The following is a 55,289-nucleotide window of genomic DNA, read 5'->3' on the forward strand; positions in this document are numbered from 1 at the left end:
TGTTACTCACCCGTTCGCCGCTCGTGTACCCCCGAAAGGGCCTTACCGCTCGACTTGCATGTGTTAAGCACGCCGCCAGCGTTCGTCCTGAGCCAGGATCAAACTCTCCAACAAAAACCCTGACAAACAAACACAGTCACAGACCCGACGGGGTCAGACCCATGACCAAACAATCTGGCACAAAAACGCCAAACCAAAAATAGCTCGACACACTGTTGAGTTCTCAAAAGACACCCGCACCACATCACCGGCCGCCAGACCGGATCCGAAGGCGGATCACCTCGACCCCACAAGACAATCACACCGAGAAACTCGGCCAACCACCGGGGGGCTCCTACTGCGTCCGCGGGGCCTGCTGACCGGACCTCCAAGGCCCGTTCTGTCCGGCTCTCTCGCTGACAGGAAGAAAGTTACGGCACGCCGTTCGGGCACGTCAAACCGGGGTCCCATTTAGCCGCTGACCTGCGCAGATCCGGTTTCAAGCCACACAGCGCCGCGGTCGAACCCGACCCTGGCGCACGACGAGCGGTCGTGCTGACGAGCTCATCTGGCATCGTGGTTGACCAGGCCCGATCGCGCAAGGGGAAGCCCCGATCAGGCCCCTACCGGGGCTGCACACCGTCGTTCGTCGTGGGTCGGCACCGGCGCCGGAAGCTTCCAAGATTTTTTTCGACCGCCCGTCGTGGCCCCGGGCCACGATGAGCGGTCGTGCGCGACCGTGCGGTCTCGCCCGGATGACGCGGGGCACCACTGGTGTCGATCATCGGTGTTCGGGGGCCGTTCGTCGTGCGGGCCACCGTTGGGCCCTGTGGTCGCGGCCGTGGGCGTCGTGGACGTACGACACCCGGCCGCTGCGCGCCGTGACCGTCGAGGAGAACGGTGGGCGGAGTGCGCCAGACTCCGGAGCCGTGAGCACCGACCAGTCGCCCGAACCCGACGTCCTCCCCACCGAGCTGCACCGGCTGCGCGCAGGGGCCGGGCCGACCGCGGCCGAGTGGTGCCTCATCCCGGGCTCGAGCGCACGGGTGCGGGTGGCGATCACCGGGCAGGTGCTTCTGGTCGAGGGCGCCTCGGAGGTCCCGGTGCCCGCGTCCCCCGCCGCGCTCCCCCTCCGCACCAGGTCGGTGGACCGGATCGCGCTGCCCCTGGTGCTCCCGCTGCAGCCGGAGCCCGAGGTCGTGCTCGCCGAGGCGCGGCGGGTGCTCGCCCCGCACGGACTGCTGTCGGTCCTGGTGCCGGCGCCCCCGTCGTTCGGGTGGCGCGGGGGCGCGCTGCGGCGCGCGGTGCGGGATGGGTGGCGTCACCCGTCGTGTGTGGACCACCCGGACTGGCTGGCGGCCTCGGCGGAGTTCGCGGTGCTGGCCGACGATCGGCTGACCTTCAGTCCCGACGCAGGTCCCGTCGACGTCGAGGCGCTGTGCCGGGCCGGGATCTACCCGCCCGGGCTCCCGGCGGATGTCCGGTCCGCGATCGCCGGCCATCGCTCGGCCACCAGGGGCGTGAGACTGCGTCGGGTCGTCGCCCGGCGCTGAGCGTCCGCCGGCTCGGTCCGGGCGGGGTACGGGTCAGTTCGAGGGGGCGATCTCCGCCGCCGCACCGGCGACCCGGAGATGCTGGGCGCGCGGCTCGTCGTCGGGCAGCTCGACGACGTCGGCGACGATCGCGGTGATGTTGTCCGGTCCCCCGGCCTCGTTCGCCAGCTCGATCAGCCGATCGACGACGGCGTCCGGTTCGGCACCGGAGACCAGCTCTCGCTGCAGCGTCGCGTCGTCGAGGACCGCGGTGACCCCGTCGGAGCAGAGCAGGAAGCGGTCGCCCTCGACGATGTCGATCCGGTCCAGGTCGGGCTCCGGCGCGTGGTCGGTGCTCAACGCGCGCATGAGCACCGAGCGGCGCGGGTGGTGCGCCGCCTCCTCCACCGTGATCTGCCCCTGATCGACGAGTTGCTGGACCATCGTGTGGTCGTGGGTCAGCTGCACCAGGTCGTCGTCGCGGAGCCGGTAGATCCGGGAGTCCCCGATGTGCGCGAGCGCCAGCTGCTCGCCGGTCAGCAGCAGCGACACGACCGTCGTCCCCATCCCGCGGGTCTCCGGGTCCTCGGCGGCGCGCCGGCCGAGCCGGTCGGTCGCGTCGACCAGGGCCTCGGTCATCTCCGCGGCCAGGTCGAGGTCGATCAGGTCCGGGGGAAGGCGGGCCTCCAGCTCGGTGAACGCCGACACCGTCACCGCGCTCGCGACCTCGCCGTGCGCATGGCCGCCCATGCCGTCGGCGACGATCAGCAGCCGGCCGGTCGTCGCGCCGGAGTCCTGGTTCGACGTCCGGCGACGACCCACATCCGACCCGATCGCGGATCGCAGTCCCAGCACCATGCGGACAGTATGGACGTCACCCTGCGAGGGCCGCGCAGGCTGGGCCCGTTCAGCGGTGTCTTCAACCGGACGGATGGTGCTCACCTCGCACATTGCTCCCGCCGGGCTGCTCCGGTCGGGCGACCGACGGGGTGTCGGTGATCGCTTGCCACCGGCGCTACCGTGGTCGCGCGCGGGACGCGTCCCGGCGCGACCCGCCCTCGTAGCTCAGCCGGATAGAGCAAGAGCCTTCTAATCTCTAGGTCGCAGGTTCGAGTCCTGCCGGGGGCACCCAGGTCGGAGCCTTGCGCGGCGCTCGCGATCGGTAATCATGGAGCAGGAGTCGGAGCGACCGTCGCCGGCCTCGCCCCCCATGGCCCCGCGCCCCGCCGATCAGGCCGTTGAGCTCGAACACATCGCCCCGGTAGCCGTGCGACCGGGCAACGGCCTCCGGCGCGGTCCGGGTCCCCGTGGTGAGGACCGGGCTTCGACCCGGTGGCAGGAACTCGGACTCGGCGGCGAGCACGGCCCGCGTCTCCGGGGTCGCCGCACCCGCGACCGCGCAGGCCACGGGGTCCAGCACGGACAGCGATGCCTGGCGGACGACCTGCTCCGGCACGTCGGACAGCTCGGTCGCGGTGGTGACCCTGCGGGCGGGACCGCGCACGGTGAGCGCATCGCCCGGGACCGTCGCCGGGCCCGGGGGTGCGGTGTGAACGTCGGTCGTGTGACCTCCTGACGCTGCGCTGCATCGAACCGGAGCGCTTGATGGTCGAGGGGCGGCCGACTCCTCCGACAGCGCCGCTCTCGATCAACGAGAAGGGGGACGTCACAGGCCGACTCGACGGCTCCGTTGATCGGACGTCGCGTCAGTGGTGGTGAAGCTCTTCCCCACGACCGACCCCGGACACGACGACGCCCCGCCCGACCGTGCTGGTCGGGCGGGGCGTCGCCGGTCGGGCAGGGCATCGTCGCCCATCCGCGCCGGGTGCCGGCGCGCGGGCCGTCGCGCCGGGCCGGGGCGGTGTCAGCGCCGGCGCAGTCTCGCGGCCAGTGCCCGCACCGCCGAGCCACGGCGGTGGTGCCGCGGCAGGCGCCCGGCGACGGCGTCGTCCAGCAGGGACCCGACGGTCTCGGCGGCGCAGGTGCGGTTGGTCCCGATACCGCCGGAGGGGCCCCGCTTGATCCAGCCGACGACGTAGTGCCCGGGCCGGTCCGCGACCCGGCCGGCGTCGTTCGGGACGACGCCGCGGTCGTCGTCGAAGGGCAGGCCCGGGACCGGGCGCCCGCGACGCCCGGCCGCGCGCACGGCCAGACCGGCCGGGATCTCCGCACCGTCGGCGGTGCGCACCCCCTGCACGTGGACCCGGCCCTCGATCCGCTCCGGCACCGTGTGGAAGCGGAACACCACCCGCGGTCCCGCGGCGGGCACCGACCAGTCGACCTTCTCCCGGTCCGCCCGCTGCAGCAGCCCGTGCGCCTCGGACCTCACCGGCCCGTCGAGGGACTCGGCGATCCGCGGGTCGTGCTCGTCGACGATGACGTCCACACCGGACCGGCCGAGCAGCTCGCGCAGCTCGGGAGCGGTCGCGGCGACCGTCTCCGGGCCGCGCCGGCCCAGCAGGACGACCTCGCGGAGCGCCCCGGATCGCAGCGCTGCCAGCGCCTGCGGGTCGATCGGGGTGTGCTCCAGGTCCGCGGGGTCGGCGGTCAGCACCCGGGCCACGTCCAGCGCGACGTTGCCGGTGCCGATCACCGCCACCCGCTGCGCCGCGGTGTCCACGGCGTCGCGGGGCACGTCGGGGTGGCCGTTGTACCAGCCCACGACGGTGTCCGCGGCGATGCTGCCCGGCAGCTGCTCCCTCGCCAGGCCGAGGTCCTTGGGCTCGGGCGCGCCGACCGCCCAGACCACCGCGTCGTGCCGGGCCGCGAGCTCGTCGGCGGTGACCTGCCGGCCGACCTCGGTGCCGAGCCGCATCCGCACCCGCGGGTGGTCGTGGAACCGGGCGAAGGACTCCCCGATCCGCTTGGTCGACGGGTGGTCCGGCGCGACGCCGTACCGGACCAGCCCGCCCGGGGTGGCCAGCCGGTCCACCAGCGTCACCCGAGACGACGTGTGCAGCAGCAGGTCCTGCGCGGCGTACATGCCCGCCGGCCCGGTCCCGACCACGGCGACGTCGAGCGGGGCCATGTCCGCCGGCAGGCTCCGGGTGAACGAGGGCGGCTGCCAGTCGTGGAACAGCGGCGAGTCGTGCTCGAGCTTCCCGGCGACCGGCTTGCCCTCGTAGTACCCCGCGTTGACCTCCGCGTAGCCCGCGAGCGCGTCGCCGAGCCGCTCCACAGGGAACACCGCGTCGACCGGGCACGCATCGGCACACGCCCCGCAGTCGATGCAGGCCCGCGGATCGATGTAGAGCATGTCGGTCGTCCCGAAGTCCGGCTCGTCGGGCGTCGGGTGGATGCAGTTGACCGGGCACGCGGCCACGCAGGAGGCGTCGGTGCAGCAGGTCTGGGTGATCGCGAAGGCCACGGGGATCCTCGCTCAGATCAGGTTCGCGCGCCGGTAGAACCAGAGCGCGGGCTTCGTCAGCAGCCCGCACGAGGACAGGAACTCCATCAGCCCCGCGCAGGACGAGCGCAGCAGCGCCTTGTGGTGCTCGTTGGCCTTCGCCTCGCGCAGCGCTCGCTGCGTGTCGAGGCCCGCGTTCGCGTAGACCTGCTCGTTCCACATGCTGGTGACGATGACGTACGCGGCGGCCGCGACGAGCAGCGCGTGGTAGCGGCGGCGCAGCGGGCCGACGCTGCGGAGCCGGTCCCGGGTCTCCTCGCGGGCGAAGCGCATGTGCCGCGACTCCTCGACCACGTGGATGTTGTTGATCGTCCGCACGAACGGGGCGACGCGCTCGTCGCGCATCCAGTCCCGCTGCATGACGTCGAGGACCTCCTCGGCGACCAGGATCGAGGCGTAGGCGGCCTCACCGGAGTAGGTCAGTGCGCAGAACCGGCCCAACGCCACGACGTGACGCTTCGGGACGTAGGCCGGGGCGCCTAGCTTCGCCGAGCCGCGCGCGAACATGATCGAGTGCCGGCACTCGTCGGCGATCTCGGTCAGCGCCCACTGGAACGACGGGTCGGTCGGGTCCTTGGCGTAGAAGTCCCGCAACATCAGCTGCTGCAGGATCATCTCGAACCAGATGCCGGTCGAGGCCACCGACGCCGACTCCTGCCGGGTCAGCTCCGCGCGCTGCTCCTCGGTCAGCTCGTCCCAGTAGGTGGTGCCGTAGAGGCTGCTCCACTCCGGGCTCATGCCGTGGTGGCCGCGGTCGAGGGGGGTCTCCCAGTCGACCTGAGTGGTGGGGTCGAACGACAGCTCCTCGGACGACCGCAGCAGACGCTCCGCGGTGTCCTTCCGGTCCTCGGCAACCTCGGTGGCCTGGGGGTCCGGGATGGTGGCGGTCATGTCCACTCCTCGCAGACGACGTCGTCATGTGGTGTAACCACCGGTAACGTTACCACGGGTAACAGCAGGCCGCATCCAGCGACCAGCGGAGCCCGGCCGCGCGGTCCGACGTGCCGCGCCCACCGCGACCGGTCACGGTTATTGTTGCGATACGCAATAAAAATGGAGGTGGGTACGTGACATCCGGGACACCGGGGATCTCCGGCACCGTGCGGTGGCGGGACGGTGCCGGCACGGCCGGCGCGGCGGTCACCGTGACCGACCTGGACGGGCGCCAGCACGGCCGTACCGGGACCGACCCGGACGGCGGGTACGTCGTCGGGCTGCCGACCGGAGGCACCTACCTGGTCGTCGTCGCGGTGGACGGAACGCCGCCGCAGGCCGCGCTGGTGGGCGTCTCCGCGACGCCGGTCCGGCACGACGTCACGCTGGCCGGGGGTGCGACCCTGAACGGCACCCTGGTCGACGCCGCCGGACGACCGGTGCCCAGGGCCGCGCTCGCGCTGATCGACCCGCGCGGCGACGTCGTCGCGACCGGCGGACCGGACCCGCAGGGCCGGTTCCGGCTCGTCGCACCCGGCGCCGGGCCGTACACCCTGACCGTCACCGCACCCGGGCACCGGCCGGTCGCCCGCACCGTGACGCCCGCTCCGGACGGGACGCCGATCGGCGTCACACTGCCGGCTCGCTCCGGGCTCGCCGGGACGGCCCGCTCGGCGGACGGCACCGCCGTCGCCGGTGCGCGGATCACCGTGGCGGACGACGCCGGCCACACCGTCGCCTCGACCGTCTCCGGACCGGACGGGCGCTACGCGCTCGACGACCTGCCGGACGGCGAGCACGCCCTGACCGCCGCCGGGCACCCGCCGGTGGTCAGCGTGGTGCAGGTGGCACGCGGCACGACGACGCCGGTCGAGGTGCGCTTCCCGGACCCGCGCGGCGGCGTACCGGCCCGGAACGGGGGCCCGCGGTGAGCGCGCTGCACGGACGGCTCAGCAGCCCGGACGGCTGGCCGGTGCCCGGCGGCACGGTGACCGTGATGGACACGACCGGACAGCAGCGCGGCCGGGCCGCGACCCGGGCCGACGGCGGGTTCGGCGTCGAGGCGCTCAGCGCCGGGGTGCACACCGTGGTCGCCGTCGCGCCCGGCTACGAACCCACCGCCCGCGCGGTGACGCTGGACGGCGTCGACCTCGACCTCGGCGTGCTGGAGCTGGCCCGGACCGGTGGCGCCGTGCTGCCCACCCCCGGTACCTGGCGGATCGACCCGATGCACTCCAGCATCCAGGCGACCGCGCTGCACCTGGGGATGAGCCGGATCCACGGGCGGCTGCGCCGGTTCGCCGGGACGGTCACCGTCGCCGACCCGCTGGAGCACAGCGGCGTGGCGGTGACGATCGACCCGGCGTCGGTGGACTCCGACGAGCCGGACCGCGACGCGCACCTGCGCAACGCGGACTTCCTCGACGTCGCGGCGCATCCGGAGATCCGCTACGTCGGCGACGGCCTGGTCCGCCGGGACCCGACGCACTGGACGGTGCACGGCACGCTCACCCTCAAGGGCGTCAGCGCACCGGTGGACCTCGACGTCGTCTACGGCGGCTCCGGGCCCGACCCGTGGGGCGGCACCCGGGCCGCGTTCACCGCCGGCACCGAGATCTCCCGCGACGAGTTCGCGATCAGCTGGAACCAGTCGGTGCTGGCCGGCGTGCTGGCCGTCGGCCGCACGCTCCGGATCGACCTCGACGTACAGGCCGTCCTGGAACCGTGAGCACGGCGACGACCCGCCGTGCTCATCGGCCGCGACGAACGGCTACTCCGTCCGGGGCACGGCCGGCTACCCCGGAGGGCGATTCCCACCGTCGGTGACCAGGCATTCCGGCCCGCGTTTAGCAGGCGGCGCGGCCGGGCCGTCACCCAGGTCGGTACCCGATTGCGCGGCGACACCGCTCACCGCATTGTGTGCAACCAAGCCTCAGTGAGGGTTGATTTCAAGATCTTCCATCAATCGGTAGGACTGCGCCGGCACCGCAACCGGTGCAACCGGTACGCACCGATCGAGGAGGAGACGAGATGAAGCGTTCGCAGAGGATGGTCGCCGTGGCCCTGGCGTCGGGGATCGCGCTCGCCGGGGCCGCCGGGGTGGCCTCCGCCGGCGAGACCGACGGTGGTGCCGACTCCGGTCGGACCGGGAGCGAGGAGCAGGCCGGCCCGGTCCGCGGCGTCGTGGACGGCGTCGACGGGCTGCTCGGCTCGGTCGCGGACACCGTGGACGGCGTGGACGGCGTGGTCGGCGGCGTGCTCTGACCCGGTTCCGCGAGTAGGCCGCCGCCGGTCCCCGGTGCGCGGCGCCGGGGACCGGACGGGGACGGCGGACCCGCGGGGACGGCGGACCCGCGGGGACGGCGGCGGCCGCCGGGGAGCAGGACGCCGCCGCGGGCGGGCCGGCCCGGGGAGGGGCCGGTTCGCCCTGCCGCCAGATGCGACAGGGTGGCTAGAGCGGACGGGTGAAGCGAAGCGGCCTGCCGTGGGCCACAATGTGGCATGTGAGCGACAACAGCGAGGGCGATACCCCCGGCCGAGCTAACCCGGCTCGTCCGAACCGTCGCGCCGAGGGCAAGGCACGGACCCGGGAGGCCGTGCTGTCCGCGGCCGGAACGGTGTTCGCGGAACGCGGGTACGGCAGCGCCTCGGTCGAGGAGATCGCCCGGCAGGCCGGCGTCGCGATCGGCTCGGTGTACGCCCACTTCGGTGGCAAGCAGGCGCTGTTCGCCGCACTGATCGCGCGCACGACCGCCGACAACCTGGACGGCGCCACCGGCACGCTGGCCGAGGGCCCGGACGACCAGGGGATGCTGGACCGGCTCGGCGCGCAGCTCGCCGAGACCGCCGACGACCGGGTGCGCGCCCTGCTCGACGCGGAGACCTGGCTCTACGCGATCCGCAACGACGACGAGCTGGCCACCGCACTCGCCGACGACGACCGCCGGACCCGGGCGTCGATCGCCCGGATCCTGGCCGAGCAGCCGGCCCCGGAGCCCGGCCCGCTGCTGAGCACCGAGGAGCTGGCCACCGTGCTGACCGGGTTGTTCCACGGCCTGGTCCGACAGCGACGGATGGATCCCGGCTCGGTCCCGGACAGCCTGTTCGGCCGGGCGATGGGCCTGGTGAACGCGCTCACGGCGCACCACACCGACGCGGCGCCGGACCCGGCCGACGGGCGGAAGCCGGGCAGCACCGCGGACTGACCCCGCCGCCGGGCACCCGCACCGCGGCGCCGCGTCCGGCACGGACCGGGCGGGCTCAGCAGATCGAGTCGGCCGGCTTGGGGTTGGCCAGGCCGAACAGCGGTCGCATCCGCAGCCCCGCCCAGGTCCCGGCGAGCGCGACGACGGCCCAGATCCAGCCGTGCAGGCTGAACGAGGCGATGCCGGAGAAGTAGGCGCCGATGTTGCAGCCGCCGGCCAGCCGGGCGCCGTAGCCCATCGCGATCCCGCCCACGACGGCGCCCAGCCCGAGCTTCCACGGGATCCGGCGGTGCAGCACGAACGCCCCGCCGGCCGCGGACGCGACCAGCGCACCGACCATGATCCCGAAGTCCAGGTTGGACACCCGGTCGGCGAGCACCGGCCCGGCCAGCGAGGACGCGTTCGCCGGCACCTGCCAGTAGGTCCAGCTCGCGACGTCGACGCCGAGGAACTGCAGGATCTTCGATCCCCACAGCGCGAACGCCGACGTCACGCCCCAGGGCGCGGCGGAGACGAACAGCACGGCGGCGTTCAGCACGCCGAGCGCGATCGCACCGACCCACATCGGCCAGGACCCGCGCAGGGCCCGGGCGATCCCGCGGGCCGACGGCGGGCGCTGCACCGGCGGCGGTGTCCGGCGCCGGGCCAGCCCCCAGGTCAGCGCCGTGATCACGGCCAGCGCGAGCAGGGTGACCAGCAGCGCGCCGGGGTAGCCGAGCAGCTGCGCGAGGTTCACCGAGGGCCCCTGCGGCACGGTCTGCGTCCAGAACGCGTAGCTCATCGCGGCCAGGACCGAGCCGACCACGAAGCCGAACAGGGTCAGCACGATCGCGCTCTGCCCGCTGCCGACGGCGAACAGCGTGCCGGACGCGCAGGACCCGCCGACCTGCATGCCGAGACCGAACAGGAACGCCCCCACCACCAGCGGGATGCCGATCGGCGAGATCAGCCCGCGCGGTTCGCCGGCCAGCGCGACGCCGGAGGCGAGGACCACGGCGAACAGCACCGCGGCCGTGCCGAGCATCAGCATGTGCGCGCGGAGCCCGGCCCCCTGGCCGACCGAGACCAGCTGGCGCCACCCGGAGGTGAAGCCGAACCGGGAGTGGAACAGCACGAAGCCGAGCGCGAGGCCGAGCGCGGCGGTCCCGACCATGGTGGCCGGCGCCACCCGGGCCACCCCGAGCAGCAGCAGCGCGGCCAGCAGCACGCCGACGGCGACCGTCCGCCACTGCGGCGGCGGCGCCGCCCGGTCCTGCGGACCGAACGCGGCCCGTTCGGTGGCGGGGATGTCGCGCACCGCGCGCACCAGCGGGTGCGCCGAGCGGCTCGGTTCACTGACGACGGACAACGACTCTCCTCGGTCGGGGCGGCTGGGGACGCCGATCGCCCGGTACAGCGCGAGCGGCCCGGTGATCTGTTCCCCCGTCGTCGTCGCTCAGGGGGTGAGCAGCGCCTCGCCCGCCCCACTGCCGTCGCCGGGATGCACGTTCCCCTCGCAGCGACGGCGAGAACGTGCCTCTCGACGGCCGGTCAGGCGTCGGTCGTGACCTCGGTCCGGGAGGGCCGGCTCGCGAGGACCGCGATGGCCACCACGGCCAGCGAGATCAGCGCCGCGGTGACGAACGCGGCGTGCACCCCGGCCATGTCGATACCCGCCCCACCCGAGGCCAGCGTCATCACGGTGATGAACAGCGCGGTCCCGGCGGCGCCGGCGACCTGCTGCAGCGTCGTCAGGATGGCGCTACCGTGCGAGTACAGCTCACCGGACAGCGATCCGAGGGCGTCGGTCATCAGCGGGGTGAACATCAGCGCCAGCGCCGCCGACAGCCCGACGTAGAGCAGCGCCACGAGCGGGATCGGTGAGCGCTCGCCCAGCGTGGTGAACCCCCACAGCGACGCGGCCAGCAGCAGCGACCCCGGGATCACCAGGGTCCGGGCGCCGAGCCGGTCGTAGGCGCGGCCGACGAACGGGCCGAGCAGCCCCATCACCAGCCCGCCCGGCAGCACCACCAGCCCGGCCACGAACGCGCTGCGGCCCAGCACCTCCTGGATGTAGAGCGGCAGCAGGATGATCGCGCCGAACAGCGCCATGAACCCGGTCGCGACCAGCACCAGCGCGAGCGTGTAGCGGCGGGAGGCGAACGGGCGCAGGTCGAGCAGTGGCACCGCGCCGCCGGAGGACCGGCTGGTGCGCTGCAGCCGGAGCTGGCGGTGCACGAACACCGCCAGCGCGAGGACGCCGATCCCCAGCGGCACCCAGGGCGGCAGCCCGCCCCCGGCGCCGGTGGCCGACTCACCGATCGCGGACAGCCCGTAGACCAGGCCGGAGAAGGCGACCGCGGAGATCAGCACGGACGCGACGTCCAGTGGGGCGCGCGAGGTCGGCGCGGTCACCCGCAGCCGGGCCGCGCCCGCGGCCAGCGCGAGCAGCGCGATCGGGAGCACGATCCAGAACATCCAGCGCCAGCCCAGCGCCGAGAGGATCACCCCGGACAGCGTCGGGCCGACCGCCGGGGCGACCGCGATCACGATCGAGATCGTGCCCATCGTCTGGCCGCGCCGGCTCTCCGGGACCAGCCGCAGGATCGTCGTCATCAGCAGCGGGACCATCACCGCGGTGCCGGTGGCCTGCACGACCCGGCCGGCGATCAGCACGCCGAACACCGGCGCCAGGGCGCAGAGCAGGGTGCCCGCGCTGAACAGGCTCATCGACGCCAGGTACACCGCGCGCGGCGGGAACCGCTGCAGCAGGTAGCCGGTGACCGGGATGACCACCGCCATCGTGAGCAGGAACCCGCTGGTCAGCCACTGTCCGGTGGCCGCGCTGATGTGCAGGTCGGCGATCAGGGCCGGCAGTGCCACGCTCATGATCGTCTCGTTCAGGATCATCACGAACGCGGAGCCGACCAGCAGTGAGATGATCAGGGTTGCCCCTGCCGGGAGCCGCTCCGCCCCCGGCGTGGGTCCGGTCGACGGCTGGGTGCTCACGGGGGTCCTCCTCGGTGTCCGGCCCGGGTCCGGGCGTGCGGGACCGCGGCGGGTCCCGTCGCGGTAGGCACGAGTGAACACCAGAGCGCCCGCCGCGGCGAGGCGGTTTCACCGCCGTCCGCCACCGGCGAACGCTCCGGCGCACGATGATCCGGCGCACAATGATCCGGCGTACAAGGAGCTGTCGGCGAGCAGCTGCCGCGGAGAGGGGTCGGCGAGCACGAGGGGGGCGTGTGGCCACGCAGGTGCACGACGTGGTGGTGGTCGGGGCCGGGCCTGCCGGGTCCGCGGCGGCATTGAACGCGTTGCGGCTGCGCCCGGACGCGTCGGTGCTGCTGCTCGACGCCGCGGCGTTCCCGCGGGACAAGACCTGCGGCGACGGCGTCGCCGCGGAGGTGTTCGACCTGCTCGACGGCCTGGGGGTCGCCGGCATCCGCGAGCTCGGGCCGGAGACGCCCCGGCTGCGGTTGCGCACGCCGTCCGGGCGCGCGGTGCACCGGACCGCACCGCGACCGAACCGGGTGATCACCCGCACCGTGCTGGACGCGGCGCTGGCCGACGCGGCGGTGGCGGCCGGCGCGGACCTGCGGCGGCACCGGGTCCGGTCGCTGGAGGTGCGTCCGGACAGCGTCGTGCTCGACGGCACGATCGCCGCGCGGGCCGTCGTCGGTGCGGACGGGGCGCACTCGGTGGTGCGCCGCGCGCTCGGTCCCCCGGCGGCCCCGCCGGAGGGCACCGCGGTCGCGATCCGCGGGTACGCCCCGCTCGCGGCCGAGCCGGGCACCCTCGACATCGCCTACGCCGGTGCCGAGTTCCCGGCCTACGCGTGGTCGTTCCCGGTGGCCGGGGGCGGCGCGAACGTCGGCTACGGCGTCTTCGACCGGCGCGGTGCCGGGTCCCGGGCCGCCTTGCTGGAGCGGCTGGCGGCACTGCTGCCCGGCCAGCAGCCGGACCCCGCCACACTGCGCGCGCACCACCTGCCGCTGTCGGTCACCCCGCGGTTCCACCCGGACGGCCGGGTGCTGCTCGCCGGGGACGCCGCGGCCAAGGTCAACCCGCTGACCGGTGAGGGGATCTTCGACGCCGTCGCGTCCGGGATCCTGGCCGGGCGGGACGCGCTGCGCGGCGCGGCGGGCGGGGCTGCGCACCGGGCCGCGATGGCGCGGGCCTTCGGCCGGCACCACCGGCACACCGGGCGGCTGTCCCGGCTGGCCGCACGGCCGGGGTTCCTGGACGCCGCGATCGGTGCCGCCGACGCGCACCGCACGGTGTTCGACTGCGCGGTCCGGCTCGGCCTGGCCCGCGGCACCGTCTCCCCCACCGCACTGGCGCTGGTGCTCGGGCACCTGGCCCGCGGCGCGGTCCGGGGCGGAGTGATCCGTGGCGGTCACCGGGCCCGCCGCGCCGCGCTCGGGTAGACAGGGGCGCATGGAACAGGTCGTGCTGCTCGACGACGACGGGAACCCGATCGGCGTCGCCGACAAGGCCACCGTGCACGGCCCGACGACGCCGCGCCACCTGGCGTTCTCCTGCTACGGCGTGGACGAGGCCGGCCGGCTGCTGGTCACCCGGCGGGCACGCAGCAAGACCGCGTTCCCGCTGGTGTGGACGAACACCTGCTGCGGGCATCCGGCCCCGGGCGAGCACCTGGCCGACGCGGTGCGCCGCCGGCTCGCCGACGAGCTCGGGCTGCGGGCCGTCGAGCTGCGGATGGTGCTGCCGGCCTTCTCCTACCGCGCCTCCCAGGACGGAGTGGAGGAGAACGAGCTGTGCCCGGTGTTCGTGGCCCGGCTGGCCGGCGAACCGGACCCGCGCCCGGACGAGGTCGAGGACGTCGCCTGGTGGTCCTGGGCGCAGTTCCGCGCCGCCGCGGACGACCCTGCCTCCGGGCTCTCGCCGTGGGCGCGGCTGCAGGTCCCGCTGCTCGCCGCCCTGGACGACCCGCTGCTGGCCGGCGCGCGGCGCTGACCGACAGGCGGCGCTGACCGACAGGCGGCGCTGACCGGCGGGCGGCGGCGGGGTGGTGGGATGACCGGCGTGACCGACCTGACCGCCGACCTCGCCGCGGCCCTGGACCGCACCCTCGATCCGGTCCCTGCGGGCCGACTGGCCCCCGTCGTGGAACGGCTGATCCGCGACTACCGCAGCGGCACGGTCCCGTCGTCGCCGATCCTGCGCTCCGCCGACGACGCCGCGGCGTACGCCGCGTACCGGATGCCGGCCACGTACGCCGCGGTGCTCGACGTGCTGGACCGCGCCGCCGCCCGGGTGCCGGACCCGGCGACGCTGCTCGACGCGGGCGGTGGCACCGGGGCGGCGGTGTGGGCGGCCGCGCAGGTGTGGCCCGCACTGCGCCGGGCCACCGTGCTGGAGGCCACCGAACCGGCCCGCGCGCTGGGCCGGCGGCTCGCGGCGGACGCCGGGTCGGCCACCGTGCGCGACGCCCGCTGGGAGGCCGCGGTGCTGGACACGGCGCCCCGGTTGCCGGAGGCGGACCTGGTGACCGCCTGCTACCTGCTGGGCGAGCTGACCGGACCGGTGCGCGAGGCGCTGGTCGACGCGGCCGCGCGGGCGGCGCGGGTGGTCGCCGTCGTCGAGCCGGGGACCCCGGCCGGGTACGCGCGGGTGCTGGCCGCCCGGGACCGGCTGCTCGCCGCCGGGATGACGGTCGTCGCACCCTGCCCGCACGACGGCGCCTGCCCGATCACCGGCGACGACTGGTGCCACTTCGCCGTGCGGGTGCCCCGGACGTCGCGGCACCGGGTGCTCAAGGCCGGGTCGCTGGGCCACGAGGACGAGAAGTTCTCCTACGTCGTCGCGGTGCGGCAGGCCGACGGCGACGCCGCCGCACCGGCTCCCGGGCGGATCGTGCGGCACCCGGCGACCCGGAAGGGACTCGTCACGCTGCGTGTCTGCGAGGCCGGTGGCGCGCTGCGCGACACGCCCGTTCCGCGCAGCCGCAATGAGCTGTACCGGAGCGCTCGGGACGCAGCGTGGGGCGACCCCTGGCCGCCCGAGGGCCACGCACCGTGATCCCGACGCGCACCGTGACCAGGATCACCACGATTACCCAGGGCGACCACGTGGCGAACCTGTAACGACGACCGGCATCGTGGGCGATGTCCGGGCGCGACGGCCATCCGGTGGGCCGCGACCAGCAGCATTCTCAGCGGATCGAGCACGATCATGACCGACTTCTCCACCGGTGCACCCACCGACCGGCTGCCCACCCTCGTCCGGACCCGTCTCGGGTACCGGATCCACGATCCCGCACTGATCAACGACACCGCGTACGTGATCGACGACGAGGGCGACCTCGTCTACACCCGGCTGCCCGCCGGGACGATGACCGCGAGCGCCGTGCTCGGCTCGGCGGTGGTCGCGCTCGTCGGCGGGGAGAACAGCTGGGCCTGGTCTGGCACGATGTTCCTGGTCTGCCTGCCGGTCGCGTTCGCACTGGCGATCCTGGTGCTCGCGCTGATCCACGCGGCCACCGACCCGGTCCGGGCCTACCGGGCCCGCTTCGGGCACTCCCGCTACACCTTCGACGTCCACGACCGGGACTCGCCGTCCTGGCAGCTCTGCGTCCGCGCCGAGCGGCTCGCCGCGAGCCCGTCCTGGCAGGGCGGCCGGATCGACCCGACCCGCACCCTCGGCGGCCTGCTCTGGACCGCGGTCGCCGGTGGCGAGCAGTGGGCGGCCGACGCCCTGCAGAACCTGACCGAACCCGCCACCGGCCCGGACCTCACCGCCGTCTAGACCCGCCCACCGCGTCAGGGCTCCACAACGCGCACCAGGGCGTCCCCGCGGGGCGCCCCGTCGAGCGGCGTTGTGGAGCCATGATGCGAAAAGGGGTGGGTCATCCGGCGTAGCGGTGGACCGGGAGCAGCGCGTCGGGGTCGCGGCGGTCGTCGGCGGCGGCGACGCAGCCGCGCAGCGAGCGTTCCAGCGCGGCCTCGTCCAGCCCGGTCCCGATGAGCACGAGCGTGGTCCGGCGGGGTTCACCGTCGTCCCACCGGGTGCGCCGGAACCGGACGTAGCGGCCCACGGTGTGCAGGTCCCAGCGCTCCCGCGCCGGGGCGGCGGCGAACCGGACCGAGCCCTTGATCCGGTAGAGCCCGGACGGCCGGGCGTCCAGCAGGTCCTGCAGCCGGCCGGCGTCCAGCGGCTCGTCACAGACGAACGAGACGCTCTGGTACCCGACGTGCAGGTGGGTGTCCTCGTCGCCCTCGTCGACCTGCTCGCCGAGCATCAACTGCCGGCCGGGCACGACCTCGATGTCGAACAGCAGGGCGGGGTCCACCGCGCCGTCGCGGACCGGGACGATCGGGGCCCGCGGGTTGGCCTCCCGGCACAGCCGGCGCACCCGCCACAGCGGGCCCGGCCCGACCCGGTCGATCTTGTTGAGGACCACCAGGTCGGCCAGCGAGACGTGCTTGTCGAGCTGCGGGTGCACCCGCCGGGAGGCCTCGAACTCGGCCGCGTCGACCACCTCGACCAGCCCGCCGAACGACAGGTGCCGGCCGAGCCCGTCGAGCACCAGCTGCACCAGGGTGCCCGGCTCGGCGATCCCGCTGGCCTCGATCACGACGACGTCGAGCTCGTCCCGGCGGCGGGCCAGCCGGTCCAGCACCTCGGCGACGCCGCCCTCGCCGACCTCGCAGCACAGGCAGCCGTTGCCCAGACCGACCACCCCACCGGCCTGCCCGGCCAGCCGCATCGCGTCGATCCCGACGGCGCCGAAGTCGTTCACCACGACGCCGATGCGGGCGTCGCCACCCGCGACGAGCAGGTGGTTCAGCAGGGTCGTCTTGCCGGAACCGAGAAACCCGGCCAGCACCACGACCGGGATCCTGGGGGGCACCCTGAATGAGTACCACGCGGCCGGTCGGGGCCTGTCCGGGCGGGGTGGGCCGGCCAGCGCAGGCCACGGGTGGGGCGGGTCGTGGCAGAGTGCTCCCCATGTCCGATGTGCTCCCCGACACCGCCGCCGTCTCACCCGGACGGGGGGTGGTCGCCGTCGCCGGAGAGGCCCTGGTCGACGTCGTCCCCGCGCCCGCCGAGGGATACTGGGAGTTCGCGCCCGGCGGCAGCCCGGCGAACGTCGCGGTCGGGCTGTCCCGGCTCGACGTGCCGGCCCGGATGCTCGCCCGGCTGGCCGACGACCTGCTCGGCCGCCGGTTGCGGGAGCACCTGGCTGGCAACCGGGTGGACCTGTCACACGCGGTCGAGGCGACCGAACCGTCGTCACTGGCGATCGTCGAGCTGACCGACGACGGCGTCGCCTCCTACGACTTCCGGGTCGGCGGCACCGCGGACTGGCAGTGGACCCACGACGAGCTGGCCGGGGCCCTGGATTCGGCCGACGGCGAGCCGGTCGTCGCGGTGCACTCCGGATCGCTGGCGCTGACCACCCCGCCCGGCGCCGAGGCGCTGCGCGAGCTGCTGGCCTCGGCTGTGGACACCGCCACGATCAGCTACGACCCGAACTTCCGGCCGATGCTGATGGGCACCCCGGACGACGTGCTGCCCGGCGTGCACGAGCTGCTCGGACTGGCCGACGTCGTCAAGGTCAGCGACGAGGACCTGGCCTGGCTGCTGCCCGGCCGGGACCCCGGTGACGTCGTCGGGGAGTGGCTGGAGCTGGGCCCGGCGGTCGTCGTCGTGACGCTCGGGGCGAACGGGGTGCTTGCCGGTACCGCGTCCGGGCTGCACACCGTGCTGCCCGGCCGGAAGATCGACCTGGTGGACACGGTCGGCGCCGGGGACAGCTTCTCCTCAGGCATGCTGGCCGGGCTGCACCGGCGCGGTCTGCTCGGCGCCGCCCGCCGCCAGGACCTCTACCGGATCGACCGGGACACCCTCGACGGTGTGCTGACCGAGGCCGTCGTCGCCGCCGGGATCACCTGCTCCCGGCACGGCGCCAACCCGCCGACCCGCGCCGAGCTGGACGCCACGGCCGGGACGGCCTAACCGAGCCTGCGCGGCGTGCGGTCCGGGAAGTCCTCCGGCTGGCCGGTCGCGGGCGCCCCTGGCGGGAGGCTCAGCTCGGCGGGTTCGCTCTCCGGCAGCGCCCACTGCTTCGCCCAGTCCATGTGCATGGCGGTCGGGCCACCGGCGTCGCCGAAGTAGTCCAGCTGCATGGTCATGTTCATCGGACCGGGCGGGAACTGGTCGGTCTCGGTGTTGGTGTACCACTCCTCGCCGTCGACGTAGGCGGTGATCTTCTCCGGCGTCCACTCCAGCGCGTAGGCCGACCACTGCGTGGAGTCGTGCTGCACCGAGCCGTGGTCCTGGTCGTTGTTCTCGCCGTAGTGCAGGAAGAAGTTGGTCTCCTGCCGATCGTCGGACGTGATCTCCATCCAGTCGATCTCACCGCCGACCGGGAAGTCCTCGGCCACCGGCCAGAGCAGCAGCAGCGAGTTCAGCCCGCCCGCCCCCTTCTCGGACCGGACGCACGCCTCCCAGCGCCCGTAGCGCTGCCCGGGGTGCCAGCTCACCGCGCCGGTGGTGCCCTGCTCGTCGCCGTTGATCGTCATCTGGCCGTCGGCGACGGTGACGGCCTCCGGCGTCCGGATGCCCTGCTTGTCGTGACCGGGTTCCGGGCCGTACGGGTGCCAGTCCGGCGGGACGGCGGCGCCGTCGAAGTCGGAACGCCGGGTCGGGTCGCCCCAGTTCAGCTTCTGCGCCGCCGTCTGCGGGCAGTTGCCGGCCGCGGGAGCGGATGGGGCGGGCTCGTCCGGGGCGGGGGCGCTCATCGCGGCGCGTGACGGTGGAACGGCCGTGGCGGGCGTGTGCACGGCGGTCGCCGCGCTCACCGCCAGCGTCGCCGCCAGCACGGTCAGCGCGGTCCGTCCGGTCCTGGCTCGTGTCCTCGATGGCACCGTGAGTCACTCCCGTCCCTTGCGTTACCGACGGCCCCATCAGACGAGCGGTACGTGCACACCGCCAGCGGAGACACCCGGTCGAGTCGCCCCTGATCGGGGGTTACACCCGGCCGGATCGACGGACCGTGACGGTTGTCCCGGCGACGCTCACCGGCCGTCACGGCGGTCTGCGACCCTGGTCCGGTGTCCCGCCCCGACCTCGCCGCCGCCCTCGCCCTCGAACCGCACCCCGAGGGCGGGTGGTACCGGCGGACCTGGGCGTCGCCGGTGACGGTGTCGACGCCGCACGGCGACCGGCCGTCCGCGACGGCGATCCTCTACCTGTTCGACGGACCGGGCCGCTGGCACCGGGTCCGCTCGGCCGAGCTGTGGTGCTGGCACACCGGCCCGGACGCCGAGCTCCTCCTCGGCGGGGCGGGGGACGATCCCGACCCCGGGACCCCGCTCCGGCTCGGCCCGCCGCGCGCCGTCGACGGTGTGCAGGTGCTGCCCCAGCGGGAGGTCCCGGCCGGGGTCTGGCAGCGCGCCGCCCCGCTCGGTGACGGCCCGGTGCTGGTCAGCTGCCTGGTCTCGCCCGGCTTCGACTTCGCCGACTTCGAGCTGCGCTGACCGATTGATCGCCGGGATCGTGACGTCGGCGCCGCGCCGCAGCGCGTTCGTCACGATCCCGGCGATCACCGGCGGGCGGGCAGCCCGGCCGCGTCCCGGGTATTGCGGATCCGGTCCGGGTCGACCCCGCAGGCCACCGCGCGGGCGCAGCCGTGGTCGAGCCAGTCCAGCTGGCCGGGCGCGTGCGCGTCGGTGTCGATGGTGAACTCGCAGCCCGCCTCGACCGCCAGGCGCAGCAGCCGCTTCGGCGGGTCCAGCCGCTCCGGCCGTGAGTTGATCTCCACGGCGACACCGGCGTCCGTGCAGGCGGCGAAGACCCGCTCGGCGTCGAACTCGGACCCGGGCCGCTTCCGGCGACCGGTGACCATCCGGCCGGTGCAGTGCCCGAGCACGTCGACGTGCGGGTTCGCGACGGCCGTCAGCATCCGCTCGGTCATCTCGTCGCGGGGCATCCGCAGCTTCGAGTGCACGCTCGCGACGACCAGATCCAGCTCGCCCAACAGGTCCGGATCCTGGTCGAGGGCGCCGTCGTCGAGGATGTCGACCTCGATCCCGGTGAGCACACGGAACCCCGACCCGGTCCTTGCGATCCGTTCGTTCAGCGCGGCCACCTGCTCGAGCTGGCGCCGCAGCCGCTCCGCGGACAGGCCGTTCGCCACGGTCAGCCGCGGGGAGTGGTCCGTGACGACGAGGTAGGAGTGCCCGAGCGCGATCGCCGTCTCGGCCATCTCGGCCAGCGGGGAGCCGCCGTCGGAGGCGTCGGTGTGGCTGTGGCAGTCGCCGCGCAGCGACTCCCGCAGCCGCCGGGCCGCCTCGGCGAGCGGGACCCCCTTGGCGTCCGCGCGGGCCACCGCGTCCTCCAGCCGGCGCAGGTACACCGGCTCCTCGCCGCGCACCGACTCGGCGACGCAGCGGGCGGTCACCTCCCCGACCCCGCGCAGGTCGGTCAGCCCGCCCGACGACGCCAGCCGGGCCAGCTCGCCCGGGTCCCGGCCGCGCAGCGCACCGGCCGCGGTGCGGAACGCCCGGACCCGGTAGGTCGACTCGCCGGCCCGTTCCAGCAGGAACGCGATCCGCCGCAGGTCCGCCACCGCATCCCGGGGATCGTCCACGCCGGTCAGGTTAGCGGCGCATCCAGCGCCGGGCCCCCGACGTCCACACGTCCTCCCAGACGCCTGGCAGCCGCTCCTCCAGCTCGCGCATCCGGGCCGTGTCCTGGCCGTGCAGCACGCCGAAGGCGAACCCGTTGCCGTGCTCGGCACCGGCCTGGCCGCCGAGCAGCCGCAACGTCTCCCGGGAGACGACCGCGTCCTGATGGTCGCCGAGCACCTGCTGCACCGCCTTGAGCCGTTTGGCGAACGCTCGGGCGTCCTTCCCGACGGCCGGCCGGACGACCTCGGTGGCGTACCGGAGCTGCTTGCCGGTCTTGCGCGCCCGGTGCAGCAACTCCGTCGCGTCCCCGGCGGGCCGCTCGCCGCCGTCGGACAGCTCGGCGAGCGCGGCCTCCATCCGCCGGTTCAGCTTCTTCGCGGTTCGTCCGGCCATCGTCGGCAGCACCTTCCGCGCGGGTTCCGCGGCTCGCGATGACAGCGGCGGGTCGGCCAGCAACCGGCGCAGCGCACCCTGCAGCGCGGCGTACCGCTCGCCGTCGACGACGTCCATGACGGCCGCGCGCGCCTCCGCCCGGGTCCGGGCGAAGTGCCGGGTGACCTGGGCCTGCACCGGGCCGAACAGCAGCTCGGGCTCCAGGTCGGCCAGCCGGCCGGTGAGCCGCTCCTCCTGCACCTCGGCGTCGCGCTCGCCGGCCAGCGCCCGGCCCAGCCAGCGCAGCTCGGCCACCAGGTGCGGCGCCCGCGGCCCCTCCAGCAGGCCGCCGTAGGTGCGCAGCGCGCTGCGAATCCGCCGGGAGGCGACCCGCATCTGGTGCACCGCGTCCGGGCGGTCCGCCCGCAGGTCACGCTCGCGCTCGGCGAGAGTGTCCACCTTGTCGCCCAGGTAGGCCAGCAGCAGCGCCCCGGCGCTGCCCTTCCGCCCGGTGCGCCGCGGTGGCTCGGCCGGGGCGGCTTCGGCGAAGAGCTCGGCCAGCCGGGTGCGGGCGGCCGGGGCGCCGCGGAGCATCCCGGTGGCCCGCAACGCCTCGTCGACCCGTTGCAGCACCGCGGTCCCGGCGGTGCCGGGCCGCACCGCCGCCTCGGACCAGCTGTCGACCGCGGTCGCGCCGCCCAGCGTCGCGACGTGCACCTGGTCGCGGTGCAGCAGGGCGAGTTCGCGTCCGTGCTCGTCCTGCAGCCGGACGGTCGTGCGAATCACCCGGATCCGCCCGGCCGGGTGCAGCTCGCCGTCGCCGCGGATCCGGCGGACCAGCTCGTCGATCTCGCCGGGCACCTCCGCCGGGTCCACGCCCTCGACGCCGGCGGCCGCCAGCGGGATCCGCAACCGCTCGTCCGGCCCGCCGTCGGGCAGCGTCAGCACCCAGGCCGCGGTCTCCGGCGTCGCACCGCCGCGGTCCGGGCCGATCCGCTCGACGGTCAGCTCGATCCCCGCGGCGAATAGCCGCAGATCGGCGGTGTCGAACCGCTCCAGCTCGCGCACCTCGGCGTCGGTCACCGGCTGCACCCCGCCCACGCCGGGCAGGTCACGCAGCCGGGGCGCGCCGGTGTGCGCGGGCCCGCGATAGGTCAGCGCCGACCCGGTGACCTCGGGGACGGCGACGTCGGCGTGGTCGGTCGTGCGGACGAGTTCGGCGTCACTCATGCCGAGTGAGTTCCCGGTCGGGCCCGCGGGCAGGCAGCGCCATCCGGGCGAAGCGCCCACCGTCGGACGGCGGGTGCCCCGCGGGTCGGTCAGACGGCCTTGCCCGGGTTGAAAATCATGTCCGGGTCGAGCGCGGCCTTCACCGCGCGCTGCATCGCCAGCGCTCCGGGACCGAGCTCGCGCTCCATCCCGTCCCGCTTGAGCAGCCCGACGCCGTGCTCACCGGTCACGGTGCCGCCGAGCTCGACAGCGGCGGAGATGATCTCGTCGAACGCGGCCTTCGTCCGGTCCCGCGCGGCCGGGTCGTCGTGCGGGGTCAGCATCAGCGGGTGCAGGTTCCCGTCGCCGGCGTGCGCGACGGTGGCGATCCGCACGTCCCGGGTGCGGCCGATCTCCTCGATCCGGGCGAGCATCTGCGCCATCCGCGACCGGGGTACGCAGACGTCCTCGGTGAGCATCCCCATCCCGAGCTGCTCGAGGGCCGGGTAGGCCATCCGCCGCGCGGCGAACAGCGCCTCGGCCTCGGCCTCGTCGGTGGAGGCCATCGCCTCGGTGGCGCCGTGCGCGGTGAAGGCGGCCAGGATCGCGTCCGCCTCGGCCTCCGCGGCCGGCTCGGGCAGGTCGGTCTGCGCGAGCAGCAGCGCGGCGGCGCCCTCCGGCAGGCCGGCGTTGCGCCAGGAGTTCACCGCCTGCAGGCACTCCCGGTCGACCAGCTCGAACACCGCGGGCTGCATGCCCTGCTCGGTGACGGCGGCGACCGCGGCCCCGCAGTCGGCCAGCGAACCGAAGAACCCGACGACGGTGCGCGGCGCGCTCGGGCGGGCCGGGCGCAGCTTCACGGTGATCTCGGTGATCACCCCGAGGGTTCCCTCGGACCCGACCAGCAGCCCGGCCAGGTCGTAGCCGACGACGCCCTTCGCGGTGCGCCGCCCGACCCGCACCACCTCACCGCTCGCGGTGACGACCTCGCACGCGAGCACGTAGTCCCTGGTCACGCCGTACTTGACGCAGCACAGCCCGCCCGCGTTGGTCGCGACGTTGCCACCGATCGTCGACCAGGGCGCGGACGCCGGGTCCGGCGGGTACCAGAGGCCCTGCTCCGCGCAGGCGGCGCGCAGGTCGTCGTTCACCACCCCGGGTTCGACGACCGCGAGCCGCTCCCCGGCCGAGATCTCCCGGATGGCGGTCATCTTCTCCAGCGACAGCAGCACGCAGCCCTCGACGGCGTTCGCACCGCCGGACAGGCCGGTCCCGGCGCCGCGCGGGACGACCGGGACCCGGTGCCGCGCGCACGCGCCGACGACGGCGGCGACGTCGGCGGTGCTCCTGGCCCGCACCACGCACAGCGGGGTGCCGTACTCGGCCCACTCGGCCTCGTCGTGCACGTAGGGGCGGACGGTGTCCGGGTCGGTGAGCACCCGGTCGGTGTCCATCGCGTCCGCGAGCTCGGCGAGCAGCGCACGGCCGGTGGCGTCCGGTCCGCGGGTGTCCAGCCGGGCCGGGTCGGTGGATCCCCCGAACGGCCGCCCCTCCGGCTCGACGACGACCGGGGGCCCGTCGATGACGTCGCCGGTGGCTGCTGCGCTGTGGGGCTCGGGCATGTCCGCGACGGTATGCCGCCGCCCACCACCGGGGCCACCACCCGTACACCCATCCACCCCGCTCCACCCCGCCGAGATGCACCCCACTGCTGCGTAAAGATCCACAATTCGCGCTGAGCCGCATCTCGGCGGGGCGGGGTCGGCGGGGCGCGGTCAGCGAGTGAGGCGGGCGGTCACGGCGCGGGCCAGGTGCAGGCCCGACAGCCACGCCGTCTGCACCCGGGAGCGGCCCCAGCCGTCGCCGACCAGCGCGATGCCGTCGCCGTCGAGGTGGAACGGCTCGTCCCGCCGCCCGGCGGGGGCGGCGCACCGCCAGCGGTGCACGTGCGTCCACTCCGGTTCCTCGGCGATCCCGAGCAGCCGGCGCACCGCACGGGTCAGGTCCGGGACCGCGCCGGCCGGGTCGGCGTCGTGCGCGCGGGCGAGGGCGCCGGTGGAGTGCGCGACCAGCACCGGGGCGCGGTCTCCGCGGCGGTCGCCGTCGTCGGCGACCAGCGACAGCACCGGGTGGTCGTTGACGAACGCGGCCGCGATCTCCGGCCAGGACCGGTGCGCGAAGCGCAGCGTCAGCGCGACCACCGGGTTCCAGGTCCGTCCGGACACCGCCGTCCCGGCGGCGGTGACCGGGTCGAGCAGCCGGGCGGCCTGCGGGTCCGGCATCGCGAGGACGACGGCGTCGCAGGGCTCCCCGTCGACGGTGGGCCGCCCCTCCGGGCCGGGCCGGACCCGCTCGACGGTCCGTCCGGTGTGCACGGTCAGGTCGCGGGCGGTCTCGGTGACCAGCGAGCGCAACCCGCCGGGTGCTGCCCAGCGGACCGGGCCGGGGTTGTCGGCCGCGCGCCGCTCGCCGTCGAACACGGCGAGGGTGTCGGTCCACTCGCGGACCAGGCCGGCGCGCTGCCAGCGCCGGACGCGGGCGGCGAACTCGTCGTCGGAGACGGTGAAGTAGGCGGCGCCGATGTCGGCCGGGCGCCCGTCACGGACGTGCACCGCGAGCCGGCCGCCGACCGTCCGCGCCCGCTCGTACACGGTCACGTCCACCCCGCGCGCGGCCAGCTCGGCCGCACACGTCGTTCCGGCGATACCGGCCCCGACCACGATCACGCCCATGCGAGGCGAACCTAGGCCGTCGCTTCCGGCCCCGCCCGTCCGGAGTTAGCGTGACCTCACACGAACCGAGGGGGGACCGTGGAGGACATCGCCGACGAGGCACGCCTGCGCGAGATCATCACCGAGCCCGACGCGGCGATCCGGGACAAGGCCCGCGACCGGGTCGACCCGGTGACGGCCGAGTTCGTGGCCGCGTCGCCGTTCTTCCTGCTCTCGACGACCGGCCCGGACGGCGTGGACGTCTCGCCACGCGGCGATCCGCCCGGCAACGTCCTGGTGCTCGACGACGGCCACGCGATCGCGTTCGCCGACCGCAAGGGCAACCGGAAGCTCGACTCGCTGCGCAACATCCTGCACGACCCGCACGTCGGGATGCTCTTCCTGGTACCGGGCTCGAACGACACCGTGCGGGTCAACGGCCGGGCCCGGATCGTGCACCGGCCGGAGTTCGCCGACCGGCTCACCGTCGAGGGGGCGACCCCGGAGCTGGCGATCGTCGTCGAGATCGACGAGCTGTACCTGCACTGCGCGAAGGCGTTCCTGCGGAGCTCGCTGTGGAAGCACGAGACCTGGCCCGCCCGGGGCGAGGTGCCGAGCGCCGGGAAGCTGGTGAAGGGCCAGTACGGCCTCCCCGGCCCGGCGAAGCTGATCGACGCCGCCCTGAACCGCGACGCGAAGGTCAACCGGTACTGACGGTCCCGCAGCGGCCCGGCACCGGTCGTGGCACACCGTCACCGGGCACGGCACCCCGTACAGCGTGTGCCGCGCAGGACGACGCCGCCCCGCGCCGGGTAGCGGTGTGCCGCACGCTGCCCCGATCGCGCCGGTCACGGGTGCGGCGTGCGCAGGGCGGCGACCCGGTCGTACCGGGCCCGCCACCAGGCGTCCCGCTCCGGCGGGGCGGCGGCCTCGCCGGCCCGGACCGGCTCCGGCGCCCGGCGCGGCACGGGCAGCGACCCGCCGACCGGGAGCAGCCGGTCGGTGTCGGCGACGACGTCGGTGGCCAGCAGGGACCCGGTGCCCAGCCCGCAGGCGTAGGGCAGCTCCGGCAGCGCCCCGGCGAGCGCCAGCCCCGCGGCCAGCCCGACGCTGGACTCGACGGCCGAGGAGACCACGACCGGCAGCCCGCAGTCCTCGGCGATCCGCAGCGCCCGGCGCACCCCGCCCAGCGGGGACACCTTCAGCACGACGACGTCGGCCGCCTCCGCCCGCACCACCCGGAGCGGGTCCTCGGCCCGGCGGATCGACTCGTCCGCCGCCACCGGGACGTCCACGGCACGGCGCACCGCGGCGAGCTCCGCCACCGACGCGCACGGTTGCTCGACGTACTCCAGCCCGCCTGCGGCCGCGTCCAGCCGGGCGATCGCCGCGACGGCGGCGCCGGAGGACCAGGCGCCGTTGGCGTCGACCCGGATCCTCCCGGACGGCCCGAGCGCGTCCCGGACGGCGGCGACCCGGGCCTCGTCCTCGGACACCGCGCCGCCCCGCTCGGCGACCTTGACCTTGGCGGTGCTGCAGCCGGACGCGGAGACGATCCGCTGCGCGTGCTCCGGGGAGACCGCGGGCACGGTGCAGTTGACCGGCACCCGCTCGCGCACCGGTTCGGGCCAGCCGGTCCCCGCCGCTTCCCGGGCCGCGGCCAGCCAGGCGGCGGCCTCGGCGTCGTCGTACTCGGCGAACGGGCAGAACTCCCCCCACCCGGCCGGGCCGTGCAGCACCATGCCCTCCCGGGCGGTGATCCCGCGGAAGCGCGTGGTCATCGGCAGGGAGTAGGTGTGCACGCCGGAAACGCTAGGCGACCAGCTCGTGCGCGGCCGGGTCGGCCCGCCGGGTGCGGCGGCGGAAGGTGAAGGTGTAGCCGGGCCAGAGGGTGCGGTTGCGGCCGTGCTCGTCGAGGTACCAGGAGGCGCAGCCGCCCGACCCCCACACCGCCGCGCCGAGGCTGCGCTGCAACTCGGCGTTGTGGTCGTCCTGGACGGCGGCGAGGGTGTCGATCGCGACCGCCCGGTTGTCCTCGACCATCCGCATCGCGTCCAGGACGTAGTTCAGCTGGGACTCGATCATCAGCACCATCGAGCTGTGCCCGAGCCCGGTGTTCGGCCCGACCAGGGTGAACAAGTTCGGGAACCCGGCGACCGTGGTGCCGTGCAGCGCCTGCGGGCCGTCCCGCCAGGCATCCGCCAGCTTGACGCCGTCCCGGCCGGTGATCGCCATCCGGCTCATCCCGTCCCCGACCCGGAAACCGGTGCCGAAGACGATCGTGTCGACCTCGTGCTCGACCCCGTCGGTCGTGACGACGCCGCGCTCGGTGATCCGCTCGATCCCGGCCGTCTCGACCTCGACGTCGTCCCGGCGCAGGGCCGGGTAGTAGTCGTTGCTCATCAGGATGCGCTTGCAGCCCATCCGGAAGTCCGGGGTGACCTTCTCCCGCAGCTGCGGGTCCCCGGCGAACCGGCGGCGCAGGTAGAGCCGGGCGACCCGCTCGGCCGCCTTCATGATCCGCGGGTGCAGGAAGCCGACGACCATCGCCTCGTGCCGCCAGTACAGCGACGCCCGGTAGGCCGCCCGCAGCCCCGGCACTCGTCGGAATGCCGTGCGGGTGCGCTCGCGGATCGGCTTGTCGGGCTTGGGCAGCACCCACGGAGCGGTGCGCTGGAACAGCGTGAGGTGCTCGACCTCGCCGGCGATCGCGGGCACGAACTGGATCGCGCTGGCACCGGTCCCGATCACCGCGACCCGCGTCCCGCGCAGGTCGTGGCCGTGCTCCCACTGCGCCGAGTGGAACGCGGTGCCGGCGAAGGTGTCCAGCCCCTCGATCTCCGGGACGGACGGCTCGTGCAGCGCGCCGGTGCCGAAGACGACGTAGCGGGCGTGCAGCGCGGACCCGTCGGCGAGCCGGACGTCCCAGCCCGTCCCGTCCCACTCGGCGCCGGTGACGTGGCTGGAGAACCGGATCCGGTCCCGCAGCCGGTAGTGGTCGGCGACGTCCTCCAGGTACGAGCGGATCTCGGCCTGCGGGGCGAAGGTGCGGGTCCACTCGTCGTTCGGGAAGAACGAGAACGAGTACAGGTGCGACTCGACGTCGCAGGCGCAGCCCGGGTAGCGGTTGTCCCGCCACGTGCCGCCGAGCGTCTCCGCCTTCTCCAGCAGCACCCAGTCCCGGCGACCGGCCTCGTCGAGCTTGATCGCGGCGCCGAGACCGGCGAACCCGCTCCCGACGATCACGGTGTCGACCGTCGTCCCGGCTGCGCCGCTCTCGGTCATGGAGTGCCCTCCCGGCATGATCACTACTACTGTTACCGCCGGTAACCTACCACGGGTAACTTACGCCCGGTAGCGTCCCGGACGTGACCTCGCAGGCCGTCCCCACGCCCAGCGGCTCCCCGGGCGGTGCACGCCCGCACGGCGGGCCCCGGCGCCGGGTGCCGCGCGCCGAGCGGGAGCGCCAGATCCTGGACGCCGCGGTGGCCGTGTTCGGCGAGCGCGGCTACGTCGACGTGTCGATGGACGAGGTGGCCGAGCGGGTCGGCGTCACCAAGCCGGTGCTCTACACGCACTTCGGCTCCAAGGAGGGACTGCTGCTGGCCTGCATCGCCCGGGCCCGCGGCGAGCTGCTGGAGGTCACCGTGGCCGCCGCGACCCGCGCCGGGTCCCCGGAGGCGATGCTGCACGACGGCGCCCTGGCCTTCTTCGAGTTCCTGGACCGGCGGGCCCCGGCGTGGACGCTGTTCTGCTCCGAGGCCGGGGTCACCGAGGAGGCGCTGGAACAGGCTCGCGCCCAGCAGATCGACTTCATCGCCGGACTGCTCGGGATGCAGGTTCCGGGTACGGCGCCGGAGCGGCTCACCGGGTGGGCGCAGGTGATCGTCGGAGCCTCCGAACGGCTGGCGGTGTGGCGCGCCCAGGACGAGCGGGTCACCGCCGAGCAGGCCACCGAGCTCCTGATGGACGTCGTGTGGAGCGGCCTGGCCGGGCTGCGCGCGCGGTCCTGACTCCCCGGCCCCTCCCCGGGCCCCGGCGCCGGTACGGGACACTGGACCGACCATGAGCACGACCGCCCCCCGCCTGCTGCGCGTGGTCCGCACCGCGCGGGTCACCCCCGCGATGATCAGGGTGACCCTGTCCGGCGAGGAGCTGGACGGCTTCCCCGGTCACGGCCCGGACCGCCGGATCAAGATGTTCTTCCCGGTCGAGGGGCAGGACCGGCCCGCGGTACCCCGGGCGAGCACCGGCGGGCCGGTCTGGCCGGCCGGCGAACCGCGGCCGGCGATCCGGACCTACACCGTGCGCCGCTTCACCCCGGACGCCGGCGAGCACGGCGAGCTCGACGTCGACTTCGTGCTGCACGCCGGGCACGGCCCGGCCGCCGCGTGGGCGGTCGCGGCCCGGCCCGGCGACCGGGTCGGGGTGTCCGAGCCGGGCGGCCGCTGGGAACCCGACCGGACCGCCGAGCACCAGCTGGTGATCGGCGACGAGTCCGCGCTGCCGGCGGTGGCGACGGTGCTGGAGACGCTGGCCGCCGAGCTGCCGGACGTCCCGGTCCTGGCGTTCCTGGAGATCGCCGACGCCGGTGAGGAGCAGGAGCTGCCGGGCTCGGCCCGGGTCACCTGGGTGCACCGCGGGGACGCCCCGGCCGGACAGCCGCTGGTCGCGGCGGTGCGCGCCGCGGAGCTGTCGGACGGCCGCGGACAGGCCTGGCTCTCCGGCGAGTCGGCCGCGGTGCGCGACCTGCGCGCGCACCTGCTGACCGACCGGAAGCTCAACCGGCGTGCCGTCTACGCGACCGGCTACTGGCGCGCCCGCTGACCCGCGCGCTCCTCACCCCGAGCGCCGCCCGGCCAGGGCCCGCTCTCGATCGCCGCCATGTTCGACGGCGGCCGGGTGGTCCGCGCCGAGCTCGCCCGGCGCCACCAGCGCCGATGTGGCCACGGCCGACCTGGACGCGCTGCGGGCGGTGCCGGCCGACGGCCGGGCGCACGACGTCGCGCTGACGCTCGGGACCTACCGGGTGCGCTGGCCGCACGCCAGGAGTCCGAGACCCGGCTGCGCCGGTTCGTCGCCGACACCGGCCGGCCGCTGGAGCGCGCCGAGGTGGACCTGACCCGGTTCGGAGAAGACGCCTCAGCTGTCCGCGCCGTCCGGAGGGTCGGGGTCGGGGTCGGGGTCGGTCACGCCGCGCCGCCTCCGTGCCGCGCGCTCGGCCTCGGCCAGGTCGCCCGAGAGCCGGTGGATGAAGTCGTCCATCGACTCCTGCATCGTCTGCCGGAACGCCCCGAGCAGCGACTGGGTGGCGACCGGCTGCAGCGCCTCCACCGCGGTCCGGACGTCGGCCGCGCCCTCGCGCGGGAGCCCGGCGTCGACGTGCGCCTGCCAGACCTGGTCCTCGAACAGCCCGACGAACATGTCGGCGACCTCCCGGGTCCGCGCCCGCAGCGCGACGCCGGTCTCGGCGATCGCCTCCGGCGACAGGCCGAGCGCCACCGCGTGCGCCCCGGCCCGGACCATCGACGGGTTGAGGATGCGCAGGCGGTCCGCCGCCACCCGCTCGACCAGCCCGGAATCCACCAGCTGGGCGACCGCGGCCGCGGACAGCTCGGCACCGGCCCAGGCATCGAACTCGTCCGCCCCGATCTCCACCGGAGCCTCCGGCTGCCAGGGGGCGAGCATGCCGCGGTAGAGGCGGAGCGCCTCCTCGGCACTGCCGGACGGCGTCTGGTTGACCAGGACGCCGATCGCGGCCAGCGAGAACCCGCGGCGCTGCAACCCGGCGATCAGCTCCAGCCGGGCCAGGTGCTCCGCGCCGTAGTAGGCGGTGCGTCCGCGCATCTCCCCCGGGTCGAGCAGGCCGCGGGACAGGTGGGCCCGCACGTTGCGCACGGTCATCCCGGCCCGCGCCGCGAGCTGGTCGATCGTGAACTCGTCCCCCGGGGGCAGCGGTCCGGACATCGCGGGCGAGCCTACCCGGGGCAGCCGCGCCGGCCGCCGTCCGACAGCCGGTCCGCAACCCGATCGGGGGCCGTCCGCCCGTCGCGTCACGCGCCGTGCACCGACGGTGACACCGATCGATGCATCACCACCACGACATCGGAGACGCGCCGACCCACACCCTGTTTCTGCTGATCATAGCCACTCCATCACAAGACGTTGACATCATCGCTGCACCGGATACTACCGTTGGGCGGTGTCAACGTCAGCGCGCCGGACGCCGAGCGGTCCGGCGGTCCCCGCCCCGGTCCTGGCGCGGCGGCCCCCGGCGCGGACACCCCGGCTCCCGGTCGCATGCCCGCGACCAGAGTGCACCGGGCCGGCCGACGGGTCCCCCACCCGGCCGGCCGGTCCGGCGCCGCGGTCAGCCCCCGACGGTGTGGTCGCGTTGCAGGATCGCCATCCGGAACGCGTCCCGGTACCGGCCGGCGGCGAAGTACTCCTCGCGCAGCTCGCCCTCGATGACGAACCCGACACGCTCGTAGGCACGCACGGCCCGGCCGTTCTCGACGTCGACCTCGAGATAGACCTTGTGCAGGTTGAGGACGCCGAAGGCGTAGTCCAGGGCGGCCGTGGTGGCGCGGGCGGCCAGGCCACGGCCCTGGAAGGCCGGGTGCACGATGATCTGGAACTCGGCCTTGCGGTGGATGTAGTCGATCTCCACCAGCTCGACGAGCCCGGCCCGGCCGTCCGCCGCGGCCGCGGGCCCACCGGAACCGTCGGCAGGACCGGTCCCGCCGATCTGGATGATGAACCGTCGCTCGCGGCTGTCGTGCACGTGCCGGTCGTAGATGTCCTGCAGCTCGACGAGCGCCTCGTAGGGCTCCTCGAACCAGTAGGACATGATCCCGGAGTCGTTGGACAGCTCGTGCACGAACGGCAGGTCGTCGCGTTCCAGCGCGCGCAACCGCAACTCCGGACTGGTGATCACCGTGGCCTCCGGGCCGGTTCGGGCGGGTCGCCCGCCAACCTACGGGGCGGGGCGGTCAGCCCGCGGCGACGGCGGTGCCGCGGCGCGGCGCGGCGCACTCCGGGCAGTCCCGCCACGGCAGCGAGCTTCCGCCGGCCGGGCGGGCGGCACCGCACCGGCAGACCGCGGCGAGCCCGCCGGACGCGGGCATCGTCTTCACCGGACGACCGGCCCGGACCAGGGTGCGGCCGGAGGCGGACGTGCGGGCAGGCAGGTACAGGCGCATCAGGATCCCCGACGGAAGAGTGGTGGGAGTGCGGGCGGCCGGTGGGCCACCACACGACACATCGTCGTCACACCACGAGACATGACGGATGTGCACAGTGACCTCACGCACAGATCACCACCCTGAGCCCGGCGGAACGAACGGCCCGGCTGCGAGACTGCCGCGCATGGCCGCATCCCCGCTGCTCCAGAACCTCACCGGCACCGCCCGCACGGCCTACGAGCTGGGGAGCGGCACCGCCCGCGCCGCCGTCGCGCTGACCCGCTCCGGAGTGGTCCGCCCGCTCGGCCCGGCCCGGCTCTACGGGATGGGCCGGGCGTTCGTGCGGTACGGGCACAGCCTCGCCGCCGCGTTCTCGGTCGGTGCCGCCCGGCACCCGTACCGGCTGGCCGTCGTCGACGACGACAGCGTGCTCACCTACGCCGAGCTGGCCGAGCGCACCGACCGGCTCGCGCTGGCCCTGCTCGACTCCGGGGCCGGCCCCGGGGCGCCGGTCGGCGTCCTGTGCCGCAACCACCGCGCGCCGGTCGAGGTCATGGTCGCCGCCGGGAAGGTCGGGGCGGACGTCGTGCTGCTCAACACCGGCCTGTCCGCCGACCAGCTCGCCGGGGTGCAGTCCCAGCAGCAGCTGCACACGGTCGTCACGGACCCGGACTTCCTCGACGTCGTCCCGGCCGGGCCGCGGGCGGTGCTGACGGCCGGCCCGGACCGGCCCCGGCCTGCCGGCGACCGCGTGCTGGACGAGCTCGGCGCGATGATCGAGCGCGGCGGGCCCGGGGAGCTGCCGTTCAAGCCGGAGCGCTCGAAGCTGATCGTGCTGACCTCGGGCACGACCGGCACGCCCAAGGGCGCGAAGCGACCGCACCCGTCCAGCCTGGCTCCGGCCGCGTCGATCCTCTCGGCGATCCCGCTGCAGGCCGGCGAGGCCGTGCACATCGCCGCCCCGCTGTTCCACACCTGGGGCAACGCCGCGCTGCAGCTGGCGTCCCTGCACGGTGCGACGATCGTGTTGCGCCGCAAGTTCACCCCCGAGGGTTTCCTGGACGCGGTGCAGCAGCGCCGGTGCGGCACCGTGTTCGCCGTACCGGTGATGCTGCAGCGGGTGCTGGAGTCCGGCGCCGACGGCTGGGGCGGCCCGCACGAGCCGCGGATCGTCGCGGTCAGCGGTTCCGCGCTGCCCGCCGACCAGGCCACCCGGTTCATGGACCGCTTCGGCGAGTGCCTCTACAACCTCTACGGCTCGACCGAGGTCTCCTGGGTCTCGATCGCGGACCCGGCCGACCTGCGGGACGCCCCCGGCACCGCGGGCCGGGCACCGGTGGGCACCACGCTGCTGATCCTCGGCGACGACGACGAGCCGGTCCCGGCCGGCACCGACGGCCGGGTGTTCGTCGCCAACGGCCTGCCGTTCGAGGGCTACACCGGCGGCCAGGAGGGACTCGAGGAGCGGTACGGGCTGCTCGGTACCGGCGACGTCGGGCACCTCGACGACCAGGGCCGGCTGTTCCTGACCGGGCGGGCCGACGACATGATCGTCTCCGGCGGCGAGAACGTGCACCCCGGGCCGGTGGAGGACCTGATCGCCGGCCTGGACGGCGTGCGCGAGGCCTGCGTGCTCGGCGTCGAGGACGACGACTACGGCCAGCGGCTGGCCGCCTACGTCGTCACCGAGCCCGGCGCGACGCTCACCGCGGACGGGATCCGCGAGCTGGTGAAGCGGGACCTGGCGAAGTTCACCGTCCCGCGTGACGTGCACTTTCTCGACGAGCTGCCGCGCAACCAGACCGGTAAGGTGCTGCGCACCGAGTTGCCCGGCCAGGAATGAGCCCGTCCGGGTGGCGATCCACCTCCGAGTTTGAACTCAGGCTTGCCTTGCCTACACTGGTCGGATGACGGCACCCGGCACGCTCGACACCCCCGCCGGGGGACGCGCGCCGATCACCACGACGGGATGCGCCGCGCTCAGCGCGGGCGCCGGGGAACCGCTGGCGGGCACCGCGCCGGCACTGCGTCGGCTGATCGCCGTCGAGCACGTCGGGGCGTGGCCGCGAAAGGTCGCCGACCACGCCGACACCGACGTCGCCGAGCTGTTCTCCCGGTTGCGCAGCCAGGACACGGCACTGCTGCTGATCCGCCGCACCGGCCGTGCCGGGCGGGACTGCGACGGCGCCCGCACCGTGTACGTCGCCGACCTCGCGCCGGGCTGCTCCCGGGTCACCCGGACGACCGTGCGCGGCACCGACGACCTGGCCGCGGTGACGTTCGACCCGGCTGCCGGGGAGCCGGTCACCGACCCGGTGCTGCTGGTGTGCGCGCACGGCCGCCGGGACGTCTGCTGCGCGGTCCACGGGCGGTCGCTGGCCGGCGAGCTGGCGGCCGCGGACGCCGACGTCTGGGAGTGCACGCACCTCGGCGGGCACCGGTTCGCCCCGACCGGGCTGGTGCTGCCCACCGGCTACACCTACGGACGGCTGGACACCGGGAACGCACTCGCCGCGCTCAAGGCCGCGGCCGGCAGTGCGGTGGACCCGTGGAACTGCCGCGGGCACGCCGGCCTGGAACCGGCCCAGCAGGTCGCCGAGCTCGCGGTGCGCGAGCACACCGGCATCGGCGACGTCGACGCCCTCCTGGTGGAGCCCGTGGACGGGCCGGGCGCGGTCGTCGTCCGTACCCGGGACGGTCGCCGGTGGTCGGTCGACGTGCGGGCCGACTCCGGTGCCGCCGCGCGGCCGCCGTCCTGCGGTGCGGCCCTGGAGGCCGTGACCCCGCTGGTCGCCGGCACCCCGGTCGAAGGCTGAACCCGCCCACCCCGCCGACTCCGCCGGCTGCCGTCCCCCGAGCTCAGGCCGCCGCGGCGAACCGGCGTTCCAGGATGCGGGCCAGTCCGTCCTCGGTGACCGCGGCGGTCACCTCGTCGGCGTCCGCGCGGACCTCCGGCGGTGCCTGCCCCATCGCGACGCCGTGCCCGGCCCAGCGCAGCATCTCGCGGTCGTTGTCGCCGTCGCCGACCGCCAGCACCTCGCCGCGGTCCACCCCGAGCCGGGCCGCGACCCGCGCCAGTCCGGACGCCTTCGACACCCCGGCCGGCACCAGCGTCACCCACGGGAACTCGTGGTCCAGGGTCATCGTGGCGTCCGCGATCTCGAGCCGGGCGGCGCGCATCCGGGTCTCCTCCGGCGTCCGGCCGGGCCAGTAGGCGATCAGCTTCGGGGTGGGCTCGGCCGGCAGCGCGTCCGCGCCGACGACGGTGACCTCCCCGGCGAGTAGCCCGTCCGGGAACGGCTCGCTGACCCGCTGCCCGACCCCGACGTGCTCGGACGCGTAGCGGGCGCCCGGGAACGTCGCGCGCAGCCGGGCCAGTGCCCCGGTGACGTCGAACGTCCGGACCGACCGGATCTCCCGGGTGGCGGTGTCGATCTCCACGGCGCCGTTCGAGGTGAGCGTGACGCCGGCGTCGAGGCCGAGCTGGTCCAGCGCGACCGCGGTCCCGAATACCGAGCGGCCGGTGCAGAGCATCACCGCGGCGTGCTCCGCGGCCGCGGCGATCGCGGCCCGCACCGCCGGGGTCGGCCCCGCCCTCCCGTGCACGATCGTGCCGTCGATGTCCAGGGCGACCAGGCGGGGGCGGGGCACGGCACCGACCCTAGGTCTCCCCCGCCGCCGATCGCCGCTCCGCGTGGCCGACGCCGCACCACGTCGCAGCACGCGGCATGCCGGGCCGGCGACTCGGCGCGAACCCCCTCCGCGTCGCTGCGGCACCCGGGTCGTTGCCGTCGCGCTCTTGAGTCTGAGGCGGTCGGGTTCCTGCCGTGGATCGGCGGTCACCCACCTTTCGGCCACGACGGCGCGGCACACGGCGCGCAGGCATGCCCGGGGCGCCGCCGTTCGGCAGAGTGGGGCCATGACCACCACCGGCCCCGTCGGCACCGGCGACAGCACCGGAGACAGCTCCGGCGACGGCGCGGCGTCCGGAGCGCTGCCGCTGCCGTTGCGGCCGCCCGCGCACCGGGTCGACCCGCGGGCGATCTGGTGGTGGCGGCTGAGCGCGATCCCGGCACCGCTGGTGCTGCTGTCGGCGGAGATCGTCGGGATCGTGCTGCTGCCGGTGCAGCCGTGGCGGTCGCTGCTGGTCGCCGCGATGGTGCTGACCGTCGTCTGGCTGCTGGTCGGGACGCTGGTGGTGCCGGCGCTGCGCTTCCGGTTGCACCGCTGGGAGGTCACCGACGAGGCCGTCTACACCCGGTCCGGCTGGCTGGTGCGGGAGTGGCGGATCGCGCCGATCCCGCGGGTGCAGACCGTCGACACCGAGCACGGGCCGCTGCAGCAGGCGTTGCGGCTGGGGACGGTCACCGTCACCACCGCCTCGGCGCGCGGGCCGGTCCGGATCGCCGGGCTGGACGCCGACGACGCCCGGGAGCTCGCCCGCCGGCTCACCGAGACCACCGGCGTGCATCCCGGGGACGCCACGTGACCGGCAGCGACACCGGCCGCACGTCGCCCGGCAACACTGCACCGGGCAACCCCGCACCCGACCCGCCCGGCGCCGACTGGCGCCGGCTGCCCGCGCTGATGCTGGCCGTCGCCCCGGCCACCGCACTGCTCAAGCTCGCACCCGCACTGATCGTTCTGGTGCTCTTCGGCGCCGGGCGCGGCAGCGGGGTCCAGCTCTGGATCGCGGCCGGGATCGCGGTGTTCGCCGTCGGCGCCGGGGTGATCCGCTGGCGCACCACCCGCTACCGGATCACGCCGGAGCGGGTGGAGCTGCACAGCGGCCTGCTGAACCGGCAGCGCCGCGCGGTCCCGCGGGACCGGATCCGCACGGTCGACCTCACCGCACCGCTGCTGCACCGGCTGGCCGGGTTGAGCGTCGTCCGGGTGGGGTCGGGGCAGAGCGGCAAGGAGTCCGGCCTGGACCTCGACGCCGTCACCACCCCCGAGGCCGAACGCCTGCGTCGCGAGCTGCTGGCCCGGCCCGCACCGGCCACCGGCTCCGTCCCGGACCCGACCGGGAACGTGCCCCGGGATACCGCGCCGGCCGCGCCCGCGGCGGCGGCCCCGGAGCCGGGTGCGGAGCCGGTGCCGGGTGCCGAGCCGGTGTCGGGCGTGGAGCTCGACCGGCTCGACTGGTCGTCACTCCGGTACGCGCCGCTGACCGTCAGCTCGCTCGCCGCGATCGGCGCGGTCGCCGGTGCGGGCTGGAACCTGCTGCGCGAGGCCGATGTCGACCCACGCACCCTGCCCGGCGCCGACGTCGTCGCCGGGGAGCTGTCGACGGCCCCGATCTGGGCGTCGGTGCTGGTCGGGGCCGCGGCGCTGCTGGTCCTCATGGTGGCCGGGTCGGTGGTGCTGTTCGTCGAGCGCTGGTGGGCCTTCGCGCTCACCCGCGAACCCGACGGCACCCTCCGGGTCCGCCGCGGCCTGCTGACCCGGCGCTCGCTGTCGGTGTCCGAACGGCGGCTTCGCGGGGTGACGGTCACCGAGCCGTTGCTGGTCCGCACCCTCGGCCTGGGCGCCCAGGCGGGCGCGCTGACCGTGGGGCTGGCCCGCGCCGAGGGCGAGCAGGGCGGCGGGTCGTCCGGTGCGCTGGGCCCGCCGGTGGCGCGCGACCACGCGCACGCCGTCGCCGCCGCCGCGGCCCGCGCCACCCACCGGGTGACCGACGGCCCGCTGCGGGCGCACCCACGGTCCGCGCGCACCCGGCGGCTGACCCGCGCGGTGCTGCCGGCCCTGCTGCTCCCGGCGGCCGCCGGCGTGCTCCTCGCCGCGGGTGGGCCGGCCTGGCCGCTGCCGCTCGCGGCCGTTCCCGTCCTGGTCGCCGTCCCGCTCGGCCTGGACCGCTACCGGGCGCTGGGCCACCACCTCGACGACGACTACCTGGTCGCCCGCCAGGGCTCCCTGGTCCGGACGACCGCGGCGCTGCGCCGCGACGGCGTGATCGGATGGCGGATCCGGCAGAGCCGGTTCCAGCGCCGCGCCGGTGTCGTGACGCTGGAGGCGACCACGGCGGCAGGCGGAGGCTCGGTGGTCGTCCTCGACGTGGCCCCGGCCGACGCGGTAGCCCTGGTCGCCGCCGTCACCCCGGAGGCCGTGACACCGTTCCGCTCCTGAGGGCTACCGCCGCCGGCGGGTGCCGAACAGGCTGCGGGTGACCTCACGGGGGGACGGTGCGGGTGATCTGGCGCCCGGTCGGCGACTCGGCCTCGTCGATCCGCCCGGTGAGCCGCTCACAGGTCGCCCTTGACGTCGGCGAGCAGGACCGGGACCACGTTGTCGGACAGCTGCCCGGTCAGCGCCTGCAAAGGTCTCGGTCCTGCCGGTGCCGGTGGCGCCCACGACGAGGCCGTGCCGGTTCAGCGTGGCCAGCGGGATGCGGACCGGGGCCTCTGGATCGCAGGTCCCGTCGACCACGACCGTGGCGAGCTCGAGCGCGGCACCCTCGGTCGCGTGGTCGTCACATAGTCTGCAGCGATGACGGACCGGCTGGTATGGATCGACTGTGAGATGACCGGGCTCGACCTCGGCAACGACGCGCTCATCGAGATCGCGGCCCTGGTCACCGACGGTGAGCTGAACGTGCTCGGCGAGGGCATCGACCTGGTGATCGCCTGCGATCCGGCGAAGCTGGACGGGATGCCCGAGGTCGTGCGGAACATGCACGCGAAGTCCGGGCTGACCGAGGAGGTCCGCAGGGCCACCGTCACCCTCGGCGAGGCCGAGCGGATGGTGCTCGACTACGTCCGCGCCCACGTCCCGGACGCCCGCACCGCCCCGCTGGCCGGGAACTCGATCGCCACCGACCGCGGTTTCCTGGCCCGCGACATGCCCGACCTGGACGGCTACCTGCACTACCGGATGATCGACGTCAGCTCGATCAAGGAGCTGGCCCGCCGCTGGTTCCCACGGGTGTTCTACGCCAAGCCGGAGAAGGGCCTCGCGCACCGCGCGCTGGCCGACATCCGGGAGTCGATCCGGGAGCTCGCCTACTACCGCAAGGCGCTGTTCGTGGCGCCGCCCGGCCCGAGCACCGAGCAGGCCCAGTCGGCCGCGGCGGCCGTCGCGGACGTCGCCGCACAGGGCGACGACGGTCCGACCCCCGCCTGAACGGCACCGTCCGGCGGCAGCTATGCTGTGTCAGCGCTTCCGGAGATTCCCGGAGGTCGCGATGGTGGGTGTAGCTCAGTCGGTAGAGCACCTGGTTGTGGTCCAGGGGGCCGCGGGTTCAAGTCCCGTCACTCACCCGGTCGCCACCCCCGGTGATCGGCTCCGAAAGCCGGGTGCTAGATTTTCGGAGTCGAGAATGCCAGGGCAGAGCGACAGGAAGTACAATTCCATATCTCTGCGCCGTTAGCTCAATGGCAGAGCAGCTGGCTCTTAACCAGCGGGTTCGGGGTTCGAGTCCCTGACGGCGCACACCATTCCGGAAATGCCCGCGGAGTTCACTCCGCGGGCATTTTCCGATTCTCGGGAGTTCGCCGGCCACGTGACACTCGTCGCCACGACAGGCCCGGACGGCCCGGACCCACCACGATGTCCCCATGGCCCGACCCGACCACACCGTCTTCCTCCGGCGGTCATTCTCCAAGATGGACCAGCTGGCGACGCCGTTCATCACCGGACGCAGGCTCTCCCGGGCCCTGGCCCAGGTCGTCCCCCGCGGGACCGACGGCGTCGTCGTCGAGCTCGGCGCGGGTACCGGCGTGCTGGCCGAGCCGATCCGCGCCCGGCTCGGCCCGGACACCCGCTACGTCGCCCTCGAGATCGACGAGGAGCTGGTGGCGCACCTGCGCGCGCACAAGCCGTGGCTGGAGGTGGTCCAGGCCGACGTCACCGACCTGGACCGCATCCTCGACGACCTCGGGATCGACCGGGTGGACGCGTTCGTCTCCACCCTGCCCTGGGCGGTGTTCCCGCAGGCCATGCGGCTGCACGTGATGAGCGTGATCGCGCAGCGGCTGGTCCCGGACGGGGCGCTCAGCATGATCGTCACCTGGATGGCGCTGCCGAACCGGGTGCGCGACCTGCGCACGCTGCTCGACGGGCTCTTCGACGAGGTGGTGGAGACCGCGACCGAGTGGCGCAACCCCCCGCCGGCCCGGCTGTTCCTCTGCCGCCGACCGCACCACAATTCCCTTGACGAAGAAGATACTTGATCGGTGAGCTAGCATGGCAGGCATGAACGCACCGGGCCGGACGGTCGTCGCGGGCGGTGGCCCGGGCGGGATGCTGCTGGCCTACCTGCTGGCCAGGGCCGGGCTGCCGGTCACCCTGCTGGAGCGGCACCAGGACTTCGACCGCGACTTCCGCGGTGACTCGCTGCACCCGTGGACCCTGGAACTGCTCGACCGGCTCGGCCTGACCGGACGGCTGCTGGAGCTGCCGCACCTGCAGGCCCGCAGGTTCCGGTTCCGCACCCCGCGCGGGACGGTCACCACCTCCGACTACGGCCTGCTCGACACTCCCTACGACTACGTCGCGCTGATGCCGCAGGCCCGCTTCCTGGACTTCCTCGCCCGGGAGGCGGCGGCGTGGCCGTCGTTCGAGCTGCGTACCGGGGCGGCGGTGAGTGGCCTGCTCGGCTCCGGCACGGCGGCCGACCCGGTCCGTGGCGTCACCCTGCGCGACGGCGAGGAGATCCCGGCCGACCTCGTCGTCGCCGCGGACGGCCGGTTCTCCAAGCTGCGCACCCTGGCCGGGAGGAGCGCGGAGTCGCTGGGTGCGAGCACCGACCTGCTCTGGTTCAACCTTCCCCAGCACGAGGACGATCCGCCGGACGCCGATGTCGACCTGTTCTTCGGCGAGCACCACTACGTCGGCCTGCTCGGCGGGCCCGGGCGCAGCGGCCGGGCCCGCTGGCAGGTCGGCTTCTCGCTGCCCAAGGGCGGGTACCCGGCGCTGCGCGCGGCCGGGGTGGAGGCGGTCCGCCGGGAGGTCGCCGAACGGGTCCCGTGGCTGGCCGACCGGGTGCACCTGCTCACCGACCTGAACGAGACGACCCTGCTCTCGGTGGACATCTCCCGGGTCCCCCGGTGGCACCGGCCCGGCATGCTGCTGATCGGGGACGCGGCACACGTGATCTCCCCGGTCGGCGGCAACGGGATCCTGATGGCCTGCCAGGACGCCGTCGCAGCGGCGAACCACCTGGTCCCGGCGCTGCGCGCCGGAGCCCCCGGGGACGCGGTGCTCGCCGCGGTGCAGGCGGAGCGGGAGCCGGCCATCGTCACCGTGCAGGAGCAGCAGGTGCAGGTGGAACGCAAGGTCGCCCGCGCCCGCGAGCGGGGCCGGCCGGTCACCCCGCCGGGGTTCCTGCGGCTGCTGACCCGGGTCCCGGCCATCCGGCGGCGGTCGGCCCGGCGCAACGCCTACGGCCCGGTCCCGGTGCACCCGTCCCCCGCACTGGAGCGCGCCCTCGACCTGAGCCCGAGCCCGGCGATCATCCCGTCGTAACGTCGGGGCATGCCCGAGCCCGTCCCGCCCGTTCTCACCGGTGCCGTCCCGCTGGCCCACGTCGAGCGGGAAGGCACCGTCGAGTCCGTGCACCTGGGCACGGTCGCGGTCCGGGACGCCGGTGGACGGCCGTGCGGCCCGGAACGCGGCGACCCGGACACGCCGTTCCTGCCGCGCTCGGCGCTGAAGCCGATACAGGCCGTCGCGCTGCTGCGGGCCGGGCTCGCGCTGGACGGCGAGCTGCTCGCCCTGGCGTGCGGCAGCCACTCCGGCGAGCCCGCGCACGTCGACGGCGTGCGGCGGATCCTGGCCGGGGCCGGGCTCACCGCCGACGACCTGGACAACACCCCCGACCTCCCGCTCGGCGTCGACGCCGCCGCGGCCGCCCGCGCGGCCGGAACCGCACCGGCGCCGCTGCTGCAGAACTGCTCGGGCAAGCACGCGGGGATGCTCGCGGCCTGCGTCGCCGCCGGCTGGCCGGTCCGCGGCTACCGCGAGCCGCACCACCCGCTGCAGCGGCTGGTCGCCGACACGGTCGCCGACCTGACCGGCTCCGCCCCGTTCACGACGACCGTGGACGGTTGCGGCGCGCCGCTGTTCGGCAGCACCCCGGCCGGGCTGGCGCGGGCGTTCGCCCGGATCGCCGTCGCGGAGCCGGGGACGCCGGAGGGCCGGGTCGCGGCCGCGCTGCGCCGGCACCCGTGGTGGGTCGGCGGCACCGGACGGTCGGTCACCGCGCTGGCCACCGCCGTCCCCGGGCTCCTCGTCAAGGACGGCGCGGAGGGCGTGCTCGGCGCCGCCCTCCCGGACGGCCGCGCGCTGGCCGTCACCGTGCTGGACGGCTCGCCGCGCCCGTTGCCCGTGGTCGCGGGCGCCGTCCTGGACGCGCTCGGTGCGGGCACCCCCGCCCTCGCCGCCGCCACCCGGGTCGAGGTCCTCGGCCACGGCCGCCCGGTCGGGTCCGTGCGGGCCGTCCTGTCCTGATCCCGCCCGGCCCGAGCCCGGCCGGCGTGCCCCCGCGCCGGAGCGTCCGGACCACGACCGTCGCCCGCCGGAGCTCCGGATCGGGGCCCGTGTCGCGGTGCCGGCGTGACGACGGGTGCGGGCGGGCGAGGCCCGGTAGCGTGTCCGCTATGCCCGATCCCGGCGGCACCGTCGTCCTCCACCCGCGGCAGTGCGCCGGGACCGGGCTCGCGGCGCTGGCCGCCGTCGCGCTCCTCGCGGGCTGCGCCTCCGGCCCGCCCGCGGCACCGCAGGCCACCCCGGCCGCGCCCACCGGCGCCGACGGCCCCTCGGTCTCCGGGAGCGCGGCCACCCCCGGAGGCCCGCAGCCGCAGGCCGACACCGGGGAGCCCCGGGTGCTCGCGACCGGGCTCGCGACGCCGTGGGCGCTGTCGTTCCTCCCGGACGGGAACGCGCTGGTCACCGAGCGGGACTCGGCGCGGATCCTGCGGGTGTCCGCGCAGGGCGACGTGACGCCGGTCGGCGTCGTCGAGGGGGTGCAGGCGCGCGGCGAGGGCGGGCTGCTCGGCATCGCCGTCTCCCCCGGCTTCGCCACCGACCGGCGGGTGCTCGTCTACTACACCGCCGGCGGCGAGAACCGGATCGTCGCCCTCACCGCCGCCGAGGACGGGACGATCGACGGCGCGGCCCAGCAGCCGGTGCTCGACGGCATCCCGGCCGGCACCGTGCACAACGGTGGCGAGCTGGCCTTCGGCCCGGACGGGTTGCTCTACGTCGGCACCGGCGAGTCCGGCGACCGGGCGCGCTCGCAGGACCCGGCCGACCTCGGCGGGAAGATCCTCCGGCTGTCCCCGGACGGGACCCCCGCCCCGGGCAACCCGTCCGGTGGCCCGGTGTTCGCCACCGGCATCCGCAACTCGCAGGGCATCGCGTTCGGCCCCGACGGCGCCGTGTACGCCTCCGAGTTCGGCGCGAACACCGCGGACGAGCTGAACCGGATCGTGCCGGGAGGCAACTACGGCTGGCCCGAGGTGGAGGGCGCCGGGGGCGACGACCGATTCGTCGCGCCGCTGCTGACCTGGCCCACCGACGAGGCGTCGCCGAGCGGGCTCGCGCAGGCCGGCGGGTCGCTGTGGATGAGCGCGCTGCGCGGCGAGCGGCTGTTCCGGATCCCGCTCCGGGACGACGGGGCCGTCGGCGCGCCGCAGGAGCTGCTGACCGGGTACGGCCGGATCCGGGGCGTCGCCGCCGCCCCGGACGGCTCGGCGCTGTGGGTCACCACCAGCAACCGGGACGGCCGCGGCTCCCCCGCCGCGGACGACGACCGGATCGTGATCGTCCCGCTGCGCTGATCCGCGACGCGCGCCCGGCCCGGCGGGCGCCTCGAACGGTGCCGCGGTCAGCCCGCTGTCGTCACCTCGCGGGACGCCCCCGCGGCCCGGGCGAACCGGGCCGCCAGCACGTCCAGGTGCTCGATCAGCTCCGGCGGTTCCAGCACCGTGAACTCCGCCCCGAACGCGCCGAGCCAGACCCCGAGTGAGTCCAGGGTGTAGGCCCCGACCGCGAGCTCGCAGCGACCGTCGCCGAGGTCGGTCACGGTGCCGGACGCCGGCGTGACCCACTCCCCGACCTGGTCGGCGGGCGCGTCGAGGAGCACCCGCGCCCGGTGCGGGTAGGCACCCGAGGAGATCCCGCGCTGCGCGTGCCCGGCGACCCCGCCCGCCGGCGGGTCCCGCGGCGCGAACCGTGGCCCCGCGGGCAGCCGCAGCCGCATCCGGTCCACCCGGAACGTCCGCCAGTCGTCGCGGTCCGGGTCCCAGGCGACCAGGTACCAGCGACGGCCGGTGTGCACCAGGCCCTGCGGCTCGACGACCCGGCGGGTCGTGGCCCCGTCGTTCGTCGTGTAGTCGAGGCGCAGCCGCTCGTGGTCGCGGCAGGCCGCGGCGATCGCGGACAGGTCGTCGGCGTCCACGGTCGGGCCGCGCCCGGCCAGCGTCGCGGTCGCCGCGCCGAGGGCCGCGACCCGGCGCCGCAGCCGGTTCGGCAGCACCTGCTCCAGCTTGGCCAGCGCCCGCACCGAGGTCTCCTCGATGCCGGTCACCGTCCCGCCGGCCGCGGTCCGCAGTCCCACCGCGACGGCGACGGCCTCGTCGTCGTCGAGCAGCAGCGGGGGCAGTGCTGCCCCGGCGCCGAGCCGGTAGCCGCCCGTGGTCCCGGGCGTCGAGTGCACCGGATAGCCGAGTGTGCGGAGCTTGTCGACGTCGCGGCGTACGGTGCGCACGTCGACCTCGAGCCGCTCGGCCAGTGCCGGACCGGTCCAGTCGCGCGGCACCTGCAGCAGCCCGAGCAGGCGCAGCAACCGCGCCGAGGTCTCCATCACAGGACCAGTGTGCCGGTGATCGCGGGCAGCTCCGGTCCTCGACACCCGCCCCCTCCTCGTGGCGCCGTGGCGCGCCGGAGCGTCGCCGGGCGCCGCGTCAAGGCCCCACGACGCGGGTGGTTTACGGTCGCGGCCGTGGAGACGAGCGAGCGGGTCGGCCGGTACGTCCGGATGGTGGCCGTCGAGGGGCAGGGCCACGAGCTGGCGACGGCACTGCTCCGGGTGGCGGACGGGATGGCGGCCCAGCCCGGCTGCCAGGCCTACGTGGTGAACGCCGCGCCGGACGAGCCGGACGCGGTCTGGGTGACCGAGGTGTGGAGCGACGCCGCGGCGTCCGACGCGGCGCTGGAACGCGACCTGGGCGAGGCCGGGCTCGGCGCGGTACTGGAACTGCTGGCCCAGCCGCCGGAGTACATCGAGGTGACCCCGCTGGGCGGTCCCGGGCTGTCCTGAACCGCGCTCCGGGCGGGGTCCGCGGCGACGGACCCCGCCCGGACGGTCAGTTCTGCTCGGTGCGTTCCTTGCGCGCCCGCAGCGAACCCGGCTTGGCCTTCGCCGCCGGGTCGCCCCGGGTCTTGATCAGGCTCGCCACCGTGACGATCGCCAGGATGCCGAGGATGACCACCAGGCTGAGCATGGTCGGGATCTCCGGAACGGACGGCGAGATGTCGACGTGCAGCCAGTGCAGGACCAGCTTCACGCCGATGAAGCCGAGGATGATCGCCAGCCCGGTGGACAGGTACACCAGCCGGTCCAGCAGGCCCTTCACCAGGAAGAACAGCGCCCGCAGCCCGAGCAGTGCGAACGCGTTGCAGGCGAATACGATGTAGGCCTCCTGCGTCACGCCGAACACCGCGGGGATCGAGTCCAGCGCGAACAGCAGGTCGATGCCGCCGATCGCGACGAGCACCAGGAACAGCGGTGTGGCGACACGCTTGCCGTTGTCCCGGGTGAAGAGCTTGCCTGCGTCGTACTCGGTGCTGACCGGGAAGAGCCGCTTGGCGCCCTTCACGACCATGTTGTCCTCGATGTCCGGCTCCTCGTCCTTGTGCCGGTACAGCTGGACCGCGGTCCAGAGCAGCAGCACGCCGAAGACCAGGAACATGAACGAGAACAGGTTCAGCAGCGCAGCCCCGACCACGATGAAGATCGCGCGCATGATCAGGGCCAGCACGATGCCGAAGGTCAGCACCTTCTGCTGGTGCTCCTCCGGCACGGCGAACGTCGTCATGATGACGACGAAGACGAACAGGTTGTCGACCGAGAGACTCTTCTCGACGATGTAGCCGGTGAAGTACTGGGTGCCGAAGTCCCAGCCGTGCACCATCGCGAAGATCACGCCGAACGCGATCGCGACCGCGATGTAGAAGACCGACCAGGCCGTCGCCTCCTTGAAACCGACCTTGTGCGGCCGGAGCCACCCCTGGACGAGGTCGATCGCCAGGAGCGCGACGATCGCCCCCAGAGTGATGACCCATTCGAGCGCGCTCACCTCGAGCACAGCGAATCCCTCCCGGTCCCTGTGGTCCCACCGTCACCGGCACGGGCACCTTGCGAGGCGCACCATATCGGGCAGGACGGACACTGCGCCCGCCGTGCCGGACCGCGCATGTCGCCGTCCGGGCGGGAGCGGCGGCTCAGCCGCGCGAACGGCTCGCGAACACACCCTCGGCCGGGAACGCACCGTTCGCCATCGCGGTCCGCACGAAGGCCCCGCCGAGCTCCCCGAGCCGCGCCGCGCCGTCGGTGCCGAGCGCCGTCCAGGGCGCCGCGCCGAGCCGGTCCGTGGCGTCCTCCAACCGCTTGCGCAGCGCCGACCCGGCCTCGGTGAGCGCCGGCTCGGCCGCGTCGTCCCCGCCGCCGGCCGGTTCCAGCAGGCCGCGCCCGGCGAGGGCGTCGATGCCGGCGTTCCACTGCTGAGGGGTCCATCCCCGGCTGGCCATGGCGAACGCGACGGTGAATCCGGAGCCGGTGGCGGTCGCGGTCAGCAGCGCCTCCAGGCCGCTCAGCCCGGCCTCGAGCAGCAGCGCGATGTGCCCGTCGCCGCGGTGCTCGCGCAGGATCGACAGGGCGTGCCAGAGCACCAGGTGCGGCGAGGTCGGCCAGCCGAGGTCGAGGTGGCCGGCGGCCAGCGGCCGGCCCTCCGGCTGCACGGCCTCGGCGGCGGTGCGGGCCAGCCGGGCGGCCTCGGCCATCTCGGGCGAGGCCACGGCGTCGTCGCCGAGCAGCCGGCGCAGCGATGCGTCGGCGACCGCGAACCGGGCGGCGACCAGGTCGTCGGCCGTGGCCAGCGACCAGGCCCGCGGGATGAACCGGGCGACCAGGTCCGGGCTGAAGTTGTAGAAGGTGCCGGTGACCACGGACGGCCCGACCGGCCCCATCGGCGCGGCCCGGGGGGCGAAGTAGGTCATCCGGCCCTCCTCCAGGCAGGCCTCCCGGTAGGCGGGTTCCGCCTCCGCGGCGAAGTAGACCTGCGCGTGCAGCGGTTCGAGCCCGCGGGCCAGGCGCCCGGTGGCGGTAGCAACGTCGGTATCCACGGTCGCCGACGCTAACGCCCCGGCCGGCCTCCGGGTCACAGCAGCCCGGTCGAGCATCCGTCCGGACGGCGGTGACCGGCCGACGGCGCGCACCGCGGCGACCGGCCCGCCGTGATCGGCCGCCACCTCCCAAACGGTCGTCCGAATCACTCGTCCGGCCCATGACCGTGCTGTGGGGCACGTCATACGGTCGCCGGACGGCCCGGCACGGGTCGCACGCCCGCCTGCGGACACCGCGATCCGCATCGGTGAGAGATGAGGTCGTCATGGCACTGGACGAGGCCACGGCCGGGCTGCTCCGGCAGCTCGAGGAGAGCGGGGCGAAGCCGATCTCCCGGATGACGCCGGAGGAGGCCCGCGGACTCGGCGGCATGCTGCGCGAGCTGTACGGCCCCGGCCCGGCGGTGGCCCGCGAGCAGCAGTTCACCGTGCCCACCCCGGACGGGGACGAGATCGTGCTGCGGGCGCTGGCCCCGGAGTCCCCGACCGCGGTGCTCGTCTACTACCACGGCGGCGGCTGGGTGATGGGCGCGCTGGACGAGTTCGACACCCTCGGACGACTGCTGGTCCAGGCCACCGGTGCGACCGTGGTGCTGGTCGACTACCGGCTCGCGCCCGAGCACCGCTACCCCACCGCCGCCGAGGACGCCTGGACCGCGCTGGGCGCGGTCCAGGAGCGACTCGCCGACCTCGCCGGCGGGAACGACGTGCCGCTGGTCGTCGCGGGCGACTCCGCCGGCGGCAACCTCGCCGCGGTCGTCAGCCGCCGGGCCGCGCTGGCCGGTGGGCCCGCGCTGGCCGCGCAGGTGCTCGTCTACCCGGTCGCCGACGCCGACACCGGCACCGCGAGCTACACCGACCCGGCGAACCAGCTGATGCTCGATCGGGACGCGATGGTCTGGTTCTGGGACCACTACGTCCCGGCGGAGGCCGAGCGGGCGGACCCGGACGCCTCCCCGCTGCGCGCCACCGACCTGGACCGCCTGGCGCTGCCGCCGACGCTGGTGCTCACCGCCGAGCACGACGTGCTGCGCGACGAGGGCGAGTCCTACGCCGAGAAGCTGCGCGCGGCGGGCGTGCCCGTCGAGCACCGGCGCTTCGCCGGCCAGATGCACGGCTTCTTCACCATGGTCAACGTGCTGCCGGGCTCCGCAGAGGGCATCTCCTGGCTCGCCGAGCGACTGCGCGCGCTGATCACCCGCTGAGCCGCCTCGGTACACCCGACCGACGTCCCGACACCACCGCCCGACCTGCACCGACGCAGCACGCGACCGCACGGCGCGGTCGCGGGGAGGAGCCCGCGTGACCGAGACCAGCACCCAGCAGCTCGACGCCCTGATCGTGGGGGCCGGCTTCGCCGGCCTCTACCAGCTCAAGACCCTGCGCGACGACCTCGGGCTGCGGGCCCGGCTCGTCGAGGCGGGCGAGGGGGTGGGCGGGACCTGGTACTGGAACCGCTATCCCGGCGCCCGGTGCGACGTGGAGAGCCTGTCGTACTCCTACTCGTTCTCCCCGGAGCTCGAGCAGGAGTGGGAGTGGACCGAGAAGTACCCCACCCAGCCGGAGATCCTGCGCTACGCCGAGCACGTCGCGGATCGCTTCGACCTGCGCCGCGACATCAGCTTCGGGGTCCGGGTCGCGTCGGCGGTCTACGACGAAGGGCGCCGGCGCTGGACGGTCACCGCCGAGTCCGGCGCCGTGTACGACGCCCGGTTCCTGATCATGGCGACCGGCTGCCTGTCGGTGTCCAAGGCGCCGGAGGTCCCGGGCGCGGAGCGGTTCGGCGGCCCGATCCACCACACCGGGCACTGGCCGTACGAGGGCGTCGACCTGACCGGGCAGCGGGTCGGGGTGATCGGCACCGGGTCGTCCGGCATCCAGTCCATCCCGATCTTCGCCGAGCAGGCGTCCGAGCTGACCGTGTTCCAGCGGACGCCGAACTTCTCCATGCCCGCCGGCAACCGGCCGCTGGGGACCCAGGAGATCACCGACATGAAGGAGAACTACCGGGAATGGCGGGCGGCCCAGCGCACGTCCGGCTTCGGCGTCCCGGTACCGGCGCCGACGATGTCGGCGCTGGAGGACACGGAGCAGGGCCGGGCCGCCCGCTACCAGACCGGCTGGGACCAGGGGAACCTGACCGCGGTGCTGAACGCCTACACCGACACGCTCACCGACAAGGCCGCGAACGAGACCGCCGCCGAGTTCGTCCGGGACAAGATCCGGTCCATCGTGGATGATCCGGCGACGGCCGAGGCGATGTGCCCGACGTCGTTCGCGTTCGGCACCAAGCGCCCCTGCCTGGACTCGGGCTACTACGCGACGTTCAACCGGCCGCACGTCTCGCTCGTCGACCTGCGGTCCACCCCGTTGCAGGAGATCACCGAGCGCGGGATCCGCACCTCGGACGGCGAGTACGAGGTCGACACGATCATCTTCGCCACCGGGTTCGACGCGATGACCGGCGCGCTGAACCGGATCGACATCCGGGGCCGCGACGGCCGCACGCTCGCCGACGAGTGGGCGCACGGTCCCCGCTCGTACCTGGGGCTGGCCGTGTCCGGCTTCCCGAACCTGTTCACCGTGACCGGGCCGTCCAGCCCGTCGGTGCTGTCGAACATGATGGTGTCGATCGAGCAGCACGTGGAGTGGATCACCGGCTGCATCCGGGACCTGACCGAGCGGGGCCGGACCGAGATCGAGGCCTCGGACGAGGCCCAGGATGCCTGGGCCGCGCACGTCGAGGAGGTCGGCAACGCCACCCTCTACCCGACCGCGGACTCCTGGTACATGGGCTCCAACGTGCCCGGCAAGCCGCGGGTGTTCATGGCCTACATCGGTGGTGTCGGTCCCTACGCGGAGAAGATCACCGATGTCGCCAGGAGGGGCTACGAGGGCTTCGCCATGACCTGATCATGATCGCTCGGATCGTGACGGGGGCGCTGCCGGGGCGCGCTCTCGTCACGATCCCGACGATCAGCTCAGATGGTGAGCCCGGCGTCGGCGCCGGTGTTCACCGCCCGGACGAAGTCGGCCGGGGTGTCGGCGTCGCCCAGCACCCGGACCTCGACGCCGGTGTCGCGCAGGGTGCCGGCGAACTCCTCCCCCGAGGGCCGCCAGCCGATCGCCAGTGCGACGAGGTCGGCGGGCAGGCACTCCTGGGCACCGTCCGGCCCGGTACAGCGCACCTGCCCCTCCTCCACCGCGACGAGGGTGGTCCGGGTCCGCAGCTCGACGCCGTCGGCGCGCAGCGCCCGCACCAGGTTCCGCCGGGTGATCGCCTCGATGCCGCGGCCGACGGAGGAGGCCATCTCCACGATCGTCACCGATGCGCCGGCCGCGACGAGGGTCTCCGCGGTCTCGCAGCCGGTCGCACTCCCCCCGACGACGACCACCCGGTCCCCGGCGGGCACCGGCACCTCGCCGCGCAGCAGGGCCTGCGCGTCGTGCACGTGCGGCGCGTCGATGCCGGGGATCGGCGGGACCAGCGGGCTCGCCCCGGTCGCCACCACCACGACGTCCGGTGCCTGCGCGGCGACCAGGCCGGCGTCCACCTCGACGCCGGTGTGCACCGCGACGCCGAGCGCGGCCAGCCGGGCCGCCTGGTACTCCCGGTAACGCAGCACCTCGCGCTTGCTCGGCGCGATCCCGGCCACGTCGAGCTTCCCGCCGAGCTCCGGGTCCCGCTCGTAGAGGGAGACCTCGTGCCCGCGCAGCGCGGCCAGCCGGGCCGCCTCCATCCCGCCCGGGCCGCTGCCGGCGACCAGCACCCGGCGCGGCCGGGCCGCCGGGGTGACCCGCCAGGTCCGTTCCCGGCCTGCCTCCGGGTTCACCGCGCAGCGGGCACGCTCACCGCGCCCGACCAGGTCGACGCAGGCGTTGCAGGCGATGCACGGCCGCCGCTCGGCGAGCCGCCCGGTGCGGACCAGGTCCGGCCAGTCCGGGTCGGCGATCAGCCCGCGACCCAGCAGGACCAGGTCGGCGTCCCCGGAGGTGACGACGTCGGCGGCCAGGTCCGGATCGTCGAGCCGCCCGACCGCCATCACCGGCACCTCCCCGACCGCCGCCTTGACCGCGGCGGCCATCGCCCGCAGGTGCCCGCGCGGCACGGACATCGGCGCGAGGGTCTGCTGCAGCGACAGCCAGGTCCCGGCGCTGACGCTGATCGACGCGACCCCGGCCTCGACCAGCATCCGCGCGGTCTCGACCGCCTCGTCGAGATCGAGCCCGCCGCGCTCGGCGTCCGCGCCGTTGATCCGCCACACCAGCGGCACCCCGGGCCCGACGGCGTCGACGATCGCCCGGGCCACCGCGACCGAGAACCGGGCGCGGCCGGCCAGGTCGCCGCCCCAGCCGTCGGTGCGGTGGTTGGTGTGCGGGGACAGGAAGTTCGACGGCAGGTAGCCGTGCGCGCCGTGCACCTCGACGTAGCCGAACCCGGCATCGACGGCGCGGCGGGCGGCCGCGGCGTAGTCGTCCACGATCCGCTCGATCTCGGCCCCGGTGAGCTCGTGCGGGACCGGGGCGCGCGGGTTCAGCGGCACCGGTGACGGTGCCACCGACGGCCCATCCACCACCTGCCGGCCCGGGTGCATGAGCTGCACCCCGGCCGTGACGTCGTGCGGGGCCAGCGCCTCGACCAGCTTGCGCAGACCGGGCAGGTACTCGTCGGAGTGGATCCGCGGCTCCGGCCCGACCGAGTCCGGCGAGACCAGGCAGCCCTCGACGGTGATCGCCCCGACTCCACCGCGGGCACGCCGCTCGTAGTAGGCGACCGTGTCGTCGGTGATGTGCCCGGACTCGTCGAGGCAGGTCCCCATCGGGGCCATCACCAGCCGGTTGCGCAGGGTCAGCGGGCCGAGCCGGACCGGGGTGAACAGTGCGGCGTGCGCATCCATCAGTCCTCCCGCACGAACAGCGCCCGCACCGGGCAGGCATCCACCCCGATCCGCGCGACGTCCTCCTCGCCCTCGGGAACCGGTTCGTCGGCGCCGAGCGCGGTGAAGCCGTCGTCGTCCAGCGGGAACAGGTCCAGGTCGACCACGGAGCACTGCCCGTGCCCCTCGCAGCGGTCCCGGTCGGCGCCGATCCTCATGCCGGGTGCACCCACAACGACTCCATCGCCCGCGACGCGAGCGCGTCCTTCCACTCCGGCTCGGCGGCGAGCGCGAACCCGGGCAGCCGGTCGACGATCCGGGAGACCGCGATCCGGGTCTCGGACCGGGCCAGCTGGGCACCGATGCAGGCGTGGATGCCCTTCCCGAACGCGACGTGCGGGTTCGGGCTCCGCCCCAGGTCCAGCACGTCCGGGTCGGTGAACCGCTCCGGGTCCCGGTTCGCCGCCCCGAGCACCAGGTGCACCCGCTCCCCCGGGGAGATCGTCCGGCCGCCGAGCGAGGTCTCGGCGACCACCCACCGGTTCAACACCTTGATCGGACCGTCGAACCGCAGCAGCTCCTCGACGGCCGCGTTACGCAGCTCCGGATCGGCGCGTAGCCGGGCCAGCTCACCGGGGTTGCGCAGCAGCGCCAGCACCCCGTTGGCGATCGAGTTCGTGGTGGTCTCGTGCCCGGCGAACAGCAGCAGCGCGCACATGCCGACCAGCTCGTCGTCGGACAGGGCGTCGGTGCCCTCCCGGCCGGCGATCAACGCCGAGAGCATGTCCTCGCCCGGCTCGGCCCGGCGCGCCGCGACGAGCTCGCGGAAGTAGCCGTCCATCTCGCGCAGCCCCGCCAGCGCCCGCTCGTGCCGCTCGGCCCGGGCCTCGCCACCGGCCCCGAACGCGACCAGGGCCAGCTCGTCGGACCAGTCCCGGAAGCGGTCGCGGTCCTCCGGGGCGGCGCCGAGCATCGTCGCGATCACGGTCGCCGGCAGTGGGTAGGCGACCTCGGCGACCAGGTCCACCGGGTCGGTCCCGGTCGTGACGCCGTCCAGCAGCTCGTCGACCAGCGTGGTGATCCGCTCGTCCATCGCCGAGACCCGCTGGCCCTTGAACGCCCCCGCGGCGAGCTTGCGCAACCGGGTGTGCGCCGGCGGGTCGGTGACGACCATCCAGTCGGCCATCATCGCCAGCACCCGCTCCGACGCCGACGGCGCCGCGGCAGACTCTCCCGGGGACGTCTTGCCCTCGGCACGGCGGCGCTCGAGCACCGGGCGGACCCGGTCGTTGGACAGCGCCTTGTCCGCGAACGCGGCCGCGACGTCGGTGTAGCGGGTGACCAGCCAGGCGCGGTGCCGCTCGCTCCAGTGCACCGGGGCGTGCTCGCGCAGCTCCGCGTAGATCGGGTACGGGTCGGCCGCCGCGGCCGCTCCCAGCAGGTCGTCGGTGATCGCGCCGGTCATGCCGGCCTCCTCTCCTCGCTCCGGGCCAGCCCGCGGGCGCAGCCCAGCCGGTCGCGGACCACGTGCCCGGACACCACCCGGTCGCCAGCGGTGTGCACCAGCCCGACGGCGTGCAGGGTCGCCGGGCTGCCCGGCGCGGCGGCCGTGACGTCGTCCAGCCCGCCCGCGTAGCTCCCGGTGCAGGTCAGCCGGAACGCCACGGCGGGTCCGGCGGAGAACAGGTCGTCCACGACGACCTCGGCCCCGGCCAGCACCGGGCCGGCGCTGCCCGGCCCGCCGTCGTCGTAGCCGACGGCGTCGCCGGGGAGCCCGGCCGCGATCCAGTCGCGCACCACCCGCTCGGCCGCCGGATCGGCGGCGACGGCCACGGTGTCCCACGGCGCGACGGCCGGTGCGGGCACCTCCCCCGTCTCGCCGGCGGCCAGCCGGCGACGCCGGGTGAGGTAGTCCTGCTCGACGCTGTTGTCGGTCAGCCGGGCCCCGTTCCAGCGGTAGAGCCCCAGCCCGGTCCAGGTCGCGGCCGCCCCGGCGTGCTTGCACGATGCCCCGTGCTCGGAGAACCGCAGCGCCAGCCGGGTCCCGTCGGTGACGATCTCGTGCACGGTCAGCCCGAGCCCGGGGAACTGCGCGAACTGGGCCTGTGCCGCCGGCAGGTACGCCTCGTCCCGCCCGGCGACGACATGCGGCCCCATCCGCAGCACGTAGTCCGGTTCCATGATCTCGGGGCAGACGCTCGTGTCGTGCGGGTTGGTGTAGTGCACGACGTAGCGGCGCATCAACGCGACGAACGGGTCCATCCTCACCGTCCCTCGAACCGAGGCGGGCGCTTGGCCAGGAACGCGGCGATGCCCTCGGCGGCGTCGGCGGTGGAGTGCAGCACGGTCAGCGCCGACGTCGAGTGGTCGTGCTCGCCACGGTCCACACCGGCGTTGACCAGGTTCTTGCCGGTCGCGACGGCCAGCGGCGCGGCCGCGGCCGTCCGGGACGCCAGCGCCGACGCGGCGGCCCGCAGCTCGGCGGCCGGGTACACCTGCTGCACCAACCCGATCCGCAGTGCCGTGCCGGCGTCCACCCGCTCGCCGCCGAACATCATCAGCTTCGTCCAGTGCCTGCCGATCACCGACGGCGCCCGCAGCACCCCGAACCCGGGCACCAGCCCGACCGCGGTCTCCGGCATCCCGAACGTCGCGGTGTCCGCGGCCAGCACGACGTCGCAGGCCAGGGCGAGCTCGCAGCCACCGCCCATCGCGAAGCCGTTCACCGCGGCGATCACCGGCAGCGGCGACTCCTCCACCGCGGCGAAGGTCCGCATGCAGTCCTGCTGGAACGCGCGCTTGGCGGTCGCGTCGCCGAGCTCGGCGAACGAGGCGATGTCCCCGCCCGCGGAGAACGCCTTCCCCCCCGCGCCGGTGATCACCACCGCCCGGACCCGGGGGT

At 74.8% G+C, this 55,289-nt stretch carries 53 protein-coding genes, 3 tRNA genes, 1 rRNA gene and 1 pseudogene (1 of these 58 running past the window's edge); 30 read left to right on the forward strand and 28 right to left on the reverse strand.

All coding sequences use genetic code 11. The features are described from left to right. A 16S ribosomal RNA gene (locus tag ACLFMI_RS25090) occupies positions 1–114 on the reverse strand; the annotation flags it as partial. 794 nt (positions 115–908) lie between these two features. Here ACLFMI_RS25090 and ACLFMI_RS25095 point away from each other — a divergent pair. After that, positions 909–1,532, forward strand: coding sequence for a class I SAM-dependent methyltransferase (locus tag ACLFMI_RS25095; RefSeq protein WP_410950423.1), 624 nt, complete (start codon positions 909–911; stop codon positions 1,530–1,532). 33 nt (positions 1,533–1,565) lie between these two features. On the opposite strand, the gene ACLFMI_RS25100 is transcribed toward ACLFMI_RS25095, so the two are convergent. Beyond that, positions 1,566–2,369, reverse strand: coding sequence for a PP2C family protein-serine/threonine phosphatase (locus ACLFMI_RS25100; protein WP_410950424.1), 804 nt, complete (start codon positions 2,367–2,369; stop codon positions 1,566–1,568). Between the two features lie 196 nt (positions 2,370–2,565). On the opposite strand from ACLFMI_RS25100, the gene ACLFMI_RS25105 reads away from it, so the two are divergent. After that, positions 2,566–2,639, forward strand: a tRNA-Arg gene (locus ACLFMI_RS25105). Here ACLFMI_RS25105 and ACLFMI_RS25110 read toward each other — a convergent pair. The 3 genes from ACLFMI_RS25110 to ACLFMI_RS25120 all read right to left on the reverse strand — a co-directional run bounded on the left by ACLFMI_RS25110 (position 2,608) and on the right by ACLFMI_RS25120 (position 5,808). Continuing rightward, positions 2,608–3,015, reverse strand: coding sequence for an MmgE/PrpD family protein (locus tag ACLFMI_RS25110; protein WP_410950425.1), 408 nt, complete (start codon positions 3,013–3,015; stop codon positions 2,608–2,610). The two genes, ACLFMI_RS25105 and ACLFMI_RS25110, sit on opposite strands and share 32 nt — an antisense overlap. 360 nt (positions 3,016–3,375) lie before the next feature. Beyond that, on the reverse strand, positions 3,376–4,878 hold the full coding sequence (locus tag ACLFMI_RS25115; protein ID WP_410950426.1) for an FAD-dependent oxidoreductase: 1,503 nt from the start codon (positions 4,876–4,878) through the stop codon (positions 3,376–3,378). Between the two features lie 12 nt (positions 4,879–4,890). Then, on the reverse strand, positions 4,891–5,808 hold the full coding sequence (locus tag ACLFMI_RS25120) for an AurF N-oxygenase family protein (protein ID WP_410950427.1): 918 nt from the start codon (positions 5,806–5,808) through the stop codon (positions 4,891–4,893). A gap of 176 nt (positions 5,809–5,984) precedes the next feature. Here ACLFMI_RS25120 and ACLFMI_RS25125 point away from each other — a divergent pair, with 176 nt between their 5' ends. The 4 genes from ACLFMI_RS25125 to ACLFMI_RS25140 all read left to right on the forward strand — a co-directional run bounded on the left by ACLFMI_RS25125 (position 5,985) and on the right by ACLFMI_RS25140 (position 9,056). After that, complete coding sequence (locus ACLFMI_RS25125; protein ID WP_410950428.1) at positions 5,985–6,782, forward strand: carboxypeptidase regulatory-like domain-containing protein; 798 nt, start codon at positions 5,985–5,987, stop codon at positions 6,780–6,782. After that, the gene (locus tag ACLFMI_RS25130; protein WP_410950429.1) at positions 6,779–7,579 is read left to right on the forward strand and encodes a YceI family protein; all 801 of its coding nucleotides are present in this window, start codon (positions 6,779–6,781) and stop codon (positions 7,577–7,579) included. Before ACLFMI_RS25125 ends, ACLFMI_RS25130 begins: the two co-directional genes overlap by 4 nt. A gap of 302 nt (positions 7,580–7,881) precedes the next feature. After that, positions 7,882–8,115: a hypothetical protein gene (locus ACLFMI_RS25135; protein WP_410950430.1), complete on the forward strand. Its 234-nt coding sequence runs from the start codon at positions 7,882–7,884 to the stop codon at positions 8,113–8,115. Between the two features lie 239 nt (positions 8,116–8,354). Continuing rightward, positions 8,355–9,056 carry a TetR/AcrR family transcriptional regulator gene (locus ACLFMI_RS25140; RefSeq protein ID WP_410950431.1) on the forward strand — a complete coding sequence of 234 codons (702 nt, stop codon included), beginning with the start codon at positions 8,355–8,357 and terminating at the stop codon, positions 9,054–9,056. A 55-nt stretch (positions 9,057–9,111) separates the two neighbouring features. Here ACLFMI_RS25140 and ACLFMI_RS25145 read toward each other — a convergent pair whose 3' ends face one another. After that, positions 9,112–10,404 carry a YeeE/YedE family protein gene (locus ACLFMI_RS25145; RefSeq protein WP_410950432.1) on the reverse strand — a complete coding sequence of 431 codons (1,293 nt, stop codon included), beginning with the start codon at positions 10,402–10,404 and terminating at the stop codon, positions 9,112–9,114. A 182-nt stretch (positions 10,405–10,586) separates the two neighbouring features. After that, entirely contained in the window at positions 10,587–12,044 is a 1,458-nt protein-coding gene (locus ACLFMI_RS25150) for an MDR family MFS transporter (RefSeq protein ID WP_410950433.1), read from the reverse strand. 233 nt (positions 12,045–12,277) lie between these two features. Between ACLFMI_RS25150 and ACLFMI_RS25155 the strand changes: the two genes are divergently transcribed. The 4 genes from ACLFMI_RS25155 to ACLFMI_RS25170 all read left to right on the forward strand — a co-directional run bounded on the left by ACLFMI_RS25155 (position 12,278) and on the right by ACLFMI_RS25170 (position 15,803). Next, a complete protein-coding gene (locus ACLFMI_RS25155) occupies positions 12,278–13,462 on the forward strand; it encodes an NAD(P)/FAD-dependent oxidoreductase (protein ID WP_410950434.1) in 1,185 nt (394 codons plus the stop codon). A 10-nt stretch (positions 13,463–13,472) separates the two neighbouring features. After that, positions 13,473–14,012 (forward strand): isopentenyl-diphosphate Delta-isomerase, encoded by a 540-nt coding sequence (idi, locus tag ACLFMI_RS25160; RefSeq protein ID WP_410950435.1) that lies wholly within the window; start codon positions 13,473–13,475, stop codon positions 14,010–14,012. A gap of 60 nt (positions 14,013–14,072) precedes the next feature. After that, positions 14,073–15,077 (forward strand): small ribosomal subunit Rsm22 family protein, encoded by a 1,005-nt coding sequence (locus ACLFMI_RS25165; RefSeq protein WP_410950436.1) that lies wholly within the window; start codon positions 14,073–14,075, stop codon positions 15,075–15,077. A 153-nt stretch (positions 15,078–15,230) separates the two neighbouring features. Further along, positions 15,231–15,803 (forward strand): hypothetical protein, encoded by a 573-nt coding sequence (locus ACLFMI_RS25170; RefSeq protein ID WP_410950437.1) that lies wholly within the window; start codon positions 15,231–15,233, stop codon positions 15,801–15,803. Positions 15,804–15,903: 100 nt separating this feature from the next. On the opposite strand, the gene ACLFMI_RS25175 is transcribed toward ACLFMI_RS25170, so the two are convergent. Further along, a complete protein-coding gene (locus ACLFMI_RS25175) occupies positions 15,904–16,908 on the reverse strand; it encodes a CobW family GTP-binding protein (protein ID WP_410950438.1) in 1,005 nt (334 codons plus the stop codon). 98 nt (positions 16,909–17,006) lie between these two features. Between ACLFMI_RS25175 and ACLFMI_RS25180 the strand changes: the two genes are divergently transcribed. Next, positions 17,007–18,017 carry a carbohydrate kinase family protein gene (locus ACLFMI_RS25180; RefSeq protein ID WP_410950439.1) on the forward strand — a complete coding sequence of 337 codons (1,011 nt, stop codon included), beginning with the start codon at positions 17,007–17,009 and terminating at the stop codon, positions 18,015–18,017. Here the strand turns inward: ACLFMI_RS25180 and ACLFMI_RS25185 are convergent. Next, positions 18,014–18,802, reverse strand: a complete 789-nt coding sequence (locus ACLFMI_RS25185; RefSeq protein WP_410950440.1) for a glycoside hydrolase family 16 protein — start codon at positions 18,800–18,802, stop codon at positions 18,014–18,016. The two genes, ACLFMI_RS25180 and ACLFMI_RS25185, sit on opposite strands and share 4 nt — an antisense overlap. 312 nt (positions 18,803–19,114) lie before the next feature. Between ACLFMI_RS25185 and ACLFMI_RS25190 the strand changes: the two genes are divergently transcribed. After that, positions 19,115–19,540 carry a cupin domain-containing protein gene (locus tag ACLFMI_RS25190; protein WP_410950441.1) on the forward strand — a complete coding sequence of 142 codons (426 nt, stop codon included), beginning with the start codon at positions 19,115–19,117 and terminating at the stop codon, positions 19,538–19,540. Positions 19,541–19,605: 65 nt separating this feature from the next. On the opposite strand, the gene ACLFMI_RS25195 is transcribed toward ACLFMI_RS25190, so the two are convergent. From ACLFMI_RS25195 to ACLFMI_RS25210, 4 genes are all read right to left on the reverse strand, one after another. Next, positions 19,606–20,652 (reverse strand): PHP domain-containing protein, encoded by a 1,047-nt coding sequence (locus ACLFMI_RS25195; RefSeq protein WP_410950442.1) that lies wholly within the window; start codon positions 20,650–20,652, stop codon positions 19,606–19,608. 10 nt (positions 20,653–20,662) lie between these two features. After that, on the reverse strand, positions 20,663–22,294 hold the full coding sequence (locus ACLFMI_RS25200) for a CYTH and CHAD domain-containing protein (RefSeq protein WP_410950443.1): 1,632 nt from the start codon (positions 22,292–22,294) through the stop codon (positions 20,663–20,665). An 89-nt stretch (positions 22,295–22,383) separates the two neighbouring features. Next, positions 22,384–23,895, reverse strand: coding sequence for an FAD-binding oxidoreductase (locus ACLFMI_RS25205; RefSeq protein ID WP_410950444.1), 1,512 nt, complete (start codon positions 23,893–23,895; stop codon positions 22,384–22,386). 153 nt (positions 23,896–24,048) lie between these two features. Beyond that, positions 24,049–25,005: an NAD(P)/FAD-dependent oxidoreductase gene (locus ACLFMI_RS25210; protein ID WP_410950445.1), complete on the reverse strand. Its 957-nt coding sequence runs from the start codon at positions 25,003–25,005 to the stop codon at positions 24,049–24,051. A gap of 78 nt (positions 25,006–25,083) precedes the next feature. Between ACLFMI_RS25210 and ACLFMI_RS25215 the strand changes: the two genes are divergently transcribed. Beyond that, positions 25,084–25,698: an MSMEG_1061 family FMN-dependent PPOX-type flavoprotein gene (locus tag ACLFMI_RS25215; RefSeq protein ID WP_410950446.1), complete on the forward strand. Its 615-nt coding sequence runs from the start codon at positions 25,084–25,086 to the stop codon at positions 25,696–25,698. 134 nt (positions 25,699–25,832) lie between these two features. On the opposite strand, the gene ACLFMI_RS25220 is transcribed toward ACLFMI_RS25215, so the two are convergent. Together ACLFMI_RS25220 and ACLFMI_RS25225 are read right to left on the reverse strand one after the other, a co-directional pair. Further along, positions 25,833–26,786, reverse strand: coding sequence for an o-succinylbenzoate synthase (locus ACLFMI_RS25220; protein ID WP_410950447.1), 954 nt, complete (start codon positions 26,784–26,786; stop codon positions 25,833–25,835). A gap of 10 nt (positions 26,787–26,796) precedes the next feature. Next, the gene (locus tag ACLFMI_RS25225; RefSeq protein WP_410950448.1) at positions 26,797–28,269 is read right to left on the reverse strand and encodes a flavin-containing monooxygenase; all 1,473 of its coding nucleotides are present in this window, start codon (positions 28,267–28,269) and stop codon (positions 26,797–26,799) included. An 83-nt stretch (positions 28,270–28,352) separates the two neighbouring features. Between ACLFMI_RS25225 and ACLFMI_RS25230 the strand changes: the two genes are divergently transcribed. The 3 genes from ACLFMI_RS25230 to ACLFMI_RS25240 all read left to right on the forward strand — a co-directional run bounded on the left by ACLFMI_RS25230 (position 28,353) and on the right by ACLFMI_RS25240 (position 30,106). Beyond that, positions 28,353–28,997 (forward strand): TetR/AcrR family transcriptional regulator, encoded by a 645-nt coding sequence (locus ACLFMI_RS25230; protein ID WP_410950449.1) that lies wholly within the window; start codon positions 28,353–28,355, stop codon positions 28,995–28,997. A gap of 52 nt (positions 28,998–29,049) precedes the next feature. Beyond that, positions 29,050–29,811 carry a siderophore-interacting protein gene (locus tag ACLFMI_RS25235; protein ID WP_410950450.1) on the forward strand — a complete coding sequence of 254 codons (762 nt, stop codon included), beginning with the start codon at positions 29,050–29,052 and terminating at the stop codon, positions 29,809–29,811. A 115-nt stretch (positions 29,812–29,926) separates the two neighbouring features. Then, complete coding sequence (locus ACLFMI_RS25240; RefSeq protein WP_410950451.1) at positions 29,927–30,106, forward strand: hypothetical protein; 180 nt, start codon at positions 29,927–29,929, stop codon at positions 30,104–30,106. Positions 30,107–30,126: 20 nt separating this feature from the next. On the opposite strand, the gene ACLFMI_RS25245 is transcribed toward ACLFMI_RS25240, so the two are convergent. The 3 genes from ACLFMI_RS25245 to ACLFMI_RS25255 form a co-directional block, all read right to left on the reverse strand. Next, entirely contained in the window at positions 30,127–30,951 is an 825-nt protein-coding gene (locus ACLFMI_RS25245) for a MerR family transcriptional regulator (protein WP_410950452.1), read from the reverse strand. Between the two features lie 403 nt (positions 30,952–31,354). Further along, positions 31,355–31,921: a spermidine N1-acetyltransferase gene (gene speG / locus ACLFMI_RS25250; RefSeq protein ID WP_410950453.1), complete on the reverse strand. Its 567-nt coding sequence runs from the start codon at positions 31,919–31,921 to the stop codon at positions 31,355–31,357. 55 nt (positions 31,922–31,976) lie between these two features. After that, the gene (locus ACLFMI_RS25255) at positions 31,977–32,186 is read right to left on the reverse strand and encodes a hypothetical protein (RefSeq protein WP_410950454.1); all 210 of its coding nucleotides are present in this window, start codon (positions 32,184–32,186) and stop codon (positions 31,977–31,979) included. Positions 32,187–32,352: 166 nt separating this feature from the next. Here ACLFMI_RS25255 and ACLFMI_RS25260 point away from each other — a divergent pair, with 166 nt between their 5' ends. Both ACLFMI_RS25260 and ACLFMI_RS25265 read left to right on the forward strand, forming a co-directional pair. After that, complete coding sequence (locus ACLFMI_RS25260) at positions 32,353–34,011, forward strand: AMP-binding protein (RefSeq protein ID WP_410950455.1); 1,659 nt, start codon at positions 32,353–32,355, stop codon at positions 34,009–34,011. Between the two features lie 64 nt (positions 34,012–34,075). Beyond that, the gene (locus ACLFMI_RS25265) at positions 34,076–34,984 is read left to right on the forward strand and encodes a sucrase ferredoxin (RefSeq protein ID WP_410950456.1); all 909 of its coding nucleotides are present in this window, start codon (positions 34,076–34,078) and stop codon (positions 34,982–34,984) included. A gap of 43 nt (positions 34,985–35,027) precedes the next feature. Here the strand turns inward: ACLFMI_RS25265 and ACLFMI_RS25270 are convergent, their stop codons facing one another. Further along, positions 35,028–35,819, reverse strand: a complete 792-nt coding sequence (locus ACLFMI_RS25270; RefSeq protein ID WP_410950457.1) for an HAD family hydrolase — start codon at positions 35,817–35,819, stop codon at positions 35,028–35,030. A 268-nt stretch (positions 35,820–36,087) separates the two neighbouring features. On the opposite strand from ACLFMI_RS25270, the gene ACLFMI_RS25275 reads away from it, so the two are divergent. Together ACLFMI_RS25275 and ACLFMI_RS25280 are read left to right on the forward strand one after the other, a co-directional pair. After that, positions 36,088–36,657 carry a PH domain-containing protein gene (locus ACLFMI_RS25275; protein ID WP_410950458.1) on the forward strand — a complete coding sequence of 190 codons (570 nt, stop codon included), beginning with the start codon at positions 36,088–36,090 and terminating at the stop codon, positions 36,655–36,657. Next, the gene (locus ACLFMI_RS25280) at positions 36,654–38,294 is read left to right on the forward strand and encodes a PH domain-containing protein (protein ID WP_410950459.1); all 1,641 of its coding nucleotides are present in this window, start codon (positions 36,654–36,656) and stop codon (positions 38,292–38,294) included. Before ACLFMI_RS25275 ends, ACLFMI_RS25280 begins: the two co-directional genes overlap by 4 nt. A 119-nt stretch (positions 38,295–38,413) precedes the next feature. Here the strand turns inward: ACLFMI_RS25280 and ACLFMI_RS25285 are convergent. Then, positions 38,414–38,633, reverse strand: a pseudogene (locus tag ACLFMI_RS25285) (helicase HerA-like domain-containing protein); the annotation flags it as partial. Between the two features lie 21 nt (positions 38,634–38,654). On the opposite strand from ACLFMI_RS25285, the gene orn reads away from it, so the two are divergent. From orn to ACLFMI_RS25320, 7 genes are all read left to right on the forward strand, one after another. After that, positions 38,655–39,287 (forward strand): oligoribonuclease, encoded by a 633-nt coding sequence (gene orn, locus ACLFMI_RS25290; RefSeq protein WP_410950460.1) that lies wholly within the window; start codon positions 38,655–38,657, stop codon positions 39,285–39,287. A gap of 64 nt (positions 39,288–39,351) precedes the next feature. Further along, positions 39,352–39,424: transfer RNA gene (locus tag ACLFMI_RS25295), tRNA-His, on the forward strand. A gap of 100 nt (positions 39,425–39,524) precedes the next feature. Further along, positions 39,525–39,596, forward strand: a tRNA-Lys gene (locus ACLFMI_RS25300). A 125-nt stretch (positions 39,597–39,721) separates the two neighbouring features. Beyond that, positions 39,722–40,336 (forward strand): class I SAM-dependent methyltransferase, encoded by a 615-nt coding sequence (locus ACLFMI_RS25305; protein ID WP_410950461.1) that lies wholly within the window; start codon positions 39,722–39,724, stop codon positions 40,334–40,336. Between the two features lie 22 nt (positions 40,337–40,358). Then, entirely contained in the window at positions 40,359–41,630 is a 1,272-nt protein-coding gene (locus ACLFMI_RS25310; protein WP_410950462.1) for an FAD-dependent oxidoreductase, read from the forward strand. A 9-nt stretch (positions 41,631–41,639) separates the two neighbouring features. Beyond that, positions 41,640–42,614: an asparaginase gene (locus ACLFMI_RS25315; RefSeq protein ID WP_410950463.1), complete on the forward strand. Its 975-nt coding sequence runs from the start codon at positions 41,640–41,642 to the stop codon at positions 42,612–42,614. A 149-nt stretch (positions 42,615–42,763) separates the two neighbouring features. Beyond that, entirely contained in the window at positions 42,764–43,945 is a 1,182-nt protein-coding gene (locus ACLFMI_RS25320; RefSeq protein WP_410950464.1) for a PQQ-dependent sugar dehydrogenase, read from the forward strand. Positions 43,946–43,992: 47 nt separating this feature from the next. Here the strand turns inward: ACLFMI_RS25320 and ACLFMI_RS25325 are convergent, their stop codons facing one another. Beyond that, positions 43,993–44,973, reverse strand: coding sequence for a helix-turn-helix transcriptional regulator (locus tag ACLFMI_RS25325; RefSeq protein WP_410950465.1), 981 nt, complete (start codon positions 44,971–44,973; stop codon positions 43,993–43,995). A gap of 135 nt (positions 44,974–45,108) precedes the next feature. Between ACLFMI_RS25325 and ACLFMI_RS25330 the strand changes: the two genes are divergently transcribed. Continuing rightward, positions 45,109–45,426 carry a putative quinol monooxygenase gene (locus ACLFMI_RS25330; protein WP_410950466.1) on the forward strand — a complete coding sequence of 106 codons (318 nt, stop codon included), beginning with the start codon at positions 45,109–45,111 and terminating at the stop codon, positions 45,424–45,426. 46 nt (positions 45,427–45,472) lie between these two features. Here the strand turns inward: ACLFMI_RS25330 and ACLFMI_RS25335 are convergent, their stop codons facing one another. Continuing rightward, positions 45,473–46,474 carry a TerC family protein gene (locus ACLFMI_RS25335; RefSeq protein ID WP_410950467.1) on the reverse strand — a complete coding sequence of 334 codons (1,002 nt, stop codon included), beginning with the start codon at positions 46,472–46,474 and terminating at the stop codon, positions 45,473–45,475. A gap of 136 nt (positions 46,475–46,610) precedes the next feature. Then, positions 46,611–47,510 (reverse strand): SCO6745 family protein, encoded by a 900-nt coding sequence (locus tag ACLFMI_RS25340; RefSeq protein ID WP_410950468.1) that lies wholly within the window; start codon positions 47,508–47,510, stop codon positions 46,611–46,613. 266 nt (positions 47,511–47,776) lie between these two features. On the opposite strand from ACLFMI_RS25340, the gene ACLFMI_RS25345 reads away from it, so the two are divergent. Further along, the gene (locus tag ACLFMI_RS25345) at positions 47,777–48,715 is read left to right on the forward strand and encodes an alpha/beta hydrolase (protein WP_410950469.1); all 939 of its coding nucleotides are present in this window, start codon (positions 47,777–47,779) and stop codon (positions 48,713–48,715) included. A 97-nt stretch (positions 48,716–48,812) separates the two neighbouring features. Further along, a complete protein-coding gene (locus ACLFMI_RS25350) occupies positions 48,813–50,423 on the forward strand; it encodes a flavin-containing monooxygenase (RefSeq protein ID WP_410950470.1) in 1,611 nt (536 codons plus the stop codon). 68 nt (positions 50,424–50,491) lie between these two features. On the opposite strand, the gene ACLFMI_RS25355 is transcribed toward ACLFMI_RS25350, so the two are convergent. The 5 genes in view from ACLFMI_RS25355 to ACLFMI_RS25375 are tightly spaced (at most 2 nt apart) and all read right to left on the reverse strand, a layout consistent with a single transcriptional unit that may run on beyond the window. Next, positions 50,492–52,408, reverse strand: a complete 1,917-nt coding sequence (locus ACLFMI_RS25355; protein WP_410950471.1) for an oxidoreductase — start codon at positions 52,406–52,408, stop codon at positions 50,492–50,494. Beyond that, complete coding sequence (locus ACLFMI_RS25360; RefSeq protein ID WP_410950472.1) at positions 52,408–52,605, reverse strand: ferredoxin; 198 nt, start codon at positions 52,603–52,605, stop codon at positions 52,408–52,410. Before ACLFMI_RS25360 ends, ACLFMI_RS25355 begins: the two co-directional genes overlap by 1 nt. Then, positions 52,602–53,852 (reverse strand): cytochrome P450, encoded by a 1,251-nt coding sequence (locus ACLFMI_RS25365; RefSeq protein WP_410950473.1) that lies wholly within the window; start codon positions 53,850–53,852, stop codon positions 52,602–52,604. The genes ACLFMI_RS25360 and ACLFMI_RS25365 overlap by 4 nt, the downstream gene beginning before the upstream one ends. Beyond that, complete coding sequence (locus ACLFMI_RS25370; RefSeq protein ID WP_410950474.1) at positions 53,849–54,649, reverse strand: ester cyclase; 801 nt, start codon at positions 54,647–54,649, stop codon at positions 53,849–53,851. The genes ACLFMI_RS25365 and ACLFMI_RS25370 overlap by 4 nt, the downstream gene beginning before the upstream one ends. A 2-nt stretch (positions 54,650–54,651) precedes the next feature. Further along, positions 54,652–55,289: the 3' portion of an enoyl-CoA hydratase/isomerase family protein gene (locus ACLFMI_RS25375; protein WP_410950475.1), read on the reverse strand. The gene runs 178 nt beyond the window's last position; only the last 638 of its 816 coding nucleotides appear in the window; its start codon lies off the right edge, out of view; its stop codon occupies positions 54,652–54,654.

Source organism: Pseudonocardia nantongensis (assembly GCF_046546495.1).
GTDB lineage: Bacteria > Actinomycetota > Actinomycetes > Mycobacteriales > Pseudonocardiaceae > Pseudonocardia > Pseudonocardia nantongensis.

Excerpts from the sequence above, each read along its gene's own strand:
- ACLFMI_RS25100 (WP_410950424.1), bottom strand. The coding sequence starts at position 2,369 with ATGGTGCTGGGACTGCGATCCGCGATCGGGTCGGATGTGGGTCGTCGC.
- ACLFMI_RS25120 (WP_410950427.1), bottom strand. The coding sequence starts at position 5,808 with ATGACCGCCACCATCCCGGACCCCCAGGCCACCGAGGTTGCCGAGGAC.
- ACLFMI_RS25135 (WP_410950430.1), top strand. The coding sequence starts at position 7,882 with ATGAAGCGTTCGCAGAGGATGGTCGCCGTGGCCCTGGCGTCGGGGATC.
- idi (WP_410950435.1), top strand. The coding sequence starts at position 13,473 with ATGGAACAGGTCGTGCTGCTCGACGACGACGGGAACCCGATCGGCGTC.
- ACLFMI_RS25165 (WP_410950436.1), top strand. The coding sequence starts at position 14,073 with ATGACCGGCGTGACCGACCTGACCGCCGACCTCGCCGCGGCCCTGGAC.
- ACLFMI_RS25170 (WP_410950437.1), top strand. The coding sequence starts at position 15,231 with ATGACCGACTTCTCCACCGGTGCACCCACCGACCGGCTGCCCACCCTC.
- ACLFMI_RS25180 (WP_410950439.1), top strand. The coding sequence starts at position 17,007 with ATGTCCGATGTGCTCCCCGACACCGCCGCCGTCTCACCCGGACGGGGG.
- ACLFMI_RS25185 (WP_410950440.1), bottom strand. The coding sequence starts at position 18,802 with ATGAGCGCCCCCGCCCCGGACGAGCCCGCCCCATCCGCTCCCGCGGCC.
- ACLFMI_RS25200 (WP_410950443.1), bottom strand. The coding sequence starts at position 22,294 with ATGAGTGACGCCGAACTCGTCCGCACGACCGACCACGCCGACGTCGCC.
- ACLFMI_RS25205 (WP_410950444.1), bottom strand. The coding sequence starts at position 23,895 with ATGCCCGAGCCCCACAGCGCAGCAGCCACCGGCGACGTCATCGACGGG.
- ACLFMI_RS25210 (WP_410950445.1), bottom strand. The coding sequence starts at position 25,005 with ATGGGCGTGATCGTGGTCGGGGCCGGTATCGCCGGAACGACGTGTGCG.
- ACLFMI_RS25225 (WP_410950448.1), bottom strand. The coding sequence starts at position 28,269 with ATGACCGAGAGCGGCGCAGCCGGGACGACGGTCGACACCGTGATCGTC.
- ACLFMI_RS25235 (WP_410950450.1), top strand. The coding sequence starts at position 29,050 with ATGAGCACGACCGCCCCCCGCCTGCTGCGCGTGGTCCGCACCGCGCGG.
- ACLFMI_RS25245 (WP_410950452.1), bottom strand. The coding sequence starts at position 30,951 with ATGTCCGGACCGCTGCCCCCGGGGGACGAGTTCACGATCGACCAGCTC.
- ACLFMI_RS25255 (WP_410950454.1), bottom strand. The coding sequence starts at position 32,186 with ATGCGCCTGTACCTGCCTGCCCGCACGTCCGCCTCCGGCCGCACCCTG.
- ACLFMI_RS25260 (WP_410950455.1), top strand. The coding sequence starts at position 32,353 with ATGGCCGCATCCCCGCTGCTCCAGAACCTCACCGGCACCGCCCGCACG.
- ACLFMI_RS25265 (WP_410950456.1), top strand. The coding sequence starts at position 34,076 with ATGACGGCACCCGGCACGCTCGACACCCCCGCCGGGGGACGCGCGCCG.
- ACLFMI_RS25275 (WP_410950458.1), top strand. The coding sequence starts at position 36,088 with ATGACCACCACCGGCCCCGTCGGCACCGGCGACAGCACCGGAGACAGC.
- orn (WP_410950460.1), top strand. The coding sequence starts at position 38,655 with ATGACGGACCGGCTGGTATGGATCGACTGTGAGATGACCGGGCTCGAC.
- ACLFMI_RS25305 (WP_410950461.1), top strand. The coding sequence starts at position 39,722 with ATGGCCCGACCCGACCACACCGTCTTCCTCCGGCGGTCATTCTCCAAG.
- ACLFMI_RS25310 (WP_410950462.1), top strand. The coding sequence starts at position 40,359 with ATGAACGCACCGGGCCGGACGGTCGTCGCGGGCGGTGGCCCGGGCGGG.
- ACLFMI_RS25315 (WP_410950463.1), top strand. The coding sequence starts at position 41,640 with ATGCCCGAGCCCGTCCCGCCCGTTCTCACCGGTGCCGTCCCGCTGGCC.
- ACLFMI_RS25320 (WP_410950464.1), top strand. The coding sequence starts at position 42,764 with ATGCCCGATCCCGGCGGCACCGTCGTCCTCCACCCGCGGCAGTGCGCC.
- ACLFMI_RS25345 (WP_410950469.1), top strand. The coding sequence starts at position 47,777 with ATGGCACTGGACGAGGCCACGGCCGGGCTGCTCCGGCAGCTCGAGGAG.
- ACLFMI_RS25355 (WP_410950471.1), bottom strand. The coding sequence starts at position 52,408 with ATGGATGCGCACGCCGCACTGTTCACCCCGGTCCGGCTCGGCCCGCTG.
- ACLFMI_RS25360 (WP_410950472.1), bottom strand. The coding sequence starts at position 52,605 with ATGAGGATCGGCGCCGACCGGGACCGCTGCGAGGGGCACGGGCAGTGC.
- ACLFMI_RS25365 (WP_410950473.1), bottom strand. The coding sequence starts at position 53,852 with ATGACCGGCGCGATCACCGACGACCTGCTGGGAGCGGCCGCGGCGGCC.
- ACLFMI_RS25370 (WP_410950474.1), bottom strand. The coding sequence starts at position 54,649 with ATGGACCCGTTCGTCGCGTTGATGCGCCGCTACGTCGTGCACTACACC.